Genomic DNA, 57,671 nt, shown 5'->3' with positions numbered 1-57,671 from the left:
AGGAGGAAGTGCTTCTGACGGGCATTCACATATGGACCAGGGGACTTTTGTATACGATGTGGGACGAAACCGATGGGCTATGGACCTTGGCCTGCAAAGTTATGGTACGCTGGAAAGCGAAGGTGTCGATTTGTGGAGCATGACACAAAACTCGCAGCGTTGGGACGTGTTTAGGTACAACAATTTAAATCATAATACAATTTCCATCAATGGGCAGAAACATAATATTGAAGGCCGGGCAAAAATAGTTGAAACATACGATGATGGAGACGAACTAGGTGCAAAAGTGGATTTAACGGATGTGCTGAATTTAAACAATGAAGTAAAAAACGCTACCAGAAAAGTTACTATTGTAAAAGATTCTTACCTGAAAGTTGAAGATATAATTGAAGCGAATGAAGAAGCGGTAAAAATAAGGTGGAACATGGTAACGCCATCAAAGGCTGAAAAGGTCAATAAAAATACAATCCGTCTTTCGCAAAAAGGGAAGACGATGTTTTTGAAAGTTCAATCAAAAACATCTTTCAAAATAGCAATTCGGGAGTCTGAAAATCCTTCTACCGTTAAATGCGATTTTACCAATAGAAAGTACGAAGACTATAACCACAAAAATATTGGGACAGTAATGGTGGGGTTTGATGCAGAAGTACCTGCCGGAGAAAAAGCCAAATTTACGGTCACACTCACCGAAGGGCCGTCAGACATTAAGCTAAAGAAAAATACAATTGTTTTGGATGCACCCGATCCGAGCACAGCCTCAGAGGGCGACAATTTTTTTATGGATGTTTCTCCATTTGGCATCGATGGCGACGGCTATGTTTTTGCCAAGGAAAAGCCCGATTGGACTCCGTACGGTATGGTCTCAATTCCATCAGCTGTCGACAAATCCTTCTCTTTTATTATAAGCGCAAAACGTATTGAAGACTCTGGTCTTGTGGATGCAGGAATTGACCGGGCAGCCAACGGGCAACTTGGAATCAGAGGTGGTGAAAACAATGGAATAGAGAATAATGAGGGCTACATATTCGGATTGGATCTAAGTGAAATAGATCCATCAGTTACATTTGAACTAACCAAGATTCAACTCACCTTTTTTGACAGAACAGAATCGTGTATAATTGTTAACCGTCAGGAAGCGGGCAGGATGAAGAGCTTAAGTGGCGGAGATAAAAGCAATGCTGCATTTGTTAAAGTAACAGCTAATTCAGAGAAAGAGTTTACTGATATTTCTGATTTAAACATTGTAGTTAAAGGAGGAAAGAAATACAACGAAATTGCATCGGTATTTAGCACGGGTGGGGGTTCTTACAGAATTGCTGCATTTGAATTCAGGGTAACTGAGAATTGATATCTTCAATAAACTCATTGGCATTAAAATTTTCTCCATGAAAAATCTCGCGAGAATACTGATTCGGGTAATGTTTGTGTTGTTAAGTTTGGTGACTTCGGCACAAAACAATGCTATTGCAGCAGTCTCAGCCGGCAAAGTCTCAGAAAACAATTCACTCTTTGCTGACATTTCAGCCCATCCGCGTTTGTTAATGAGTAATTCTGACTTGCTGGATCTTCAGCAAGCAATTGCTCAATCTGCACGCATGCAACAGCTTCACGATTTTATTATTACACAGAGTGATGGTATGTTGGTACTGGATGGTTTGAAGTATGAAAAAGCAGGGAAAAGGCTTTTGGCAGTATCGCGAGAGGCATTGCGTCGTATTTTTTATCTCTCGTATAGCTACCGTCTGACTGGCAATTCTCAATATCTGAATAAAGCAGAAAGCGAAATCAATACAGTTTGCGCATTTGCCGACTGGAATCCATCTCACTACCTCGATGTTGGAGAAATGTGTATGGCTGTATCTATTGGCTACGACTGGTTATACGATAATTTGCAGGAGGCTACAAAACGGAACGTGCGAAAAGCAATTGTTACAAAAGCTTTTGATACATCTTCCGGGCAGTGGTTCTTAAATGCAACCAATAACTGGAATCAGGTGTGTAATGCCGGATTGGTATACGGGGCGTTGGCGATATTTGAACATGAAGAATCAGCTTCAGTTGCAATAATCGAACAGGCTCTGCAATCGATGTCACTTCCATTAAGCGAATATGGCCCTGATGGCAATTATATTGAAGGGGCAATGTACTGGAGGTACGGAACAAGTTTTCAGGTGATGATGTTAGCTGCACTAGAAAGCGCATTGGGAACAGATTATGGATTGTCTCAATATTCCGGATTCATGGAATCGGCCAAATACATGATGTACATGAGTGGGCCAACGCAGCTTCGCAATAACTATTCAGACTGTAGTAGTTTGCAAAGTCCTAATCCGGCTATGTTTTGGTTTGCAAAGAAAAGTAACAATCCATCGCTCCTTTTCGGAGAAAAAAGATTGCTGAGAATGAATGCTTATTTAAAGCCGTTTGCCGAAGACAGGCTTCTTCCAATAGCCCTGATTTTTGGAAAAGGAATTGCTTTGGATAAGATGACTGCTCCTACCGAGAAAATCTGGATAGGCAGAGGAACAACCCCTGTTGTAATTGTACGTACCGGATGGGAAGGTGCTAACGAAAAATACCTTGGAATAAAAGGAGGCTCAGCGTCAACAAGTCACGCTCACATGGACGCAGGATCGTTTGTTTATGATTCTGACAGGTACAGGTGGGCAATGGATTTTGGGCTTCAAAGTTACGCCGCAGTAGAGAATGCCGGAGTCGACTTTTGGAATATGTCACAAAATTCGGAGCGGTGGGGGGTTTTTCGTCTTGGCAATAAAAACCATAATACCCTTTCAATTAATAACCAGAGGCACAATGTAAATGGTAATGCCTGGTTTGAAGAATACTATCAAACATCTGCAAAACTTGGTGCGAAAATAGATTTGACCAACACACTCAATCTGGACAGTGAAGTGAGACGCGCAACTCGCGAGGTGTCCATTGAAAATGAAACCTTCCTTAAAGTTGTAGATGAAATTACAACAGGCAGCGGTTCGGTTGACTTGTATTGGAACATGGTGACTCCTGCACGAGCCGAAATTGTTAATCCTTCAACAATACGCTTAGCGCAAGGAGGCAAAAGAATGTTACTGAAATTTACGTCAGCCACTCCCTTTATACTTACTGCCAGCCGTTCAACGGATCCGGGTAATTCATATGAAACTTCAAATTCCGGTACTTCCATGGTAGGTTTTGATGCTGTTTTATCAGCAAATTCAACTGCTACTTTTACTGTTACATTGAAAGAAGACACACAGACACCACCTGTTGTTACAACAAATTATATCTACCTGGATTTACCAGATCCGAACACCGGCCTGGAAGGAAACACTCTTTATTACGACGAATCTCCGTTGGGCATTAACACTTCAGGAGATGCTTACATTGGCGGTTTTGCGAGTCGCTACGGGTGGAATGTATATGGTAATAGTGATATTGACGACATAATGGGCAAACAGTTTCTGTTTAGATATGCCGCCATGGGAACAACTAACACTAGTGCCGGAGACAGCTACGGAGATATTCTGTCGCAGGCAGGTATTGACAGGGCTAATGATGGTATACTGGGTGTAAGGGGAGGAACCAATGGAATAGACCCCAATGAAGGGTTTCGGTTAGGGCTTGACCTGACTTATGTTCCGCCTTCGGTTAAAGTATTGTTGGCAGAAGTCGGCGTAAAGTATGTAGGAGGATTAGAAACAGGTGTCGTTGTCAATCGAAATAATACTTCGTTAACCAAAACCTTTGGCGCCCCGGGAACCGGAACTGAAGTTGAGTTGTCAGGAGGGTATATCAATGTGGAAGACTTAAACATATTTTTAAACGGTGGGCAGCTAGATCAAGATCTCGCTTCAGTATTCTCCAATAGTTCATCCGGTAGTTTTCGGATACATGGTTTTCGATTAAAAGTAATTGACACAAATACCCTGACTGGTACTTTGCTGGACGAGAACAAAACGGCTGGTTCACAATCAATCAGTATTTGGCCTAATCCGTTTGCAGACGTAGTTAATGTAAAGTTGAATTCAGATTCTGAAACTCGCATTAAAATATTAGATATACATGGAAGGTGTTTGTACATCAAACATATAAAAACAAACGGAGAAAAACAGGTGAGATTAAATCTAAGTGGGTTCTCCCCGGGAATCTATGTTTGTTGTATTGAAAATGGAACCAGAAGAGTAAGTAAGAAAATAATCAAAAAATAAATACAATTATGAAGAAGATTTTAGCAGCAGTTGGTATTGTTGCCATCGGGTTGATAGTGTGGAGCCAGGTCTTTACAGAAAAGGCAGTTGCGTCTTTAGGTACCGATAGTTTTGACCGAATTGAACACCAATTGAAGCCGCTTTTAACAAGTGCCCTTGAAAACAATAAGATACCCCGTTCTATTTCCGAAGATGGAAGCATACGCTGGATAGGAAAAGGGTACGACTGGACAGAAGGTTTCTGGCCCGGAACTTGTTGGATGTTATATGACTACACAAAAAACGAACAATGGAAGAAAGGAGCAGTTGCTGCACAAGAATTATTCAGGCATCATAAAAACTTGACTAACGACCACGACTTGGGATTTATCTTTAATAACTCTTTTGGAAAAGCCTATAAAGTAACCGGAGATGAAACGAACAAACAAGTTCTTATTGATGCTGCTGAATCGTTAAGTACGCGTTTTAATGAATCAGTTGGCTGTATTCAGAGCTGGGATTGTGTAGATAACTGGCAAAGTAAAAGAGGTTGGAAGTTCCCGGTAATCGTAGACAATTTGATGAATCTTGAAATGTTATTCGAAGTATCTCAATATACAGGGAATGAAAAGTATAAAGAGATAGCTATTGCTCATGCCAACATAACTATGAAAAATCATTTCAGACCAGATGGTAGTTCTTATCATGTGGTAGATTATGACCCCGAAACCGGAGAAACAAGAAGCAAGGAAACCGCTCAGGGATATGCAGATGAGAGCGCCTGGGCTCGTGGACAGGCATGGGGACTTTATGGTTATACCATGTGTTACCGATATACAAAAGACCAAAAGTATCTTGATTTTGCTAAGAAAATTGCAGATTTCATTTTGAATCATCCGAACTATCCGGAAGACGGAGTTCCTTACTGGGATTTTGATGCGCCGAGGATACCCGATGCTGAAAGAGATGCGTCAGCCGCAGCAATTATGGCGTCGGCCATGATAGAACTAAGTGCATATACAAATGGGAAGTATCTGGATAACGCCAAGCATATTTTAAAATCGTTGGCGTCCGAAGAATATAGTGCCAATCCGGGTGAAAACGGAAATTTTTTATTGAAGCATAGTGTTGGAAGCATACCACATGGTAATGAAATTGACGTGCCGTTAAACTATGCAGACTATTACTACATTGAAGCGCTTTTAAGACTATCAGCGAAAAACTAAGAATTGTTTTTTGCTGACAACAGGTTTTTTCTCTTTGTTTGGCACCAATTAGCCTTATTGTCGATGGCAATATTATGAAGAGTTTATACTGATTGCAACAGCCATTTTAGTAATGGTTGTTGCAATCAATATAACTAAAAACCTGGTTGTTTTCCGGAAAAAGTTTTTGGACTATACGGACGCATGGTTCTAGCTTACTAAGTTCATTAAGTCGACAACATTTATTTCGTATCAGGGGGCATGAAGGGTGAAAACTATTCAAAAATGATTCGCCGGGACATTCTTATTTCAGGGGAAGCTACTTTTAACTTCGGTATCATTAAATCAGTAGAAATAGTCAACATCCTTTTAATAAGGAGTGCTGAACAGACTATCTCTCTTGGTTGAATTACAGGCTCTATTGTTTGCCAGTTGTTAAAACATTGGCGTTTTAAAATTCAGGCTCCAATTTACCAACTGCATTTCTTATCTTTGCGCAACATTTTGGCCTCGTAAGATGGCGAATTAAAATTGTTTATAATGAATTTTGTAGAAGAACTCAAATGGCGGGGCATGTTGCACGATTCGATGCCCGGAACCGAAGAACAACTTAAAAAAGAACTTACTTCAGCTTATCTTGGAATCGATCCTACAGCTGATTCACTGCATATCGGGCACCTGGTTGGTGTAATGGTTTTAAAGCATTTTCAATTGGCCGGGCACAAGCCCATTGCGCTGATTGGCGGAGCCACCGGAATGATTGGAGACCCGTCGGGAAAATCACAGGAGCGTAACCTGCTCGACGAGCCCACGCTTCGGCACAATCAAAAATGCATCAAACAGCAACTGGCCAAATTCCTCGATTTTGAAACTGATGCGCCTAATGCTGCAGTGCTTGTAAACAACTACGACTGGATGAAAGAAATTTCATTTCTGGAGTTCATTCGCGATATCGGGAAACACATCACCGTAAATTATATGATGGCCAAGGATTCGGTAAAAAAACGCCTTAGCGCCGAATCCAAAGAAGGAATGTCTTTTACTGAATTCACCTATCAGTTGGTTCAGGGATACGACTTTTTGTGGCTGTACAACAACATGAACTGCAAACTGCAAATGGGCGGTTCCGACCAGTGGGGAAACATAACCACCGGAACTGAACTTATTCGCAGAAAAGTGGGGGGCGAAGCATTTGCCCTTACTGTTCCGCTAATTACCAAAGCCGACGGAACCAAGTTTGGGAAAACCGAACAGGGAAATGTATGGCTCGATCCGGAACGTACAACCCCTTACCAGTTCTACCAGTTCTGGCTGAATGCTTCAGACGACGATGCCGAAAGGTACATCAAAATATTTACGGCACTTCCCAAAGCTGAAATCGATGCTCTTGTTGCTGAACATAAAGCAGCACCGCATGCACGTGTTCTTCAGAAAAGATTGGCCGAAGAAGTTACCACAATGGTGCATTCAAAAGAAGATTACGAAATGGCAGTGGAAGCCTCTCAAATTCTTTTTGGAAAAGGAACTGCCGATCAATTACGCAAATTGAACGAAAGCACTTTTCTGTCGGTTTTTGAGGGTGTTCCTCAATTCAACCTGTCGAAATCAGAGCTGGAGCAAGGAATTAATGTGGTAGATCTGCTGGCCGAAAAAACAGAAGTGTTCCCTTCTAAAGGCGAATTGCGACGTACTATAAAAGGAAACGGGTTGAGCATAAACAAAGACAAAATAACCGATGAAAATCTGGTTATAAACGAAAATTTTTTAATTGGTGGAAAATACATTCTAGCCCAAAAAGGGAAGAAAAATTATTCCCTGATAATAGTTTCATAGTATTGAAAGATTTTTGAAAGGGATTGATACTAAATCCCTTTCTTTTTCGTTGCTTAAGTGCTATCAAATTGAAACCACATTTATGAATAATTTCTTTGACAACCAGCGAATCCTGCAGCTGATCTGGAAACGCAAATTTCATTTTATTATCGTAGGAATAATTGCTTTTTTGTTTTCTGCAATTTTTTCCGGGCCAAAATTTATCGAACCAAAATTTAAATCAACTGCCCGTATTTATCCGAGTAACATTTGGGCATTAAGTGAAGAATCGGAAACCGAGCAGATGCTGGAGATTGTTGGTTCAACTGACATTAAGCAGAAAATGTTTGATGCATTTAACCTCGCCGAAGTGTACGGGATTGACCGCAACGATCCGCATTATATGACATACATGCTGGGCGAATACAACAAAAATGTAAATGCCAGCAAAACAAAATTCGAAACGGTTGAAATAAAAGTAATGGATGCCGACCCTCAGCGCGCCAGCGATATGTGCGATTCCATCATCAATTTTTACAACAAGAAGGTGAGAAAAATGCACAAAGCCAAAGACTGGGAAATGGTCACCGTCTCAAAAAATAACCTGGAGAAAAGATCTGCGGAACGGGATACGCTGATTTCTAAAATAGATTTGATTCAGAAAGAGTATGGGATTTTGGATTTTAAAAGCCAGGCCGAGCGGGTTACCGAAGGTTATATGAATGCCCTGGCAAACGGAAGGGCTGGAAGCAGCGACCTGAAAAAGATTGAAAAACTCTACAATAATCTGGCTGACAAAGGGACAGAAGCACGTATTTTGGAAAACCGGTTAAAGTACTTAACCGGAGTCATCGACTCGTTAACTACGTTGTACGATACTCATTTAAGCGAATTTGAGAAAGATATCACCTATTCTCACATAGTAGAATACCCTTTCCCGGCAGATAAAAAATCGTATCCTGTCCGGTGGCTTATCGTTGTGTTTACTACTTTCTCTGCCATTTTTCTTGCATTGCTTGTTTTTCTTGTTCTCGATTACCGGAAATTCGAATAGCGGGTGATTCAAAACAACACAATAAAAATTTCATTTTTCTACCTGATTTCAGTAGGTTTTATTTTACTGAATATATGGTTTGTAGTCGAAAAAGAAACCATAGTGCTGAACACGCTTCCGGTGTTGCTGGGAGCTGCTCTTTTTGCTATCTTCTCTTTTGATAAGCTACTTTATTTCGTTGTGTTTTTTTCACCGCTGTCCATCGAACTAAGCAGGTTGTTTCCGGGGTTCGGGTTTAACATGTATTTGCCCACCGAGCCTATTCTCTTTGGCATACTTGTTCTGTTTTTACTTAAAGTGATTCAGGAAAGGAGTTTCGACAGGAAAATTCTACTGCACCCTGTATCCATTGCAATTTATGTTAACTTGTTTTGGATTTTTCTTACCAGCTTAACGAGCAGCATGCCGGTTGTGTCATTCAAATTTTTATTGTCGCGCATATGGTTTGTTGTAGCTTTTTATTTTTTGACAGCCAAAATTTTCTCTAGCGGGAAAAAGATGGAACAATACATCTGGCTTTACCTTGCCGGACTTCTTATTGTTGTTTTTTATACCACATTCAGGCATCTGGGGTACGGGTTGTTAAACAAGCAGGCAGCTCACTTCGTTATGGTGCCTTTTTTTAACGATCATACTTCGTATGGAGCCACCCTGGCCATGTACCTCCCGTTTACATTTTTCTTTGCGCTTTGCAAAAGCTACCCGAAAAAGGTACGAACCGCAGCCTGGCTTGTGTCCGCAATTTTGGCAGGGGCTTTTGTGCTTTCATACAGTCGCGCTGCCTGGTTGAGCATGATAATTGCGCTGACAGTGTGGGCAATTATTAAACTGAAAATCCGGTTCCGGCCTATTTTTATAGCTGCAATTGTTTTTATTGGGCTGGCTTTTTCCTTTCAGACGCAGATTGTGATGTATCTCGAAAAAAACTCCGACGAATCGTCTTCCAATTTAACGGAGCATTTTTCGTCAATGACCAACATCTCTTCAGATGCATCTAACCTTGAAAGAATCAATCGCTGGGGATGTGCAATCAGAATGTTTGAAGAGAAACCGTTTTGGGGATACGGGCCGGGTACTTACATGTTTCAATACGCCAAATACCAGCTCAAGAGAGACCGTACCATTATCAGTACCAATGCAGGCGACGCCGGCAATGCGCACAGCGAATACCTTGGCCCGCTCTCCGAGTCGGGAGTTTTGGGGCTTGTGACCTTTCTTGTTTTAATTATTGTTGTAATATACACCGGGGTTCATACCTGGAGCAGGCTCACCGACAAACGGATGAAAGGCATTGTTCTGGCTGCAACCACCGGTTTGGTAACCTACTACATTCACGGGTTTCTTAATAATTTTCTGGATACCGATAAACTGTCCGTTCCGTTCTGGGGATTTACAGCCATGATTGTTGCCATCGATTTGTACTCGCGAAAAACCCCTGATTCCACCCCCGATTTAGTGGAATAGTCGGGTTTTAGCCGGAGCAGCAACATGTGAATACATCTCTTTTTTCAACGCTTTCTACTGCTTTCATAAAATGGGGGAAAAGCGTTTTTTGAAACCGGTAAAAAATTCACGCTAAAACATTTGGGTAAAGCCATAGTTTCCAGGTTAGTTTAAGCCGAAAAAATTCCGAAAAGTAAATTTTTAGCAGGCTCCAGCATTTTACAAAAAGTATATTATTCCTGAGCTTAAAAAAACGTAGCTGAAAACACCCGTGGGAAATTGCTTATCGGTTTTTTAAGAATAGGCAAAAAAAGCAGCAATCGGTTTCACAAACAGAATTTTATACTATCTTTGCGCCCACATTTTTCAAAATAAAAAAAGAAAATATGCCAGTAAAAATGAGATTAGCGCGGCATGGCCGCAAACGTTATGCTTACTACCACATTGTGGTAGCAGATGGCAGGGCGCCACGAGATGGCAGGTACATTGAACGGATTGGCACATATAATCCGAATACGAATCCTGCTACAATAGATCTCGATTTTGACAAAGCTTACAACTGGCTTTTAAATGGCGCTCAACCTACCGACACCGTTAAGGCAATTTTGTCTTACAAAGGTGTGCTCTACAAAAAACACCTTATGGGTGGTGTAAAAAAAGGAGCTTTCAGTGAAGAAGAAGCAGAAAAAAGACTGGAAAAATGGCTGACTGAAAAAGAAGCCCAGATTCAGGCAAAACGCGATCGCCTGGCCGGGGAAGAAGATGCAGCTATTAAAAAACAGTTTGAAGCTGAAACAAAACTGAGAGAAGCAAAAGAAGCAGAAATTGCTGCCAGAAATGCAGAATTAGCTGCCGAAGCTGAAGCTGCAAAAGCTCAAGAAGCTGCCGAGGCAGCAGAAGCAGCCGGGGAAACCGAAGAAGCACAAGCCGAAGAGGCTCCTGCTGCTGAAGAAAAACCTGCAGAAACCGAAGAAGCACCTAAAGAAGAAGGCGCCGACTCTTAATCAGGAAATTTTCACAAAGAAAATAAGAACCATCTGCTCAGAAGGCAGGTGGTTTTTTTATGTTCCAAAACCTGATTTACTTATATTTGCATTTAATGGAAACGATACCAAAATCCGACTGCCAGAAAATTGGCTTCATCAGAAAAACTCACGGTGTACACGGCGAGTTGGTTTTCGAATTTGAGTCCGAATTTGAAGAGTCGGTAGCTGAATCCGAACGGTTTTTTCTGGAAATTGACGGGTTGCTTGTGCCGTTCTTCATCAACGAAGACGGATTTCGATTTAAGTCGGCCAAAACAGCGCTGGTTATCTTCAAATGGGTAGATACCGAAAAATATGCCCGCCGGTTGGTAGGCAGCCCGGTTTTTCTTTTCAATAACGAAATTATTGATGAGGAAAACGACCTTGCACTTTCCCAGTTTATTCATTTTCGTTTAACGGACGAGAACGGAGAACAAATAGGGGAAATAACAAATGTTGACGATTACGCCGGGAATATTGTTTTTACGGTTGACGCCAACGGGAACGAAATTTTGGTTCCGTATAACGAAGATTTTCTGCTGAACTTCGATGAGCAGGAAAAGACAATTCAGCTAAAACTGCCCGAAGGACTGACCGACTAGAAAGTCACAATCGATACTTCTGTTCAAAAAAAATTCCTTCGGATGCAACTTCCGCTAAAATCATACGTCATTATTAAACTATAGTGTCAAAAAAAAGGATTATAAAAAATTACCATGAAGAAAAAACAATTGTTCCTCTCCATTTTAATGATTGGATTACTGGCGGTAAACACCGTTTTTGCCGAAGGCGAAGAAAGAAGTGTACCTTCTTTCGCTGAAGTTTCATTGCGCATTTCTGGAAATCTTTACCTCACGCAAGGCGAAAAACAAAGCGTAAAAATTGTAGCCAAACAGTCTGTTCTCGATCAGCTGATAACAGAAGTCAGAGGACGAAGCCTTGTTGTGCGGTTCAAAACCAACAATATTTTCAAACAGAATTTTCAGGCAGGCAAAATTGAAATTTTTGTAACTGTTCCCGAAATAAATGCACTGTCGGTTTCTGGGTCTGGTGATATTGTAGCAGATCAAAAAATCAAGTCGCGCATACTCGACCTGGCGGTTAGCGGAAGTGGTGATATTTTGCTGAAAAAATTGGATTCAGAACGCGTTAAAGCTGCTGTTTCAGGTTCGGGAGACATTACCATTGGCAACGGCAGTACCAACGATTTGTCGGTTACAATCTCGGGCTCAGGCAACATGAGGGCAGAGAGGTTTGAAGCAGAAAACGTAGAAGCTGCAATTGCCGGCTCGGGCAACTGTGTAGTAAATGCCTCCCAAAAACTTAAAGCAAGAATTGCCGGTTCGGGCAATGTAAAATACGCTGGTAACCCGCAGATTGACACCTCGGTTTTAGGTTCGGGAACCGTAACAAAACTTTAAAAAAGCAGTTCCGTATAGTTTCGGCTGAATGCTATTTGCGAAGGATTTCAATCCGGCCACCGGGCCAGAGTTTAATAATACTGGACGGTTGAGCCGGATTGATGTCATCTTGCCGGTATTCAACAATGTAGTCTACCTGGCTTTTTATCTCTTCTGATATTTCGTCGAAAAAAGCCGGAGATTTTTGTCCACTGATGTTGGCCGAGGTTGAAACCACGGGCCTGCGAAACCGTTGCAAAAGCTTTGCGGTAAACTCTTCTTTGGTAAAACGAATACCGATACTGCCGTCGCCGGCAACCAGGTTGGGCGCCAGGTTTTTTGCCCCGGGATAAATTACCGTCAGCGGCTTGGTGCTAACTTCTACCAGATCCCAGGCAATTTCAGGCACTTCGTTTACATAACGTTCGAGTAATGCAGGGTTCTCCATTAAAACCAGCATGCTTTTGGAATCTTCTCTCTTTTTTATCTGGTAAATGCGAGCTACTGCTTCCGGGTTTGTGGCATCGCAACCAATGCCCCAGATCGTATCGGTCGGGTAAAGAATTATTCCGCCTTTTTTTAAAGCTTCCGTTGCGTTTTTCAGATCGTTATGCATTTGTTTCTGTTAAAATTTTGGTGTACAAAGAAGTCAGCTTCTTGGCGTAGTTTTCCGGGTGAAACTCTTCTGCGCGCCTGATTCCTTTTTGTTTTAATGTTGTTCTGAGCTGCTCGTTGGTTTCCAGCATTAACAGTTTTTCGGCAATTTCTTCGATGTTGGCAGGGTCGCACAAAAGAGCTGCATCTCCGGCAGTTTCTGGTAAAACCGAAACGCTGGAGGTAATTACCGGGCAGCCGCTGGCCATGGATTCAATTACAGGCAGTCCAAATCCTTCGAAAACCGAAATGTAAACCGAAAATAGGGCTGACTGGTAAAGAGCAGCCAAATCAGGCTCCGGAACGTTGTTCAGAAATTTTACCTGGTCGTCCATTTCGTTTTCTTTTATGATCTGGCTGATTCCGGTCATGTAAGAAGAAGTTTGTTTTCCCACAAAAACTACCGGAGTTTTAATTTTTGCCGAATAAACAGCCTGTAACAATGCCTGTTGGTTTTTCCTGCGCTCCAGCGTTCCAACTGCCAGAATAAACCTTTCGGGAAGATGATACTTTTTTAAAACTTCTGAAGTGTTTTTCTCTTCGAAAAAAGCCGGGGCCACCGGCTGATATATCAGCTCAATTTTCTCTGACGGAATGTGGAAAAAGGTTTCAATGTCATGTTTTGTCTGCTTGCTGATGGCAATAATTCTATCAGCTGCGTGGCAGGCATATTTAACTTTTTTGAAATATATTTTACAATCGATGGCTTTGTAGAATTCGGGGTAGCGCATAAAAATAAGGTCGTGAATGGTTACCACCGAAGGAATTCCGCTGGTGTGAATTCCTTTGGGCAGTTCGTTACTCAGCCCGTGAAACAGATCCACTTCATGCTTTTTTAAATGCGGCACCAGAAACAAACTGCGCCACAGCGACTTCATTTTTTTTGCCAGTTGACTTTGGGGAGATACTACCTTAAAGCGCTGATAATTATCGAACAGATTGCTTTTCACTTCGGGAGTGAATAAAACGTATTCGTTCTCCGCAAAAAAACTGTGAAGTGCATTCAACGTGTTCCGGCTGTAGTTACCCAGACCCGAAGAATTGAGAAATGCCCGCTTGGCGTCAAACCCTATTTTCATAGCCCGAAATTACAAAAAAGGCCGGGTTAAAGTCCCCGGCCGGTTTGAATTTATTTCGTTTGATTTTTAAACTTCAAAATCTTTTAATCCGCTAAAGTCGAGGGTTGCAAAATAATCCTCTATTGTTTCGGCTCGGCGGATTTGAACCACCTCTCCGTTTTCGCGCAACAACAGTTCTGCCGATTTTAGTTTGCCATTGTAGTTAAATCCCATGGCATGTCCGTGAGCTCCGGCGTCGTGAATGACGACAATATCTCCCGGCTCAACTTCCGGCAGCATACGATCTATCGCAAATTTATCGTTGTTTTCGCAGAGCGACCCGGTTACATCGTATTTTTGATTGTGCGGTTCGCTTTCTTTCCCTACCACAGTAATATGATGATAAGCTCCGTACATTCCCGGACGCATCAGGTTAACCATGCTGGCATCGAGGCCTGCAAACTGCTTGTAGGTTTTTTTAATGTGCAGCACTTTTGCCACCAAATATCCGTAGGGTCCGGTGATTGCCCTGCCCAGCTCAAAAAATAATTTTAGCGGGGCAAGTCCGTTTCCTGCAATTTTCTGTTTGTACAGTTTTTGTATTCCGGCGCTTACATATTCCAGATCCACGGCTTTTTCTTCAGGTTTGTAGGGAATTCCGACGCCTCCACCCAAATTGGCAAAGCTTATTTTTACTCCTGCCTTTTCGTGCACTTCCGCAATCAGGCTAAAAAGAATTTCGGCTGTTTCAATAAAATAGTCGGGATCCAGCTCGTTGGATGCAACCATGGTATGAATACCAAACTTTTTAACGCCTTTGTTTTTCAGAATGCGGTACCCTTCAATTATCTGATCGCGGGTGAAACCATACTTGGCTTCCTCGGGGCGTCCGATTATCAGGTTCCCTTTTTTCAGGTTTCCCGGATTGTAGCGCATACAAATGGTTTCGGGCAGGCCTACATTCTTTTCGAGGTATTCGATGTGCGAAATATCGTCGAGATTAATAATTGCTCCCAAATCTTTCGCTGCACTGAATTCCGATGCCGGCGTATCGTTGGAGGTGAGCATAATCTCTTCTCCACTCATTCCTACTTTTTTCGCCAGTTCCAGTTCAGCCTCGGAACTGCAATCAATACCGAAGCCTTCTTCCCGCAATATTTTCATCAAATAGGGGTTGGGAGTGGCTTTTATGGCAAAGTACTCTTTAAATCCCTCGTTCCACTCAAACGCCTTTTTAAACCTGCGGGCATTTTCGCGAATCGCCTTTTCGTCGTATATGTGAAAAGGAGTGGGGAATTTTTCAATTATTTTTTCGATCTCTTCTTTAGAGAAAGGAATACTTTTCGTTGCCATACAGTATAGATTCTTTTTATTACAGACAAATGTACCACTTTCGGTTTAACTTCTTGGATTAATTCTAAATAAGGGCCGGTATATTTAGTGGATAATTAATACATCCTTTGGGGTTAGGACAGTTCAGCCAAAAGTTCGCGACTTAATACTCCGCTGGCAATTTCACTTACCTCACCGGTCATGCGCATGTTCCAATGTTCGTCGGTTTCTATTTGCAAACTTCCTCCCGGCATTTTTACGGTTAAGCACTTCTGTACGAGTCCTTTTTTTACTGCAACAGCAGCCACTGCGCACGACGAGCTGCCCGAAGCCAAAGTCCAGCCGGCACCGCGTTCCCATATCATGGCTTCCACTTCGGTAGGCGAAATTACTTTTACAAATTGAACATTAATCCGGTTCGGGAAAAACGGGTTGGTTTCGATCTGCGGGCCAAATGTTTTTACTTCTTTTTCGTCGAGATTCTCGGTAAAAATTACGCAATGCGGGTTGCCCATCGACACACAATTCACCGGGTAATCACGGTATTCCAGATGAAGAGTTTCATCGATACATTCTTCTTTTTCGCAGTTAACCGGAATTTTTGTAGAAGAAAAAATGGCTTTCCCCATGTCAACCCTCACTGTTTTGGCTTTTCCGTTTTTCTCTTTAATAATTTCTGCCTGCACTAATCCCCCGGGTGTTTCAATGGTAAATTTCCTGGATTTTGCGAACTGATAATCATGCAAGTACTTTGCAAAAATGCGTAACCCGTTGCCGCTTTTTTCGGCTTCCGAACCATCAGGATTCAGAATACGCAGCCCAAAGTTGGCATGGAAAGTAGGCACTTTTAGCAAAATTCCGTCGGAACCAATGCCAAAATGAACGTCGCAAATTCTTCGGATTGCATCTTCAGTCAGTTCAAATCCTATTTCATCCTGATTCAAAACAATATAGTCGTTACCCAGACCATGGGATTTAACAAAAAAATTGTGCATAGCTTGAAATTTAGTTTTACAAAAGTATTAAACATCAGTCAATTTTCTCGGGCAGATATCGACGAATTCTCCGCTCATCATTTTATTTTTAACTTTGTGTACGATAAAATGAACAGCAAATAACAGAAAAATAGTATGGCAAAAATTAACGAGAACTATCTAAAACTACAGGCGGGGTACCTTTTCCCTGAAATTGGAAGAAGGGTAAACGAATTTGTGGCTGCCAACCCTGACAAAAAAGTTATTAAAATGGGTATTGGCGATGTTACCCAGCCGTTGGTTCCCACCGTGGTAAAAGCATTTCACGAAGGGGTAGATGAAATGGCAAAAGCAGAAACCTTTAAAGGATACGGTCCGGAACAGGGGTACGCTTTCCTGCGTGAAGTGATTGCGAAAAATGCATACCAGAACAGGGGCGTGAATATTTCTGCAGATGACATTTTTATTTCGGACGGTTCGAAATGCGATACCGGAAACATTCAGGAAATTTTCGGAAACGATAACAAAATTGCTATTTGCGACCCGGTTTACCCGGTTTATGCCGATACTACCGTTATGTCCGGAAAAACGGGGAGTTACGATTCCGGACATTACGACGGAATTATTTACATGCCCTGTACCAGCGATAATGGGTTTATTCCTGACCTGCCTTCGGAAACACCCGACCTCATTTTTCTGTGCTATCCGAACAATCCAACCGGTACGGTAGCTTCAAAAGAGGAATTGAAAAAATGGGTGGATTACGCCCGCAAAAACAAAAGCATTATTTTGTACGATGCGGCTTACGAAGCGTTTATTACTGAAGAAGGTATTCCGCATTCCATATACGAAATTGAAGGTGCTTTGGATGTGGCTATTGAATTCCGTAGTTTTTCAAAAACTGCCGGATTTACAGGTACCCGGTGCGCTTTTACAGTAATTCCGGAAGGACTAAAAGCTTACGATTCAGAAGGGAACGCTCATGACGTGAAACCTTTATGGAACCGTCGCCAGTCCACTAAATTTAACGGTGTTTCGTACCCGGTACAAAAAGCTGCTGCGGCCGTTTACTCCGAGGAAGGCCAAAAAGAAGTAGCCGAAGAAATTGCATACTATCTCGAAAATGCAAAAATTATGAAAGAAAGCCTGATTGAAGCAGGGTACGAAGTTTTTGGCGGCGTAAATGCTCCCTACATTTGGGTAAAAACCAAAAACGGAATGAGCTCCTGGGACTTCTTTGATAAAGTACTGAACGAAGCCAATGTTGTAGGTACTCCCGGTTCGGGATTCGGTCCTGCAGGAGAAGGATATTTCCGGTTTTCAGCATTTGCCGACCGTGCAAATACCATTGAAGCCATGGAACGGATTAAAAATCTGAAGTAGTTTTTCCCCGTTTTCAGGGGGTGATAAAAAAATCCGGCTTGAAATTATCAAGCCGGATTTTTTTATGATGTTGAAGAACCAAAAGCTAAACCGGTTCTTTCATTGAAATTTCCTTTCTTACTTTGCTTCCCGGATAAACCTTCAATGCTTCTTCCAGAATTTTCAGGCAAACAGCCAGGTCTTCTTTTTTCAGCACATAAGCAATTCGCACTTCATCCATTCCTTTGTCGGAAGCAGTGTAAAAACCCGAGGCCGGAGCCAGAAACAGGGTCTGATTATCGTAGGTGAAATCCGAAAGTAACCACGCACAGAAATCATCGGCATTATCAACCGGCAGGCGGGCAACCGTGTAAAAAGCTCCCATTGGAATAGGCGAATAAACCCCATTAATGCGGTTCAGTCCGTCAATAAGAAATTTTCGGCGATTCACATATTCATTGTAGTTGTTCAGCATATATTCCGGATCGGCATCAAGCGATGCTTCGGCAGCAATTTGACCAATCAGCGGCGGGCTCAAACGAGCCTGGCAAAACTTCATTACATTCCGTTCTACATCTTTGTTTTTTGTGATAAGTGCCCCGATTCGCAGCCCGCATTCGCTGTACCGTTTCGAAACAGAATCAATAAGAACCACATTCTGCTCAATGCCATCCAAATGAAAAGCAGAAATGTAAGGCGAACCGGTATAGCAAAACTCGCGGTACACCTCATCAGAGAAAAGGTATAAGTCGTGCTTTTTTACCAAATCCCGAATTTTGTTCATCTCCTCGCGAGTGTACAGATATCCGGTAGGGTTGTTCGGGTTGCAAATCATTATTCCCTTTGTTTTGGGTGTAATGAGTTTCTCAAACTCTTCGATTGGCGGTAGTGCAAACCCGTCTTCGATGCTGGCTGCAATTGACTTAATTACCGCACCCGCCACAATGGCGAAAGCCTCGTAATTGGCGTATGCCGGTTCGGGCACAATTATTTCGTCGCCCGGGTCAAGGCAACTCATAAACGCAAAAGTAACAGCTTCGCTGCCTCCGGTAGTAATAATAATATCATCCGCATCAACACTAATGTTGAACTTTTGGTAATATTTCGCCAGCTTTTCACGAAGCGAGCGAATTCCCTCACTGGGTGTATATTCTAAAACTGTCCTGTCGATATTTTTAATCGCTGCCAACGCTTCAGGCGGGGTGGGTAAATCGGGCTGACCGATATTTAGGTAGTAAACTTTCACTCCCCGCGCTTTGGCTTTGTTTGCCAGCGGAGCCAACTTTCGTATTGGTGAATTTGGCATGGCCAATCCTCTTTCTGAAACTTCTGGCATGTTGTACAAAATGTTTTGTGAGGGGACAAAGATACAAGTATCAATCTGAAAACAATGATTATCGAAAATTTTCAATTCACTGTATTATTGGAAAATTAACTTTCAAATTAATGACGGGCTCAGTTTCAGTTACTTTTCTGAATCCGAAGAATCCCGAATCATTAAGTTTTATCATATTTTGAACCAAAAGGTGTATCTATTTTTGATAGGAAATTAAAAAAACTTTGCACAAATGATTATCGGAGTACCAAAAGAAATAATGCGGGGGGAAAAACGCGTAGCAGCAATTCCCGAAACCGTAAAAAAAATGGTTGAAAGCGGTGCTACAGTCCTGTTTGAAAAAGGCGCCGGAGTCGGTTCACATTACTGGGACGAGGCTTACGAAGAGGCCGGAGCACAAACAATAGCCGACGTAGAAGAACTTTTTTCCAAAGCAGAAGTAATTCTGAAAGTGAAAGAACCACAATTCAATCACGAAAAAAATAAGCACGAGCTGGACATGATGCACGAAGGCCAGTATCTGATTACGTTCATTCACCCGGCATCTCCGGCCAACCATCAAATGGTAAAACACATGGCAGAACGGGGTATAATCGGATTAACTCTCGACGGGGTTCCGCGAATCAGCCGCGCCCAGTCCATGGATGCTTTATCGTCGATGAGTGCCTGTGCAGGGTACAAAGGTATGATTATGGGAATTAACGACATCAGCAAATTTGCGCCTTTTGTAACAAGTGCAGTGGGCAGACTAAAACCTGCAACTGTTTTTGTGATTGGAACCGGTGTTGCCGGGCTCCGGGCGCTGGCAACTGCCAAAGGGCTGGGAGCAATGGTTTATTCGGCAGACATCCGTCCGGAAGCCAACAGCAATGCTGAATCTCTTGGTGCAATTATCGTTGACACCGGAGTTCCTGCGGAAATTGCAGTTAGTGCCGACGGAAAACATGCCAACCAACTGCCCGAGAAATGGCTGGAGATTGAACGTGACCATTTAAAAGAAACCATTGCCAAAGCTGACATCGTATTCTGTTCGGCTTTGATTCAGGGAAAAGTTGCGCCGGTTCTGCTGACCGAAGAGTTGGTAGAGTCAATGAATCCTGGAAGCGTAATTGTGGACATTTCCATCGACCAGGGAGGAAACTGCGCCATTACAACGCCGGGAGCTGTTGAAACAAAACACGACGTAATCATCCAGGGAATCAAAAATATTCCGGGAATGCTGTCTACCAGCTCCACTATCATGTTTTCAAAAAATATTCATAACCTGCTAACTTACCTGACAAAAGATAATGAAATCGCCCTCGACTTATCCGACGAGATTGTGGCTTCGATCCTGGTTACAAAAGACAGCAAAATTGTACACGAAGGGGCACTGGAAGCGATGGGATTAAAATAAAATGCGGCAGGAAAAAATAGAAAGAAACTATGAATTTGATACAGTACATTTTATTGGGAGTTTTTGTTGTGGCCTCGGTTGTGGGGTACCTGCTTATTAATAATGTTCCGAGCCGATTGCACACGCCGCTAATGTCGGGGATGAATGCGTTGTCGGGCATTACTATTCTGGGAGCTTTGCTTGCCACGGCTACTGCACTGTCAAGTTCAAACCCTGTTGTCGGCTATGTATTCGGGAGCCTGGCAATTATTCTTGCAATGATTAATGTTGCAGGTGGGTTTGCCGTAACCAACCGGATGCTGAAAATGTTTGGCAAAAAAAAGGAGGACAACAATGAACAGTAGCATATTACTTCAGTTTTCGACAGCCAGCCTGCTTTCCGATCCGGTTTATTACATTTTGTGTGGAGTACTGGCAATGGCAGTTTTGCTGGGCATCCATTTTATGAGTAAAGTAGAAACCGCCAGGCAGGGAAACCTTATTAGTGCCGTTGCAGTGGCGTTGGGTATTGTTATTACGCTTATTAAGAAGGATATTCTGCCGGTTTGGCTTATTTATCCGGGAATGGCCATCGGATTGATTTTTGGATTGATTCTGGCCAAAAAAGTAAAAATGATTCAGATGCCTCAGTTGGTTGCACTGTTGAACGGAATTGGTGGTGCAGCCTCTGCTATTGTGGCTTCCTTCGCTCTTGTTTCACTGTATCAGAGCCCTGATGTTTTCGGAAAAGTTACCGCTTCTCTGGCCATTGTAATCGGCACAATTACTCTGTTTGGCAGTTTAATTGCCGCAGGCAAACTTCATAAAGTAATTTCACAAAAACCGGTAGTTCTCCCGCTGCACCAGGTAATTACTACAATTCTGTTAGTTGTTCTGCTGTTCTCCATCGTTAGTGGCGGCTTCCTGAATAATTTTTCTTTTCCGGTGCTGCTTTCTGTTATGCTGATTTTTGCTGCTGCCTTCGGAGTGGTTTTCTCGGTGAGAGTTGGCGGCGCCGATATGCCAATTACCATCTCTCTGCTAAACAGTTTAAGCGGTTTGGCTGCAGCAATTGCAGGTTTTGCCGTTACCGATATTTTGTTGGTTGCAGTTGGCGGAATAGTGGGGGCATCGGGTTTATTCCTTACCCAAATTATGTGCAAAGCCATGAACCGGAACCTTGCTGACATTTTACTTGGAAAGACTTCGGTTCAGGGGAAAGGGGAGAGTAAAACAGAAAAGGCACCTGAAGTTGCGGCGACGGAAGAAGTTGCAGCGACTGTTAACCCGGCAGAAGTTGTAAAAGGAGTTAAAAAAGTAATCATTGTACCGGGCTACGGAATGGCTCTTGCCCACGCGCAGCATCTGGTTAAAAGCCTTGCCCAAAAGCTGACTGCCGACGGAGCAACCGTAAAGTACGCCATTCATCCTGTTGCAGGGCGCATGCCGGGGCACATGGATGTTCTGCTGATTGAAGCAGGCGTTCCTTTTGAAGATGTTTATGAAATGGACGATATTAATGAAGAATTTAAAGATGCTGATGTTGCCATTGTTGTGGGAGCCAACGACGTGTTAAACCCTGCTGCCCGCAACGCCGAAGGAACTCCTATTTACGGAATGCCCATTTTGAACGTGGATCAGTGTTCCAAAATAATTATTTTTAATTACGACCTAAAACCCGGGTACTCGGGAGTTGACAACCCGATTTACAACAGAAAAGAGGGCGTGTGGGTAATACAAGGCGATGCAAAAGACACTGTCGCTCAATTTCTATCTGAACTGTAAAACAACCAAAATCGACACTCCTTACATTCGTTAAATTAGTAATATTGAAAACCTCTTGCCGGCCGGCGAGAGGTTTTTTCATGAAATTTCAAATTAATCCCGAATTTTTAATCCCGAATTCTCTGGATTGAAATTACCTTTACCGGGAAATTAAGAATTATGGCTACATTTCTGTTTGATAAAATTATTTTCGGCCCGGTAAAAAGTCGCCGGCTTGGTGTCTCTCTGGGGATAAATTTAATGCCGGTTGATGTGAAAGTATGTTCGTTTGACTGTATTTACTGCGAATGTGGGTTTACGCCAAAAACACGAACCAAAAAGGCAATGCTTCCTTCGCGTGAGGAAGTTCGGAAAAAGCTGGATGAAAAGTTACACGAAATGAAAGCCGACAAACAATTGCCCGACGTAATAACTTTTGCCGGGAATGGTGAGCCGACACTCCATCCTCAGTTTGCCGGAATTATTGACGATACTATTGAATTGCGCAACCAGTTGGCGCCAGATGCGTCCATTGCAGTTTTGTCCAATTCTACCATGCTGCACAAGCCCGATGTTTTCAATGCCCTGCTTAAAATAGAAGATAATATTCTGAAACTGGATTCGGCTTTTGACGAAACAGTGAATCTGATAAACTGTCCTAAAAATGATTACAGCCTGGATAGCGTAGTTGAGCAGTTTAAGAGTTTTAACGGGAAAGTGATTGTGCAAACCCTTTTTGTGAAGGGTAGTCTTAAAGGTGTAGTTGTTGACAATTCCACTGAAAAAGAAGTCTCTGCCTGGTTGGAGAAAATTCAGGAAATAAAACCCAAGCAGGTGATGATTTACACCATTGCCCGTGATACTCCGGTAAATTCGCTCGAAAAAGTTTCGGCAGAAAAGCTGGATGCCATTGCCGCAAAAGTGGAAAAGGCCGGTTTCAAAGTTCAGGTATCTTATTAAGAATGCCGTTGACGGGCTGCTGAAATATTATCAAAATAAAAACGGGACTTCAAAAACATGAAATCCCGTTCTACTATCAACAATCTAGTTTTTAGTTACTCAGATCCTTTAGACGGATGTTTCTGAACTTCAGTTCAGATCCATGCCCAAGAAATCCGATGTATCCTTTTTCGCGTTTTAAGCCCGGGTGATTTTTCCCGTCACGTGTTCCGTTTTTGCTCGCTTCTGCAACATCGCCATCTAAAATTACAGTGCCATTCAGAGTGACTTTAATCTTCGACCCTTTTACTACCACTTCCTGCACGTTCCACTCGCCCACAGGATTCAGATAGCCACGTTTTGCTGCAATAATTCCGTATGCAGAACCGTGGTACTGGTACTCCTTTAAGTTGGCATAAATAGGCGCTGTATTGTCAAGAATTTGCAGTTCAATTCCGGCATAAGCAGCATCGCCTTCCAGCGGCGCCCGAATTCCCAATCCGTTGTTGGCACCCGGTGTAAGCTGAAATTCGAACCTGAAAATAAAATCGCCGTATTCTTTGTCGGTAAACAAATTGCCGTGGCCGCCGCGTGCAGGCTGAACAACCAACTCGCCGTTTTCAGCGTAGTAGTCAGTTTTGTTTCCCTGCCAGCCATCGAGGTTCATTCCGTTGAACAACGAAACAAATCCTTCGTTTTTCTCTTCCTCAGTTAATCCTATTTCGTCGGTATTTATTTCTCTGACATAAACATCTCTGAATGCCAGTTCATTTCCGTGAGCCTGCAATTCAATAGTTCCTTTTTCAAAAATCGGAATGCTGCGATTCCAGAAGTTGTCCATCGTCACATTGTCAACCACCAGTTCTCCGTTAAGGTAAACCGTAACATTTTCGCCAATCATGGTAATTCTGAATGTATTCCAATCGTCGAGAGGATTGTCGGCAACTTTTAGCGGGTTGCGAATATTGTCGGGATTATTGTTGTAAAGCCCGCCGGAACCAACCTGGGCGCCTACTTCTACACGCGAAGTATCCCAAATTTGAACCTGCGGCGTTCCTCTGAGGTAGATTCCGCTATCGCCTTCTTTGGTGATTTTCCAGTCAACAATCATCTCAAAATCTTTGTATTCTTTTACAGAAACAAGGTTAGCTCCGTGTCCGTTAAAAATAATCTGGCCGTCTTTAACGCTCCAGTTGTCGAACATTTTTTTGTTGGCTTCTTCCTGAGCTTTGGCGCGTTCTGCTGCGCTAAGTTCAGCAATTTTTATCGGGTTGCCGTCCAGCAGCATTCCCTGCCAACCTTCCAGGTTTTTCCCGTTAAACATTGAAACAAAGCCTTCGTCTTTGGGCATTTTATCGAGGTAATTATTGATGTTGATAATGTCATAATCACTCTCTTCTCCCTTTAATATAGAAACAACCCGTTTTAACAGTTTCGTTACAATTTTTCCTGAAAAAGCATTTTTGCCGTCAGCATCGGGCAATGCTACTTTCATGATTGCGCGGGCTGCGGTTTGTTGCAGTTCGTTGTTGTCCAGAAATTGTTCTAGATAAACCAACGACAGGAAGGTTTTCAATCCGCCAATTGCATTAATAACCAGTTTCTGGTCTGCAGCACCCGATGCGAAAGGCATAATTTTCCGGTACTGTAGTAATTTCTGGTCGTCGGGAAGATTGGCCGAACGTACCTGCCGAACAAAATTTGAGAATGCTTTTGCGCGGTATTCGCCGGTTGAATTTTCTGCTACTTCATAAAGCGATGCCGCAGCCGAATAATCTTTCCAACTGGTAAGCGCTTCAAAAGCTGTGGCTTTGAGGCTGCCGGTTGAATTATTAAAATAGTCGGTAACAGTTTGCAAAGCGACGTCGCCACCAATTTCAGGCAGAATTGCCACTATTCTTTCTTTTTTCCCGGTTGATTTTAGCGCACGCAGCAGTTTGCCGTTTTCAGTTTGTTCTGTTTTTGTACCTTTTGCAGCAGCAACTACGGCCATTTGTACCTGTGGAACGTCTTTCTCGTTGGCGTCAAGCAGCAGCTTAATCAGTGCATCCAGGTTTTTTTCGCAGGAGATATTTTTTAAAGCGGCAAAAGCAGCAGTGCTTTCTTTTTCATCTTTTGACCCGGTTAACGCAAGTACTTCAGAAAAATATCCATTCCCTGATTTTGCGGCAATCAAATCGATAAATGCTGCCTTGGTTGCTCCCGAAGTTGTTTTTAGCCGGGCTGCAACCGGAGCCAAGTGCTCGCGGTCAATGAGCTGCGACAGCGCAAGTTTTGTGGCTTCAGCATCTGTACCTTTTTCCAGGTGATCGATTAAGACAGGAACTGCTTTCTTTCCCTGCAGCCTGGTCAGTGCTTCAATGGCATCTTCACGAACTGCAGCCGAAGCGTCGTTCAGGCTTTCGGTAACAAAACCCACTGCCAGTTTATCGCCACGCCGACCAAGCATATCAATAATTTCGGCTTTTGTTTCGGCAGGAACAGCGGTTGCTTTTTCAATCCACATCCGGGTTCCGGCAGCGCCACCGATATTTTCAGCGGTATTTAATGCTAAATAGCGAAATGCTTTATCGCTGTTTTCCACTGCTTTTAATAATAACGGCAGTGCTTCGTAGTCGAAATGCTGTGCGTAAACCGACAGTGCAACGGAGTAATTGTGCAGATTTCCGCTTTCCCGATTGGCTTTGAAAATAGTTTTCAACGCTTTTTGGCAAAGTTTCAGTTCGCCTTTTTCTCCCAGGCGGTTGGCGTATTCCAGAAATGCTTCAGCGGCATTTGTAGGGTCATATTTAAAATCCACATCTTTTGCAGCTTTCAGCAGCAAATTATAAGATTCGGGACTGCCAATATTTGCCAACGCAGCCAATACAACTTTGCGCAACCCAACGTTGTCTGTCGAGGCGAAAGTAGTAACAGGGCGCACGGCAGGTTCGTACCGAAGTACGCCGAGTGCTCTTGCTAACGTGGCTTTTGCTGCATCGTCAGTTCCCGGCAAAGCTTCGTAAAGTGCAATTGCAGCCTTTTCGGATCCGATGGCAACCAGAGTTTGTGTTACCGGCTCAACAAGATCTGCTTCTGCCAGGTATTTTTTTATGGCATCAACTGATTTATCGCTTCCCACCAAATTCTGCTGATTCAGCAAAAAGGTTTTTACCTCGGTATCGGAATGTTCATTTAAAGCGGCCAGCAAACCCGATTCTGTCAGGGTGCGGGCGTTTTCTTTTCCAAACTCGCTTGCATATCTGGCCAGGCTGTTAATGGCAAAACGTACTGCCGTATCGTCGCCAACCCCCGGAGGAGTTAACAGTTGTGCCAGTTTCTGAAAACCTTCAGGCCCCAGTTCTACTAAATCGACCAGCACCCTATCGCGATGCACCAAATCTTTGGTTGGCATTTGCGCCAGTGCATCTGCCACCTTCGTATCAAGAGTTCTCCTGTCCTGGGCAAAAGTTACGGAGGTAATCAGCGCCAGAAACAATATAGCTGTAAATTGAAATATTCTTTTGTTCATTTTTCTTTATTCTAAATTATAATCATCCTTAGCGAATCAGATCGTCCACGGAGCACGCATTGGTTGGTTAATCATTCTGTTGGCACCTTCGTCGTCAATAAACTCCAGTTTATCGGGGTCGAAGTTCAACGTGCGTCCCAATCGTACTGCAATGATACCAAGGTTTACCAGTGTAGCAGACCAGAATCCGTTGGTTTCATTCAGTGCAAACTTCTTCCTGGTTTTTACTGATTCAGAGAACACAGAAATTTGCGGTTCAGGATCAGGCAATGTTTTCAGGAATGATTGTAAATTTGGAATATCAGAGCGGAATCCGCGGTAAATTTTACCGTTAGGCCCTTCGATGTAAGCAGCATCTTTGTCCTTGTTTTCTCCGTCGAGAATAATCTGGCAACCGTCGGCATATGTATAAGTAATCCGGCGCCAGGAACCTACTGCATCGTAATGTTGCTGAGGAGCATCCACTTCAATTTTTACCGGGCTGGTGTCGTCTTTTCCAAGCATATATTGAACCGGATCTAAGTAGTGCTGTCCCATGTCGCCCAGTCCACCGCCATCGTAGTCCCAGTAGCCGCGGAATTTTGCGTGAACACGTTCGGGATTATACGGTCTGTACGGAGCAGGTCCGAGCCACATGTCGTAATCCAGGTTTTCGGGTACCGGCATGGGTTTAAGATTATGTTCGCCACTCCAGAAGAATTTCCAGTTGTAACCGGTAATACCGCTTACCGTAAATTTCAAAGGCCATCCCAAAATACCGCTGTCAATTACTTTCTTCAGCGGTTTCACATCTGTGCCCAGTCCGTAAAATGTATCTTTAAAACGGAACCAAGTGTTCAGACGGAACATGCGCCCGTGGGCATTTACTGCCTCCATTACTTTTTTGCCTTCGCCAATTGTACGGGTCATGGGTTTTTCGCACCAGATATCTTTCCCGGCTTTGGCGGCTTCAACAGCCATAAGTCCGTGCCAGTGAGGAGGCGTTGCAATATGAACGATATCTACTTCGGGCAATTGAACAACTTCCCTGAAATCGTGAAAAGTTTTCACGTTGTAATCAATCATACTTTTTGCTTTCTCCAGATGCAGACGATCCACATCGCAAATGGCTACCACCCGGGTTCCTTCGTATGGAATGTGGCCGCGTCCCATTCCTCCTACACCAATAATGGCCTTAGTAAGCTGATCGGATGGCGGGACGAAACCGTTTCCGCCCAACACATGACGCGGAATAATGGTTAAACCTGCCCCGGCAACCAATGCGCTTTTCAAAAATCTTCTTCTTGAAGTCGGATTTTTACTATTCATTGTTACTGTTTTAGAATTTTCGGAAATTCGCTGTTAATATTATTAATCTGTTAGAGAAAACCACACACAGCAAGGTTTTCGCAATAAATTTCAAAGATAATATTTGCTTCTGAAAAAAATAAGAAACCCTGACGTGAAATCCCCATAAAATTCCTATCCTGACCGGGGAATTATGGTTTGCCCACAGAAGGCGCTCCTCCGAAATTGCAATATTTACAACATCATTTTGCGCTTTTCGCCATTTTCAACAACCACTCAAAATAACTTTTCACGGCTTTCGAGCGACTTGATTTCTGCTCTTTGCCAAGCGCTTTCGCCAATGCGTTTCGTTCTCTTTTTGTTCCATCTGAAGCTACTTTAGCTACTATATCAAAAAGGACCTGTTTTGCTCCGGCTTGTGCCATTACATTTTCTCCCGACATCATTTCTGAAAGCCGACCAATCATGGGAACTCCAATAACCTCGGCAGCATCATGAGCCTGGCTTCGAAACCCGGCATTTTCATGATAAAATCCCTTGCTTACATAGTCAGGATCCGAATCCATATTCTTTACAAATACGTTCCTGAATTTCACAAATTCCCCTTCTTTGCTGTGGTTCGACTGAAAACCGATGGAACCGGCAACATGTTTGCCCTGCATGCTTTTTACCGTATCAGTATTTGCAACGGTAGTTACCTTACCATCCACTGAAATAGTTACATTTTCGCGGTCGCACTTGATTTCCATGGTATGCCAAATTCCGGTAGTTTCGTCCGGACGGTTAGTTACGGCAACATGTCCGTATATGGAACCGGTGCAATGGAGATCGTCGCGATAAGGCGTCCAGGGAGCGAGTAATTGTATTTCAACACCAGAGTTCCAGGGATTTTCGGGTTCGCAACGAATAAGCACACCACTGTTCCCCACTTCCGACAACAGGTATTCAAACTTAAAAACAAAGTTGCCATATTTCTCTTTCGTAAAAAGCTCGCTTCCGTTGTGAGGTGAAGCAAACAAAACACTGTCGGCCACTTCAAACCCGGGAACTTTTCCCGGCATAATCCATCCGGAAAGATCTTTCCCGTTAAACAACGAAGTAAACCCATCGTTTTTCTGCGCAAACCCCAAAAGAGTGAATCCCCAAAAGGCAACCAATATCAATAATCTTTTCACTTTCATCTGTAAAAACTTTAATTTTCTAATGTTCTAAAAATTCCAATTTGACAGAAGGAATTGCTCCATCCGTCGCTCTCACAAAAAAAAATTTCATGTTCTTTTCGTAATCCTAATTAATAAACCGGCAACGACCAAGGTGACCGATATTCTCTTGACAACAAAAAATTTGCTACCGGATCATTTACAAATTCCTCCTTCACGCTATCCCATTGCAACTTACGTTTCAACCGAAAAGAAATTAGAGCCAAATGCATGGGGAGTGTCATTTCCCGGGCGTATTCCAGATTACTCTCGGGCTGCTGTCTCGATTTTACAGAATCGAGGAAATTACGCTGATGCCCGGGCGATCGGGAGATTGTTTTCGGCACCTCCGGGACATCGTTGGTGGTTTCGTTGCCTATTGAAACAACCCTGTTCTCATAGTCGCAGGTCAACGTGCCTTTTTCCCCTTCGAAATGGGCGCCAATACCCATCTTTTCGGCTCCGGGAACTTTGGGAGGCGTGGTAGTCCAGAAAACATCCAGGTCTTTGAATTTAAAATCTACGTCAATCCATTTGGGTGTATCGGCAATCCCGTCGTTGGGTACTTCGCCGCGAGCATCAATACTGGAGAGACCTTTGGGATGAACCGACATGTACATAATATCTGCAATGTGGCACCAAAAGTCAGCAAATACACCACCTGAATAATCAAAAAAGCTGCGATAGGTTCCATGGCATTTTACAGGAGTATATTCTGCGTAAGGAGCGGGCCCCAGCCACATATTCCAGTCGAGCGTTTTTGGCGGTGTTTCGTTTGCCGGGAATCCTAATCCGGACGTGCCGCCTGTTTTCCACAAGCGAACAGTGTGAATTTTTCCCAAAACCCCCGATTGAATAATTTCGGCTACACGGTGATAGTTATCGCCGGCATGAATTTGAGTTCCCAACTGGAAGATACGATCATTTTTTTTGAGGGATTCCAGCATTACCTTCCCTTCCTTTACCGAAAAAGAGAGTGGTTTTTCTCCGTACACATCTTTCCCGGATTCGAATGCCATAATTGCAACCAACGCATGCCAGTGGTCGGGTGTGGCACAGGTTATTACATCAATGTCTTTTCTGTCTATAATTCGACGAAAATCGGAATAAAGATCCGGGTTTGCCGAGGATTTACGTGAGACAAGCAACTCCCGTGCTTTTCCTAATCTCACCTCGTCTACATCGCACAGAGCCACTGTTTCCACGTCAGGAAAGCCGGCAAACCAGCGAATATGGGCTCCTCCCATGTTTCCGGTTCCAATATGGGCAACCCTTATTTTGTCGCTGGGTGCCACTCGTGTAAAAGCATTGGCTATCAGCGGAAATCCGGCCAATCCAATGCCTGCTGTTTTTACAAAATGCCTTCGATTGATTTTTAGTTTTTCATTCATATCAAGTATGCTAAATTATTGACGATTCGTATTCGTTAAAACGATTATATCTTTTTATGACTTCTAAAGTTACCACAAAATATTACCAAGATTCAACTGTCACTGAATATACTACGACTAAAGCAGCACATTAATCAGGACACAAGAATGCAAACAGATTGATAAGCCGAGACTGAACTATTTTAAAAAGATGCTATGTAAACTTCCAAAGGGAGCAGCTCTTTCTTATCCACGCCGTGAATGCCGATTGATAAGGTTTCTGTTTTGCTGGTGTTGGAGACCATTATGTATTTCTCCCCTTTCTTTCCGCTTTTGATAACCATGTGCAAATCATCATCAATTGTTTTTTGTTCTGTATCGAGTTTCACAACAGATAAATTGTCATTTAACTCTTCCAATACGGGAAGAAGAGTCTCGAAAACCTCAGGCGTTTTACTCCAGTCGTTCCAGAAAAGAATGCCGGTTGCGCCATGAATAATGGCTGTATAAATCTGGCACTTCACCATATCAACATACTCCTGCGATGATAAAGAAGAAGGTTTTGCATATCCGTTCCCGTCGAAATACAACCATACCGGGACCTCATCTCCCAACGCGTCTTTAAGTGCATCAACTGTTACTCCGGTCAGAACCGGGTAGTTTGAAAAATCCAGAAATGCATTTATTCCGAACACATCGCCGCTCTCTTTATAATCGCCGGCCAGTAGCTTAGCATTCTCGTACCAAATGGATTTCAAAGTTTCAAAATCATAATTGGTGTAGGAATATTTTCCGTCATCAAACTGATAGACCGGACTGCCGTTGTGTGCTTCGTAAAAACCCAACAGTGGAATTTTGCAATTGCGTGCTTCCGGATCAACCAACTCGTAAGGCGGATTTTCAGGAAGAGAGTCGTGATTTTTCAAGTACCGCTGTTCAAAAAAGTAGGTACTGCCCTTGCAATGCCCAACCAAATCGACAAAAACCAGTGCTTCTCGATCCTGCTTTTTCAACCTGCTATTTATTTTCGCGCCCACTGACGGCGGAACCGCCCACCTGGCAACTCCACCCAGTGCCAGCTCATCAATGTGAGAGTAGATGTATTTATCGTTAGGAAGCTTTTCCAACACGCCTTCAATTTTTTTATCGAGATATTTTTCAAACTCCGGACTATCCACATTTTGTTTAATGTACTGAGCCCGGTAATAATCTTTATCATTTCCATCGGGCAATTCGGAGACCTCATCCAGATAACCGTGCAAAATTGGCGAGAAGGGGTTCAGAATATGTATTTTGTCAGACATATAATCTTTTTCGTAACCGGGCGTCACAAAAAACATATTAAAGGGCTTGGTCCTTTCTTTAAACAAAGCAGCATTAGACTGGCGTTTTTGCTCATCCGGCTCCTGCGAATTTGTAAATTCGTAACCAGGGACATGCCACGTTCCAATGGCGAAAAATTTCTCATATCTATTACTATCCGGATTCTTACTCAACACCCAGCCGTCGTTATTGACTTTCCATGTAAACGGTTGTGCCTGTGTGTTCAATACCAATAGGCAGCTCATTAGTATGCTGACCAGATAACCATACGGTATTTTCAAATTAATCATTGGTGTTATGTATAAAAAAAATCCCTGGCAGAGATATTAAATCTACCAGGGATACTTTAATGAGATTCTAATATCCCGGGTTCTGTTTTAACCCAGGTTCAACCCGCAAGCTATTTTCATGAAATGGCCATAAATAGTTATATGTTCTGAATGTTCGATCTTCAATTTTTAGAGATACTAAATCTCCATCTATCATCTGGGTATGCCCCAACGCCGGTTTATTCAGTACATCTTCAGCTATCCGCCACCTTATAATATCATCATATCTCAGCCCTTCAGCTGCCAGCTCTATCCTTCTTTCATTCCTTATCAGCTCAATCCATTGCTGTTGTGTAAAAGAAGAATATTTTGGCAAAGTAACGTCTGCTTCAGTCATATCCAAACCTGCCCTACTGCGAATCTGATTAATACAACTTTTTGCAAGGTCATCTACATCATTAAGCATTATTTTGGCTTCTGCATAACTCAACAAAACTTCTGCATAACGCAATAACCCATATTCCATATTTCCGCTTCCTTTAAAAGCATCCGATTCATCAACAAACTTACGAAACCAATATCCAGACCTACTTGCCCTTATATTCTCATAATACATGGGGTCATTTACGTTATAGATATCAATCGTATCACCATAAAATTCATCCCCTTGCCCCATAATGCTTGCGGCGTAACGCGGGTCGCGATTCAAATTTGGATTTAATTCATACTCTTCTTTTGAATGCAGCGGGCAACTACCAATGGAGTTTCCCTGCAATGTCCAATAGGAATCAACCAACGATTTTAAAGGGACAAGATATGATTGACCTGCTCCTGTTCGATAATGGGGACCAAGATCCCTAAACGAATAAGTCGCAGAATTACCATTACTTTCCCTGTTCATATGCATGATAAATTCCTTGTTACTTGACGAGGCTTTGTACTGAAATAGGTCACCATATACAGGATAAAGTTCATACTTTTTACTATCTATTATTTCTTTTGCTAGTCTTGCTGCCATTTCATAGCGCTCGTTGTATAACGCATACCTCATGGTTAAAGCCTTTAAGGAATACCGGTTGAACATGTATTTGTCAGTTGTATATTCGTCCTCTGGTAATCTGCTGGCAATTTCTTCTGCCAAAGGAAACAACTGTTCCAGAATTTCATCTTTCGGAGTAGCGTCCTGCCTTGCTTCAGATAAATCTGCTGGTTTGAGAACAAAAGGTACGTTTCCCCACCTAAATGTCAACTTGAAATAATGCCAGACCCTTAATGACTCGAGAATACTTTTATACTTCTGTCTTACTAATTCGTCCTCGACATAAGGAACGTCAGTATATGAGATAAAGGTGTTCAAGCGACCAAGATGCTTCATTTGCAATTCATAATAATATAAAAATGCATCAGTATTGCTATTAAAGTTACCATTTGCGATTCGTTGTTGATGGTCATTCTCCAAACGACTATAGGCATTATCCGATTTCCCGTCATCCATATAAAACAGGGTTTTTCTGTTGCTGGGATGAGTAAAAACATCAAGATAACTGCTATAAACGACACGACGCAAATCTTCTTCGTCATTGAAAAACTCTACGAAAGAAGTTGCTGTGGGATCTTTTTTGTCTAGAAATTCTTCGCACCCTAAAAAAGTAAATGCCAAGAAGAAGATATATAATAGTTTTTTCATTGTAAAATAACCTTTTGCGTTTATTAAAATATCGTTGCTTTTACTCCCAGGCTATAAGATGCCATTCTGGGATAATTTCCATTTCCACCATCCCGTTCTGGCTCGAGTCCTTCCCACTTAGTAAAAGTAATTGCATCCTGGGCATTTATATAAAACCTTACATTTCTTATGTTCTTCCCTATTTTGGGTATAGAATATCCCAACTGAATTGTTTTTAATCTGAAGAAAGAAGCATCACTCAACCATACATCACTTAATACCGCGTTTGAGCTGGAACCAGTCCATACACGTGGGAAACGACTGTTTTGATTATCGGGAGTCCAACGGTTCTCTGCGTAATACTTACGAGGTGCCCCTAAACTGTTGCTGGAGCCGTCCATAAGGACAGGATAACCCTCTTGTCCATTCAGCCTTCCTGTACGTTTACCTACCCCTTGTCCCAAAATAGTAAAGTCCCATTGTTTGTAGCTTAAATCGATACTAATAGAATAATTGTAATGAGGGAAGGGATCACCAAGGTTTATTTTGTCGAGGTCGTTAATAATACCATCATTGTTTTGATCTATATACTTAATGTCTCCGGGCAATGTATTAGGTAATTTGGCTGCTGTTGCATCCACTTCAGTCTGGTCCTTAAAGTATCCATCGCTTTCGTAACCATAATAATTGTCAACAGCGATACCTCTATACCAAATTTTGTCGGAGTTATTTTTAAAGATTAAGGTATCCGAATTTGAATATCCTGCCTTCAACACCTTGTTTTTATTGTCAAAAAGCATTGCGCCTACACTGTAGGAAAAGTCACCAATATTATCTGACCATTTTGCCGATATTTCCCATCCTTTATTTTCAACTTCACCTATATTTACCGATGATGTTAAATAGTATGAACCGGTAAGAGGAGGAACCGGAAAATTGGAGTAGATAAGGTCGTGAGAAAATTTATTATATGTATCAAAAGTAATATTTAACCTATTTTTTAGTACGGAAAGATCCACCCCGAAATTTTTCTGTTGTTGTTTTTCCCAAGTGAAATCCGGGTTAGGAACGCGCATCGTCCACCCCCAGGTATTCACAATTTCTTCCCACAGGTACGGATCAACGTTTTCGTTTCCAATTAATCCGTATGAAACCCGTATTTTGAAATTATTAATGACATCCGAACTAACCAGCGGATCCATAAAAGCCTCGTTGTGGACATTCCAACCCAATGATGCTGAAGGGAAAAAACCCCATTGATTTCCTGGAGCAAACTTACTACTACCGTCAGTTCTCACAGTAGTTTCAAGCAGGTACCGATCATCAAAAGAGTAATTAAGTTTTGTAAAAAATGACGTTTTCGATATTTCTCTATAATCAGTATAAATATAATTCATAATCTCTGAACCAAGCACAAGATATATTTTGTCTTTCCCTTTTCGAAGATCCTGATCGTAATTAACAAGTCCACGCGCTGTTATCTGACTCGTACTTACTCCCTGCTCTGCACCTACTGAGTTTTTCCAAACATCAACCGGTTTCCCATCACCGTCAAAAAATTTAAAGGTTTCCCGCTTGTATTTGTTTGCCGATTTATTAATCAGATATGAAACATTTCCCGAAACGTAAAGGTTATCATTAATGTAATACCTGGGCCTCAAATTAATGGTGCTTCTATCGTGCATATAATTTTTTATTCCACCACGCTCTATTGAAGCCAAGGGGTTGTAGTTGTTATGCAGGATATAGTGGTCTTCCAGTTCCGACTCATAAGTAATTGCTTGAGTAGGATTCATCCGCCATGCAATTTGATACAACCCATGTCCGTCATCATTTGCCATCAACCGGTCAACCTGCAATCTATGTGCGTAAAAATCTGCTAATAACACAAACCGGTCGGCAATATTTATGTTGGTGTTAAAACGTGCGCTAAATTTGTTTGTCCCTTCAATGTTATTCAACCCGTTTTCCTCGACATATCCCAACATTAAGTTAAACGTACCAACACCTCCCCCTCCTGAAATATTTGCTGAAGTATTATGAGAATATGCGGTGCGCTGCATTATTGCATCGAGCCAGTCGGTATTAGTATAATTTCCGCTTTCTGCCTGCGCAATATCTTGCTCCGAAAATAGCAGAGATTGTCCTTGCATCTCCCTTGCCTCGTTGTTTAAACGCATATACTCAGTAGAACCTACAAAATCAGGTAAATCAATAGGTGATTGCATGGCAAACCAACTATGCAAATCGACTTTAAATTCACCTGTACTTCCTCGTTCTGTTTCGATAATAATTACACCGTTTGCTCCCCGCGATCCGTACATCGAAGCAGAAGCTGCATCTTTTAATACGCTGATGCTTTTTATCTGATTTGGATCAATGTCGGTTAATGACTGCTCCATACCATCAACAATAACCAAAGGGGAAGCATTTTGCAGAGTGCTTAATCCTCTTATGGAGATAGTTCCCGGAACACTTCCCGGTAAGTTATCCCCTTGCAAAAGCGTAGCGCCTGCAACAGTTCCACTGAACCCCTCCTCTAATTTAGCTATAGGACGATTTTTAACCCGATCCATTTCAACAGTTTCAACAGAAGAAGCCAGATGCTTTCGTTCCACCTCGTTGTAACCCATTACAACTACTTCTCCCACACTAATGTTATCCTCAACGAGCTTAACGTCAATTTTTTGTTTCCCCGCAGTGTGTACCTCATAGTCTCTAAAACCGATACTACTGAATATCAGGGTCACGTCATCTCTAACTGATATTTCATACTCCCCAAATTCATTCGTTGCCGTACCAATTGTTGAGCCTTTAATAAGAATGTTTACAAAAGGGATACCTTCTCCTTTCGCATCAGTCACTGTTCCACGTATAATTTTCTGACTCCTGGGTTGATAAGTTAAAGCTTTGGATTCTCCGGAGACCTTTGATATTACCACCAGGTTATCAACCAACTGATACTGCAACCCTCTGGGGAGCACAATACGATTCAACACCTCTTCCAATGTCCCATCTTCTATTGAGATATCCACCCTGGAATTTGTGTTAAAATCATTGTTACTGTAAAAAAACTCAAAGTCACTTTGCTGCTCAATTTGTTCTAACACTTGCTTAATTGTTGCGTTTTTGTAATTGAGGCTGAGTCTGACATTCTGTGAATAAGAATTTTTCGCATAGACTCCAAAAACATTCAGTAAAACGAAAAATAATGTCAATCGCATACAAAGAATAATTTTTGACACACCATCCCTGCTCCTACGCAGGAAAAAAATTTTTTTCATACATTTGATTTTTGTTAGTTAAACAATTCCGTGCTTTTCATTAAACCAAAAGCACGGTTGAGATTTATGTGCCGGGAATTGTTGGAGCAGTTCCCGGTTTTTTTAAGCCCTTTTCTTTACAATTATCCTGTTTTCATCTTGTTTAAATTTTATTTTATTAGTTAGTGAAATAATATTCAAATTGTACTCCAATGTCTTATTCTTATTTATCACACCGGAAAAACAATAATCCTTGATATCTTCAGAACCGAATTCAAATGGAATTCCATACCACTGCTCCATAAGAAATACCAAATACTCCAAGAGGTCGTTATCCAAATATACCTTACCCGCTGTCCATTCAACATAACGAGACACATCCACCTGATTACTAACCACATTTCCTAAAATCAAGTCATCTGTAATCCGTTCACCAGCCGACATTGAAATATTATGGTTATTCCTTTTGTATTGCACATTTCCTTCCAGTAATACCACTTCATTTCTGTTTACTTTCGCAAAGCTGGTTACCAAAAATTTTGTTCCGAGCACCTGAATCCGTGCATCACCCATTTTTACGAAAAAAGGGGAAGTCTCATCTTTTTTTACATTAAACATGGCCTCCCCGCTAAAAACTACCTCTCTGCTATTACGTCCAAAACTACTGCTGTATTTTATTACGGTGTTGGATCCCAGCCCAACAACGGTTCCGTCCGGCAATACAACTTCCTTCATTTCTCCCATTCCGGATATTATCTCAGTAACAATCTCTTTTCCTTTATTGAACGGGGATTGGAAAAACAATACAGCTAAAACTCCGGTCAGCGTTACAATTGCCAAGATTGCTGCCGCATAACGAAAATAGTTTAGATTTTTTTTTACACGAAAAGTGCGGTGGCTTTTCATCCGTTGTTCAACATTTGTCCACGCTTCCTGTCCGGTTTTTAGCAACAAAGTCTGTTTTACTTTCTTGCGCAGGCTAAAAATTTTTCTTACATCGTTTAGCTCGTTACTATCCGAGTGTTCTCCGCCAAACGATGCGTCATCTTCCCCATGAAGGTAGCCAACAAATTCTTCTATCTTATTTTCGTTATTATTTCCCATGTTCTGTTATTAATGACACACTTTTTTAAAAAAGGGTGAAAGCGCATTAAAAAAAAGTAAAATTATTTTGCGTATTCTTTCAATTAAAAACAAACTCCAGCAACACAACAACATACTTTTTCAGCTTTTCACGCAATTGTCGGTAGGCAACCCCCATTTGGGTTTTTATGGTGTTTTTAGACAAATTCAGCTTATCTGCAATCTGCTGATAAGTCATGTTCTCCAGGTAAGCCAAGGTAAAAACAGCCCGGCAGCCCTTGGGAAGTTCATTTATCGCTTTGGAAATTTCCGCAGCAAGTTCCTCGTCTTTAAAATGATTCGGATTCTCTTCTTCTGAAACATCAACAAAAAGCGCTGAAAGCGATATCGTTTTCTCCTTGCTTCGCTGAACGGTGTTTATAGCGTGATTCCTAACCGCCGTAAAAAGATAATTTTTGTGATTTGTTTTAACCTGAATGGTTTTCCGCTTCTCCCACAAAGCAGCAAAAATATCCTGTACCATATCTTCTGCCTCATCAACATCTGACATGTAACGCAATGCAACCAGGCAGGCGGTATGGTAATTCTCCCTGAAAAAATCGGCAAATTGTTTATGCGACCAGGCGAACTCTTCCTTAACTCTTTTGTGAGCATCAATCATGTGGGGTAAAAATACAAGTTTATTTCAAATTGCCGAAGAGACTATATACTACAATTATTAAACACAAAGAAATCTGTGAGCCACAAACTACTGTGTTGTGCATTAAGATACTTGAAATAAGAAACAAGGCTGTAGATTATATGTACACTGAAACAGAAACCAGCAATTTTTAAATGACAGCAACATAATCAATGCAGCCTGACGAACATTCCAACACACCGCGCAAACAAAAATCTCAGCAAGTAAAATACGCCATTTGCGTCTGGCTTTCATCCGAAAAAAGGGTTGTGCGGAAATGTCGGGTACTTATCTAGTAAACCTCGTTGAATTTTTCTTTAAGTAGTGCTTTTACTTCCGCCATTGGCACTTCTCTTCCCAATTCCTGCTGAATGGAAGTTACCCCAAAGGTAAGTCCACAGGGGTTGATGTAATTAAAGTAGCGCATGTCTGTGTTTACATTTAATGCAAATCCGTGCATGGTTACAAAACGGCTGACACGCACTCCGATGGCACAAACCTTCCGGGCTCGCGACGGATGTTCCGCATCAATCCACACGCCGGTTGCTCCCTCTTTTCGACCTGTTTTAACACCGTATTCGGCAACTGTGGCAATAATGGCATCTTCCATCTTTTCGATGTATTCGCGCACTCCGATATTGTAATATTCCAGGTCAATAATCGGGTAGCCTACGAGTTGTCCGGGTCCGTGGTAGGTAATGTCTCCGCCGCGGTTAATTCGGTAAAAAGTAGCTTCGATTTTTTTCAGAAAATCGTCTTGTGCCAAAAGATTTTTTTCGTCGCCGCTTTTTCCCAACGTGTAAACATGCGGATGCTCCACCAGGATGAATTGATTTTTGGAAGACGGTTTTTTTGTTGCCCGCTTTTCCGCTACTATTTCCTCCAGAATCTGTTCCTGAAAGTCCCAAACTTCCTGGTAGTCTTTCAGACCAATGTCGTTATAATTAAAATTTGCCACTTTTATTGCAGTTTTTTATTTCACCAAGATTGTTTGCTGATTTGCAATAACTAACATAATATTGTTTAACCAACAATAAAAATTATATTCCTGCGTAGCACCTGCCAATAACCAATTGAATACAAAAAGACTTTCTCAGTTTTTAAATACTGAACAGTTTTCTCTCTGTATTTTTAAGCTTTGACATGTTCTTCCGCTCTGTATGAACTTCGCACCAACGGAGAGCTTTCCACAAACGAGAATCCTTTTTCAAGTCCTATTTTGCGGTACTCGGCAAATTGTGCGGGTTCAATGTATTCTACCACCGGCATGTGTGTTGACGTGGGAGCCAAATATTGCCCGATGGTCATCACCTTGCATCCGGCTTCACGCAAATTGTCCATTGTTTGCAGCACTTCGTCGTAAGTTTCGCCCAGCCCAAGCATAATTCCTGATTTTGCAACAGTGTAGTGCTGTGCTACATATTTTATCACATCAAGGCTGCGACGGTATTTTGATGCGAATCGTACAAACGGAGTTAACCTTTCCACGGTTTCAAGATTGTGGGAAATTACATCCGGGCCGGCATCAATTACCTGCTGAATGAGTTCTTCCTTACCTCTGAAATCGGGGATGAGCACTTCGATGCGTGTGTCCGGGTTTACCCGTTTTACTTCGGTTATGGTACGCGCCCAGATGCCGGCACCCTGATCGTCCAAATCGTCACGATCAACCGAGGTAATTACACAATGTTTCACTCCCATTATCCGGACTGATTCAGCCACTTTTTCCGGCTCTTTCAAGTCGGGAGCCAGAGGTTTTCCGCTTTTCACCGCACAAAATTTGCAACGGCGGGTGCAAATATCCCCCAAAATCATAAATGTGGCAGTGCCACGGTTCCAGCATTCTCCAATATTCGGACAGTTCCCGCTGGTGCATATTGTATGAAGGCCATGCTTTTCAACCAGATTTTTCACCTTTGAATAGCTTTCGCCTTTTGGCATTTTCATCTTCATCCATCGCGGCAGCCTTTGCCTTTCTGTCAACTCGTGCGCCATAATAAAAAATGTTTTGTACAAAAGTAACCCTAAATGTTTAAAAGCAAAAAGCAGGTCACAAAAACCGTAATGTTATTTTACCTGTTATTTTTGCATAATGATGAAACAGTACACAAAACATATTGTTGTAGCTTTTTTTCTGCTGTTTGGCGCGAATGTTCTGTGGGCGCAAGCTCAACCCAATGAAATTCAGTCTGCCACAAAGCTGGCATTGTCGTACTACAATGCAAAGGATTACGAAAAAGCCGCACCTCTGTTGCTGGAAGTTTACAATCTTTCAAAAAACAATTACTATTTCAGGCTTTACCTCAATTCCATGATAGAGATGCAGGATTTTGAGGGAGCAGAAACCTTCATTCAGAAAGAGCTGAAAAAACAGCGCACGCTCCGTCCAGATCTGCTTATTCATTGGGGATATCTTTTAAAAGCACAAAAGAAGTTGAAAGAAGCCGATGAAAAATACACGGAAGCGTTGAAACAAGTTCCGGCAAACAAGGGAAGTATTTTGGTTGCGGCAAACTCGTTTATGCAGTGGCAGGAGTTTGAATGGTCGAAAAAGGTTTACCTGAAAGGGCGCAAGGAGATACCTCAGGAACAGTTTAACTACGAATTGGCGCGTAACTACCTCTATTTACGCGATTACGACAAAATGATGGAAGAGTACCTGAACCTTATCAGGCAGGATGACAAGCAGATTCAGCGTGTTCAAAGTGCCCTTTCATCGGCAATGCGCATTGACGTGGATGGCGGGTTGCGCCAGAATTTCAGGGAACAAATTTTAAAACGAATTCAGGCAGAACCCAGTGTAATTGTTTACAACCGGCTGCTGATTTGGTTCTTCCTTCAGGAAAAACAATTTGCAGGTGCTTTGCGACAGGCACTTGCATTAGACCGGAGAACCGGAGAAGAAGACACTCACATTCTGCAAATGGGACAAATGGCGCTTAATAATAAAATGTACGACGAGGCAGAGCGTGCCTTTAATTACCTGGTTGAAAAAGGCGAAAATTCTCCGCTTTACATTCCTGCGTTTGTCCAAAACATTCGCGCATCGTACATGCGCTACACAACCAGCGGGCCCGAGTCGCAAGCGGATGGAAACGAGCTGGCCGGAAAATTCGAAAGTAGTCTGGAAATGCTTGGCTATTCTGTTAACACTCTTGGGCTAATTCATGATTATGCTCATCTGCTGGCGTTTTATCTGAATGATTCTGAAAAAGCAATTTCCATACTGGAAAAAGGATTGAAGCTCCCTCTTCTCAAACCTGAAGATCTGGGAATTTTGAAAACCGAATTGGCAGATATTTATGTTTATGCCGGTGATCCGTGGGAAGCAACACTGCTTTACTCGCAGGTAATTGATGCCAACAAAAACAACACGCTGGGCGATGAAGTAAAATTAAAAAAAGCCAGACTGGGATATTATATGGGAAATTTTAGTTGGGCCAAGGCTCAACTGGATGTTCTGAAGGCCAGCACGTCAAAATTAACTGCTAACGATGCCATGGAACTTTCCATGCTTATTGGCAACAATCTGAACCTGGATACCACGGCCGTGCCTTTGCAAATGTTTGCCCGCGCCGACCTGTTGTTTTTCAGGAATAAGGAATCTGAAGCGATGACGACCCTCGATTCTATTGCTGAGATTTATCCTTTTCATTCGTTAACCGACAATATTCTTTTCCGGAAAGCAAAAATTGAAATTGACCGCAACAATTACACAGAGGCTGCTGGCTTTCTGCAGGAGATTACCGATAATTTCAGCTCAGGTTTGCTGGCCGACGATGCACTGTTTATGTTGGCCGAATTGTGCAACTTCCAGTTGAATGAAAAAGAACGTGCAAAAGAACTTTACCGCGATATGTTAAGCCGCTTCCCGGGAAGTGTTTTTACCGAAGAGTCGCGCCAGAAGTTCAGAGAGTTGCGGGAGATTTATCCGGATGCGCCGGTTAACCCGCAGGAAGAATTATTTATACAGGACACTATCCCCAATGAAATCAATTGAAAAATCGTACCTCTACGCAGGGTTGTCGGTATTGCTGTGGTCAACGGTAGCTACCTCGTTTAAGCTGGGGTTGAGCGAGCTCGACTTCATTCAGCTTATTTTTTACGCATCTGCAACTTCGGTAATTATTTTATTTTTTATACTGGTTATTCAAAAAAAGACAAAGCTTTTGATGCAGCAAACCGTAGGCCAGCTGATCAATTCGATGGTGTTGGGGGCGCTCAATCCGCTTTTGTATTACCTGGTTCTGTTTAAAGCTTATTCGCTTTTGCCAGCGCAACTGGCACAGCCGCTCAACATGGTGTGGCCCATTGTGCTAACTCTGCTCTCTGTCCCGCTTTTAGGGCAAAAAATTGGGAAATGGAGCATCGCCGGACTTGTTATCAGTTTTGCCGGTGTGGTTTTAATTTCGTCGCAGGGAGGGCTTAGCGGTTTTCAAAATACCAGTTTGAACGGCGTTTTGCTCGCGCTTGGTAGTTCAGTGCTCTGGGCGCTGTACTGGGTTTTGAATGTTCGCGACAAAAGAGACGGCATTGTAAAACTTTTTTTAAATTTCTTTTTCGGCCTGATTTTTCTGGCGGTAACCGTCTTCTTTTTTACTGAATTCAGAATTGAACCCGGAACCGGGTTGTATGCTGCAATTTACATTGGCATTTTTGAAGTTGGCGTAACCTATGTTTTCTGGATGAAAGCAATGCAATTGAGTACCAACAACGCAAAAATCGGGAACCTGATATTTCTGACGCCTTTCCTGTCGCTCATTTTTATCCGGTTTATTTTGAAGGAGACCCTGTTCATCACTACTTTTGCCGGACTGGCATGTATTATTGCCGGAATTTTAGTTCAAAGGTTTGACAAGAAGAATCAAATAAATACATGAACGGGAAGCCACTCAAAATATTAGGTATTGACCCCGGGACAACCGTAACCGGCTACGGACTGGTAGAAGTGAGGAACAACAAACCGGTTATAATAAACATGGGAACCCTGGTGCCTGGTAAATATTCCGACCACTACCAGCGGTTGCAGTATCTGCACGAGCGGGCGTTGCATTTGGTAGACGAATACCGTCCGGATGTAATGGCTATTGAAGCGCCGTTTTACGGGAAAAATGTGCAGTCGATGTTAAAGCTGGGGCGCGGCCAAGGCGTGCTTATGGCAGCAGCACTCCACTTTTCGGTGCCCATCCACGAATATGCACCGCTGTTGGTAAAACAAGCCATTACCGGCATGGGAAGAGCCTCAAAAGAACAGGTAAAATATTTTTTGCAGAAAGTTTATAATCTGACCGACCTCGACCAGGCTCTGGATGCCACAGATGCTGTAGCCGTAGCTATTTGCCACTTTATACAACAGGGAAAACCGCAAAAAAACAAGGAGTATAAAAACTGGGGAGATTTTATTAAGAAGAATCCCGGAAGAGTAAAATAATATTGATTTTGTTTAATAATTATGAAGCAGTTTATTCAGTTTATTGAAGTAATTATAATTGCAATTGGCCTGTTTTTGTTGCTTCCCGAAATATCCAACTGGATTGCCACCGGAAGTTTTAGCATTACCATGCGAGAATTAAGGGAAGCCGTTTTTCTGGGAATATTCACCCCAACAATTATCTATTTTCTGCGAAAAATCCAGAACGATGCAGTATTTGTGTTATTTGTTGTGCTTGTAATTGTTCTTATTGTTTCTGCAATGCCGCATTTCAGGTAAGAGCAGGCGCAGCGCAAAAAGTAATCAAGTTTTCTCTGGCGTTTTCAGAAGGGCACTTTTCTGGTTGAAGTGTGTCTTTTCCGAAATGGAAATATTTTAGCTAGTCATTTCCTTGGTAGAAAGCAATCCGCACGCAGCATAAATATCCTGGCCGCGGGAAGCTCTCACTGTGGTCAGAATTCCCTTTTGATTGAGTTCGTCTTTAAAACGCTGAATGGTTTCTTCTGCGGGACTTTTCAGCGGCGTTCCGGGCACCGGATGAAAACGAATAAGGTTGATGCGGCATTTCAGTCCTTTCAGTAAACGCGCCAGCTCTTTCACATGCTGTGGCGAATCGTTCAGCCCCTCAAACAAAATGTACTCGAAAGATACCCGCCGCTGACGGCCAAAATCCCAGCTTTTTATTTCGTTCACTACCTCGTTGATAGGGTATGCAACCTGCACCGGCATTAGTTTTTGGCGTTCTTCGTTAAACGGATTGTGCAGGCTCACCGCCAGATGAGCTTCGCTTTTTTCCAGGAAGGTGAGCATCCCCGGGATTATTCCGATGGTTGAAACGGTGATGCGGCGCGGACTCATGGCAAACCCCCATTCAGAAGTGAGTATCTCAAGGCTTTTTAGCACTTCATTCAAATTATCAAAAGGTTCGCCCATTCCCATATAAACAATATTGGTAACCTTTCCGGCTTCTGCAATACTTTTTACCTGGTTCACAATTTCTCCTGCGGTTAACTGCCCCTGAAAACCCTGTTTGGCGGTAAAACAAAACAGACAGCCCATTTTACAACCAACCTGAGAGCTTACACAAACGGTTATTCGCTCGTGTTCAGGAATCATTGCCGTTTCAACATATTTTTGGCCGGATGTGGGGAAAAGATACTTTTTGGTGCCATCGGTGCTTTTTTGTACGCGGGTAGGCGCTACCATACCAACTTCGAATTTATCGGACAGTATATCGCGGCTTTTTTTAGAAAGATTTGTCATCTCTTCCACCGAAAAAATTTCTTTTTTGTAGAGCCAGTCAGCCATTTGTTTGGCTGTAAATTTCGGCATCCCCAGATCTTCGGTAATTTGTTGCAGCTCCGTCAGCGTCTTTCCAAAAAGCTTCTCCTTCATGGTAAATAATTTGGCACAAAGATAGAGGAAAATAGGTGAAATGAATTACCAGCCAAAAGAAACAGCGCGCAAAATAGAAATTGAATGCTGCCAAAAAATAAACGGAATGCCGGCTTAAAAGAAATTTTACTTTTGGATGTTGACATTGCTCTTTCTTATTACAATATTATTCTCGTAATACGAGTTTATTGAGGATAGTTTAGATTTTCGTATTTTCACAACGACAAAATAAAAAAAACCATGTGGCATAAAGTAAATTTGCTATCTGTCTTGACATTTGCCCTGCTCTTTTCGTGGGGATGTCAGCCAAAAAATAAAGATGCTAACCTAATGATTCAAAAAGAAATAAACGAAGGCTGGACTTTCCGGCAGCTGAATGAAGGAGAGTGGTTGCCGGCTACTGTTCCGGGAACTGTGCATACCGATTTGATGAAAAACGGAATTATCGAAGATCCGTATTATCGGCTGAACGAACTCGATGTGCAGTGGGTCGACAAAGTGGACTGGGAATACCAAACCACTTTTTTAGTCGATGAAAATATTTTGGAGCGCGACCGTGTGCAGCTCGATTTTAAAGGGCTCGACACTTATGCCGATATTTTTGTAAACGGGGAGTTGATTTTTAATGCTGATAATATGTTTCGCCGGTGGCAGGCTGACGTGAAAGATCTGCTGAATGAAGGCGAAAATGAATTGCGGATTTTGTTTCATTCTCCCATTGTTGAGGGCCTGAAACAATATGATGCCAACGGATTTGTTTACCCCGGGGCTGAAAACGATCAGGCTGAAAGAGGGCAGGTGGAAGGGAACAAGCGCGTGAGTATTTACACACGAAAAGCCGGCTATCATTATGGCTGGGACTGGGGCCCGCGTTTGGTCACCAGCGGAATCTGGCGTCCGGTCACCATTCAGGCATGGGACAATGCCCGCATCGAAAACCTGCAAATTATTCAACACGAGGTTTCTGACGAGAGAGCCACACTTACAGCAGTTTTTGAGGTTGAAGCCGAGAAAAAAGGCAAAGCAACACTTTCAGTGAAAAACGACGGGGCGGTTCTGGCTACCGCCAATATTCATTTGCAACACGGTGTTAAAACGTATAAGGTTGATTTCGAAATTCAGAACCCGAAACTTTGGTGGACCAACGGATTGGGCGAAGCGCATCTGTACGATATAACCGGCGAACTGGCTTTGGGTAAACGCACAATTACCGAAAACACCCGCATTGGGATTCGCACGCTGGAACTGGTGCGCGAAAAAGATGACCACGGAACTTCATTCTATTTTAAACTGAACGGGCACCCAGTTTTTATGAAAGGTGCCAACACCATTCCAAACGACATTTTCTTGCCGCGTGTTACGGATGAGAATTACCGTAAAATGATTGAAACCGCCCGAAAATCGAACATGAACATGTTGCGCGTTTGGGGCGGCGGAGTTTACGAAGATGATTTGTTTTACGATTTATGCGATGAAAACGGCATTTTGGTCTGGCAGGATTTTATGTTCGCATGCGCCATGTTTCCTAACGATAAGTCGTTCCTTGAAAACATCAGAAAAGAAGCTGTCGACAATGTGAAAAGGCTGCGCAACCACCCGAGCATTGCATTGTGGTGCGGGAATAATGAAATCCTTACCGCATGGAACACCTGGGGATGGAAAGGGCAGGCCGAAAAACAGGGAGCGGATGTTCCTGAAAAAGTGTGGCAGGCATATGTCGACATTTTTCATAAAACATTACCCGAAGTTGTGAGTGAGTATGACCCGCAACGCAGTTATTGGGGTTCGAGCCCGTCGTCGGGAATGGGAGTACAGGCTGACCTGGTAAATGGCGATGAACACTACTGGGGTGTTTGGTGGGGGAAAGAACCGTTTAATACCTATGCAACTCACCTCGCCAGATTTATGAGCGAGTACGGTTTTCAGTCGTTCCCCGAGATTTCTACCGTAAAAAAATACGCAGCCCCCGAAGATTATGATATTTATTCTGACGTGATGAAATCGCACCAGCGATCTTCCATTGGCAACGGTACCATTGAATATTACATGTTAAAGGAATATCGTCGTCCCAAAGATTTTGAGTCGTTTTTATATGTGAACCACGTGCTGCAGGCCGAAGGAATCAAGTTCGGGCTGGAAGGTCACCGCCGGGCTATGCCATATACCATGGGAAGTCTGTACTGGCAGTTAAACGATGTTTGGCCCGTTGCTTCCTGGAGTTCTACCGATTATTACCAGAAGTGGAAAGCCCTTCAGTATTATGTAAAAAAAGGTTTCAGTCCGGTGTTGGTAAGTCCTTACGAAGACGAATTGAAACTTAAAGTAGGCATTGTAAACGACCGGCTGGAGCAGGTAAACGCCCAGCTTATTTTAAAAATGATGGACTTCGACGGGCAGGTGATCTGGGAAACGGCATCACTGGCCGAGATTCCGGCTAACTCGAGCCGAGATTATTTTAATGAGAACAAACACGAATTTCTTTATCGAAAAGATACACGGAACCTGCTCCTGTCAGCAGAACTTATTGAAAACGGGAAAACCATTTCCCGGAACATATACTTTTTCAGGCCATTTAAAGAGTTGGATATTCCCCATCCGCAGGTGGATTACAGCATAACAAAAACAGATTCGGGATTTGATATTGAGTTGAAAACTGACAAGCTGGCCAAAAACGTATACCTTCAAATTGCAGACGAGAAAGGTTTTTTCTCCGATAATTACTTCGATATGTTGCCCGGCGAAAAGCTTACCGTAAGCCTGGAAACCGAAATGTCAGAAGAAAAATTGAGCGAAGCATTAACTGTTCGTACGCTCGATGATGCATTTTAAGTCAGCATAAAATCTTAATTTTGTGGAAAACCTGATACTATGCCCAAAAGATTTTCGCTCGACAAGAAATACATAAAAGTTTTGCTGCTGGAGGGTATTCATCCTTCTTCGGTGGAAAGTTTTAAAGCCGCGGGTTACACCAATGTAGAACGGCTGAAAACTGCGCTCGACGGAGAGGAACTTGAGCAAAAGCTGCAAGAAACCCATATTCTTGGAATACGTTCGCGAACGCAGCTCACCGGGCAGGTATTAGAAAAAGCCCAAAAACTTTTTGCCGTTGGATGCTTCAGTATTGGTACGAACCAGGTAGAGCTGGAGGCAGCCAGGCAGCACGGCATTCCGGTTTTTAATGCGCCGTTTTCCAATACGCGCTCGGTTGCTGAGCTGGTTATTGCTGAAATAATTATGCTGATGCGCGAAATTCCGGCAAAAAATGCAGCTGCCCACCGCGGCGATTGGCTGAAGTCTGTGGGAAACGCATATGAAGTGAGGGGGAAGAATTTGGGAATTGTTGGGTACGGACACATTGGCTCGCAGGTTTCTGTGCTGGCCGAAGCAATGGGCATGAATGTGTTTTATTACGACATCGAAACAAAGCTCAGCCTGGGAAAAGCCTTTGTGTGCGATTCGCTTAACGAACTGCTGCAAAAATCTGACGCTGTAACATTGCACGTGCCCGAAACTTCGGATACGCGCAATATGATTTCCCGCAACCAATTGGCGCAGATGAAGAGAGGAGCTTTGCTGATTAATGCTTCCCGCGGGTCGGTGGTGGATTACGAAGCGTTGGCCGAAGCGCTGAAAAAAGGTCATGTGGCAGGTGCTGCAGTCGATGTTTTTCCAACAGAACCGGCTTCCAATACTCAAAAGTTCCGCTCCCCGTTGCAGGACTTCGACAATGTTTTGTTGACGCCGCATATTGGCGGAAGTACTCAGGAGGCGCAGGAGAACATTGGGCTGGAAGTTGCTGATAAACTTATTCGCTACAGCGATAATGGTTCCACCGTTGGAGCCGTTAATTTTCCGCAAGTGTCCATTCAGCCGAATTACCACAAACAGCGCTTTTTGCATATTCATAAAAATACGCCCGGGTTACTGAAAGATATTAACTTCGTTTTTACCAATAAGGGAATTAACATTGCGGCGCAATACCTGCAAACCGATGCTGAAATTGGTTACGTAATTATTGATGCTGAATGCAATAATTGCAACAAAATTTTAAATGAGCTGAAAGCGATTCCGCACACAATCAGGGCGAGGATGCTGTACTGAAAGTTGCCGTGCCGTAAAAAACAGATTAGTGATTTTCCCCGGGGAAATTTGTGTTCTGAAGGTTGGCAAATAAGGTATTAAAAATTGTTTGAACAGGCGATGAGGACTTGTGGATGCAGGCTGAAGCCGAACCTTGGCAGATACATTGTGGATATTTAAATTTGCTGATAAGGATGCAAAGCAGACTGAATGCTTATTTTTGTGGTTGTACAAAATGTTGAATCGATGAAACGAACATTGTAATTCTTTCGCACAAAGGAGCATGGCTGTTGCGTGGGGTACATGAGTCGCCATTAAAATAAACAATTATAGAAGAATGAGACAATATTTGAATTTGCTGGAAACCATTTTGGAGAATGGAGTAAGAAAGGAAGATCGTACCGGAACGGGAACCATTAGTGTTTTCGGGCATCAAATGCGGTTTCCGCTGAGCGAAGGATTTCCAATGGTGACCACCAAAAAGCTACATCTGAAATCGATTGTTCATGAACTGCTTTGGTTTTTGGCAGGAGATACCAACATAAAATATTTGCAGGACAACGGAGTGCGCATTTGGAATGAGTGGGCCGACGAGAACGGGGATTTAGGGCATATTTATGGCTACCAGTGGCGCAGTTGGCCAACTCCCAACGGAAAACATATCGACCAGATTATCAATGTAGTTGAGTCGATTAAAAACAATCCCGATTCACGTCGTCACCTGGTGAGTGCCTGGAACGTTGGCGAACTGGATCAGATGAACCTGCCTCCTTGCCACATTCTTTTTCAGTTTTATGTAGCCGACGGAAAACTGTCGTGCCAGCTTTATCAGCGTAGCGCCGATGTTTTTTTGGGTGTACCTTTTAATATTGCATCATACGCATTGCTTACCCTGATGATGGCGCAGGTAACCGGACTGGAACCCGGCGATTTTGTGCATACGCTCGGCGATGTGCATATTTATTTAAATCATATTGAACAGGTGAAACTGCAACTCACGCGCGAGCCTTATTCGCTTCCGACTATGAAAATTAACCCGGAAGTGAAAAATATTTTCGATTTTAAATATGATGATTTTGAGTTGGTTGGCTACCAGTCGCACCCGAGTATTAAGGGGAAAGTAGCAGTCTAACATTCATTTTTTTAATTTAGAGGAGTTAAATGACTTACAAGAATATTTCCATAATAGTAGCGATTGCCGAGAATTTTGCCATCGGAAAAAATAACGATTTGCTTTTTCATTTGCCCAACGATCTGAAAAGGTTTAAAGAAATTACAACCGGGCATTCCCTTATTATGGGGCGGAATACGTTGTTGTCGTTGCCTAAATGGCCTTTGCCTAACCGCAGACACATTGTAATTACCGACAAGCCCGACGACAGCTTTCCCGGGTGCGAGGTGGTTTTTTCCATTGATGAGGCTGTTGAAAAAGTAAAAAATGAGGCGGAAGCATTTGTAATTGGAGGCGGAATGGTTTATCGGCAGTTCTATCCGCTTGCCGGCAGGCTTTATTTAACTATAGTGCACAAACCTTTTGAAGCGGATGTTTTTTTTCCTGAAATAGATTACTCCCTGTGGGATGAAGTTTCCCGGGAAGATTTTTTCGATGAGAAAAACGAGTTTCACTATTCTTATTTAGATTTAAAGCGAAAAACTAAAAAATGAATATCCTTTTCGGAATAGGCCTTTTACTTTTAGTCGGTTACTCATTGGGGTTTCTGGCTGAGAAGGCCGGATTGCCGAAAATTGTTGGATACATTGCCACCGGGATTTTTTTTAGTCCGCATACCTTTGGTTTTCTTAAAGAAAGCATGCTTTCGCAAACCGAGCCGTTAATTGATGTCAGCCTTGCATTCATTGCCTTCGAAGTGGGGGGCTCTCTAAAATGGGAGAAACTGAAAAATTACGGCACTGTTCTGCTGCGAATCCTTTTGTTGGAAAGCCTTTTGCCGTTTTTCTTTGTTCTTGTGGCATTAATTATTTTGGGATTTTTCTTTCCCGGGCTTTTTTCAATATCCAGCCACTGGATACTCATCCTTGCTTTGCTGCTTGCTCCGCTGGCCAGTCCTACCGATCCTTCTGCTACCATAGCGGTAATGCATCAATATAAAGCACGGGGGCAAGTTTCAGATACAATAATGGGAACTGCCGCGCTCGACGATGCTGTGGGGGTTTTGCTTTACAGCGTTTCGGTAACTGTTGCGGCAATTTTGGCCGGGAGCCACGGGGCAAACGTAGGGCAATCGCTTTTAAATTCAGCGTACACAATATTTGGGGCCGTTGCCGTTGGCTGTTTCCTAGGGTGGATGACCGGGGTTATTTCCCGGTTTTTTAAGATTGAAAAGGAGGGGCAGTGCATTGTAATATTGGTTGCCTTTATTGCTCTTTCTTTTGGTATTTCAACACTGTTGAACTTTGATGAATTGCTGGCAGCCATGGCATTGGGCGTGTTTATTACCAACTTTAACAAGCAGAGCAATCAGTTTTTTAAAATTGTTGAGCGCTACACCGAAGATCTGATTTTCCTTTTCTTTTTCATCCTGTCCGGTCTTCATCTTGATGTTACTGCAATACCCGGAGCTGCGTTCCTGATTGCTGTTTTTGTGGTGTTTCGCGTTTCCGGGAAATATTTGGGTTCGCGGGTGGGGGCGGCCTGGGGCGGAGCAACCAAAAAGGTGCGGAAATACACTGCCGGAGGCCTTATTCCGCAGGGAGGCATTGTAATCGGACTGGCATTGCTGATTTCTAAAAATCCATATTTCTCAGATATTTCTGATACGCTGCTTGCCGTTGTAATGGGGAGCGCCGTTTTTCACGAAGTGATTGGGCCAATTGCCGCCGTGCGGGCTCTTAAAAAAGCAGGGGAAACCAATTCCGAAACTCCTGAGGAAATTGCCGCCGGATGATTATTCAAAGAATGTGCTTCTTCTTATTTTTCAGGGTTACGACAACAACTTGCCCAAATTATCGAATTTAAGGTTGTAGTCTTCCATCGCCCGGGTAATTACCTCGTACGCTTCTTTTACATCGTAGATTCCTGCAATTTCAGTGTCTTTCTCTTCGCCCGGCATATCTTTGTAGGTCAGGAAATAGTGTTCCAGTCGTTGGATGACAATCTCCGGAACTTCTGAAATATCTCTGAAATGCCCGTACACAGTGTCGTTGCGCAGAACTGCAATAATTTTGTCGTCGGCTTCGTTGCCGTCAATCATTCGGAATCCGCCAATGGGAATGGCATTTACCAGCAGGTCGCCGTGTGAAATTACTTTTTCGGTTAGTACACAAATATCGATGGGGTCTCCATCACCGATGATTCCTTTTTTTCCGGTTTTTTCACTGCAAAACTGCCCGGTTTTTTCACCGCAAAACGTCTGCGGAATAAATCCATACAGCGCAGGAACTACGTTGGAGAATTTTTGTGGCCGGTCGATACGAAGGTATCCGCTGTCTTTGTCTATTTCGTACTTTACAGTGTCTGTGGAAACCACTTCAATAAAAGCGGTTAGTTCTTTGGGGGCCTCTTTCCCGATGAAAACTCCGTGCCATGGATGTGATTTATAACGAAGTCCCATTAAGCGGCCGATTGGATCAGATAGTCTGTCTGCCATTTTTAATTTTTTTGTATTGGTAGATCAACCTTTAAAAGAGCATTTGGTTCAAACAATACAGGTTTTTCTTGCAGTTAATTTATGTTATGTCAGTTTTGTTTCCATGTGGTTGCCGGCCTTGTCAATAGCCGCAACAAGTATCTCGGAGCCGGTTTTGTCCGTTTCGAAAACAAATGGCTTGCTTTTTAATGTTTGAGGTTTGTGTTCTACCTTTCCGGCTACTTTCCCGTCAATTGTTACTTCGTAATAGGCGAGTGGCGCGTCTCCGGCATATGCTGTTTGCCACGTAAGAATTGTTCCGCCTTCTTTCTTTTCTTCTTTCAGCATGCGCGGTCCGGCAATAAATTCCTCTTTTCCCATTTGAAAATAGTTGGTCTTTCCGTTTTTTACAGCTGAAGCCATTTTTTCAATTCTTGAACGTTCGGTAGCATTCAATCCGTCAGGTTCGATCTGCGCCGCATAAAAATTTTGTACCAGCTGGCATTTTAGCGGGTTTTCGTCGATGTGTCCGATGCCGACAATTAGTGTGTGAACACCCGGCGTAGTTAGTGAGTATTCAATTAACGGGCGGCTTGGCAACCCGGGTTCTCCCACATTGCGAAAAACGTGTTCGGGTTTGTTCGACCATGTGGGCTCTTTGTGATACATGGCTGCATCGGCAAAGGTTTTCATGCCAATAATTCCCAGCCCTTTGGCTTCGGCAACCGGTATTACATTGTTTTGCATGTTGAACATCAGCCTGTCGTTGGCATTGATGGCAACAAGCATTCCTTCCAAAATTCCCCATTCGTCCCGCTGAATCATGTCAATCATTGCCGGCGGGTTATTGTGCCCTGAAAAACCAATGTGCTTAATTAATGTTTCGTTTTTCGGATTCATCCCTGTCAGGTTGGTGCCATCGCGCAGGTCACGCAGGGCAACCAGTGCTCCAAAATTTCCGTTAGGGTCGAGTGGAGTTTCCAATCCTTCGTATAAAACATCTATTTCGCTGGTGTTGTGGAGCGTGTGTATGAGCACCATGTCGAGATAAGCTCCTGCGGGATAGTTCCCCTGGCCGTCTCCGAAAAGCTGGGTGAGTGAGCGTTTTACATCGTCCACTGCACATTTTACATTCTCGCCGTTCGACCAGTTAATTACGCCGTCTTTTTCCGGCCATCCCGGTTTCCCCCAGCGCATGGCAGTTTTGCTTGTCAGCCAGATCGATTTTCGCAGCTTTTCGTCATAATTATCTTCTCCGGGAATCAGGTTCAGCTTTTTAAATGCTTTGTTGAAGTTTAGCTGACTTCCTGCGTAAAGATTGGATGTATCGAAATAATTTATACCAAGTTTAAATGCTTTCAGGATAATCGGAACCGGGTCTACATCTTCCGGAGTCCACTGCAACGAAGCCTGCCCTCCCAACCCCAACGTGGTAACCATAAAATTGTGCTTTCCAAACCTGCGTTTCATTGGAGCAGGAACTTTTTCGGTGTTGCAGCCGCCAAGCGGGAGTGCAGATACGGCTGCAGTAGTTGCTGCGGTTACTTTAATGAAATCCCGTCGGGAAACGTTGTGCTTGTTGTTTGTTGCCATAGTTTTAAGTTTTCCATAAAGTTACAAAATATTAAACTTAATCGGAATGCTCTTTCCAAAGTGCTTTTCTTTTAGGAAAGGAAGGAAAAATATGGTTGAAAGCAGCTTACAACGTTCTTCTGTTGGGTGTCGCAACCTTCATGTTAATATTAAAATCTACGGTTGAAGCCCGTGATGCAATTCCCTTCATTTTCCGAATATTTCTGTTATTTTCGCAATTTCTTTATATCAAATAGATTATATGTGGCTGAAGGTTTCAAGCATTATCCTCAGAAATAAAATACTCCTGCTTAGTATTTTGGTGGCAATTACATTATTTCTGGGTTACCATGCACGAAAAGTTGAAATGTCTTATGAATACGCATCTTTAATTCCGAAGAAAGATCAGGCGTATAAAGATTACCAGAACTTTGTAAAGGTATTCGGAGAAGAGGGAAATCTTATCATTATAGGGATTCAGGATTCTAACTTTTTTCAGATTGAGCGCTTCGATGCCTGGAAGCAGTTTTGTGACGACCTTTCGAAGGTGGAAGGAGTTGAAGATTTGTTGTCGGTTTCCAATACGTACGACCTGGTGAAAAACGTTGAAAAACGTAAATTCGAGGTTGTTCCTATTTTCCCGGACTCCATATCTACGCAGGCAGAAATTGATGAGCAGGCAGACATATTCAGAAGTTTACCGTTTTACCGGGAGTTGGTTTACAATCCGGAAACCCATACATACTTGCTTGCCATAACGGTAAACAAAGACAAAATGCACACCAAGGCCCGGGAGAAAATGATAAAATCCATTCAGAAGATTTCTCACAATTTTGAGGAGAAAGAACAGGTGGTTTTGCATTACTCCGGACTCCCGTACATCAGGGTGGTTAATTCCATAAAAATAAAAAGAGAGTTATACATGTTCAGTGTTTTGGCACTGGTTATTTGTATTGTGGTGCTGTTTTTATTTTTCAGGTCGTTTAAAGCGGTAATTTTCCCGGTTATCATTGTTCTTACCGGTGTGGTTTGGGCAATGGGAATGTTGTCGTTGTTCGGGTATAAAATTACCATTTTGTCGGGAATGATTCCTCCGCTTTTAATTGTGATTGGAATTCCCAACAGTATTTATATGCTGAATAAATTTCATCACGAATATGTAAGGCACGGCAATAAAATAAAAGCGCTGCAGCGTGTAATCATAAAAATAGGAAACGCAACTTTCCTCACCAATCTTACAACAGCATCGGGGTTTGCCACTTTTATTATTGTAAAAAGTGACATCCTCAGGCAGTTTGGGATTGTGGCTTCGCTGAATATTATGGGCTTGTTTGTTTTGTCGTTATTACTTATCCCTATTATATTTAGTTTTATTGAACCGCCGTCAACACGTCATTTAAAGCATCTTAACAATAAATTTGTTTCGGATATTATTGACAAATTGATTTTTATTTCCGAAAAGCGGCGTAAACTGGTTTATGCTGTTGCTCTGGCAATTCTGGGAGTTGGGTTTTACGGCATTACCCTCATGAAAAGCTCCGGATACATGGTAGACGATATTCCGGAACACGACCCGGTTTACAAAGATCTGAAGTTTTTTGAGTCGAATTTTGACGGGCTCATGCCTCTGGAAATTATGGTAGATACCAAACGTCCCGGAGGCGTAATGAATCTGGCTACTTTTAAAAAGATTGATCAGTTGGAGAAAAAACTGGCCGAGTATCCCGAGCTTTCGCCTCCGATTTCTTTACTGAATCTTTTAAAATTTTCGAAACAGGCATTTTACAATGGACGGGAAGATTATTACAGCCTTCCGAATAACCGCGAACAAAATTTTATATTACAATATGCCCGGCTTGGTGGCAACGATGCCGGAATGCTGCATTCCTTTATTGACAGCGCAAAGCAGGTTACACGGATTAGCATCAGAATGAAAGACGTGGGAACAAAGCGGATGGAAGAACTGTATGCTGATTTTATTGCCGATGTTGATTCTATTTTTCCCGCTGATAATTACGATGTTACCGTTACTGGTTCGAGCGTGACTTCTTTTAAAGGAACCCAATATTTGCTCAAAAATTTATTTACCAGTCTCGGGCTGGCTATTCTTCTAATTTCGATTTTTATGGCCATCATGTTCTCTTCGTGGCGGATGGTCATCATGTCGCTTACCCCCAATGTTATTCCGTTAATATTTACTGCTGCTATTATGGGATTCTCTGGTATTCCCATAAAAGCGTCTACCATTTTGGTTTTTAGTATCGCTTTTGGTATTTCGGTCGATAACACCATTCACTTTTTGGCCAAATACAGGCAGGAGCTAATTGCTACCGGATGGGACATCAGGCGCTCAGTGGTTTTAGCTCTGAAAGAAACCGGGGTGAGCATGCTTTACACTTCGGTAGTGCTGTTTTTCGGGTTCGGGATTTTTTCCCTTTCCGGATTTGGCGGAACGGTTGCAATGGGAGTTCTTGTTTCTCTGACATTGCTTGTGGCAGTAACTTCCAACCTTATTTTGCTGCCATCGTTGCTCACAAGCCTCGACCGCTTGTTAACTACCCGTTCGTTTAGAGAGCCGCTTCTGAATATCTACGATGAAGAAGAGGACATTGAACTGGAAGAGCTGAAAATTAAAGATAATCACAACCACAATGGATAAAATGTATTCGAAAGAAGAGTTGCAAAACAGAATTAACGACGAAATTGTTCGCAGGTCGGCCGGGTTACGAGCCCGGAAACCGGGAGAACTTTACGCTCCGATTGATTACTCCCTCGACGTTGGCGGAAAACGCTTGCGTCCGGTTTTGCTGTTGATGGCCTATAATCTGTTTTCTGAAGAAATTGAAAAAGCACTGCCCGCTGCATTGGCGATTGAGGTGTTTCATAATTTTACGTTGTTGCACGACGATATTATGGACAAAGCCGAAGTGCGGAGGAATATGCCTACTGTTCATTTGCAGTTCAGCGAAAACAGCGCAATACTTTCCGGAGATGCCATGGCATTTCTGTCCTACCAGTATTTATTGGAATGCCGTT

Annotated in this window: 44 protein-coding genes (2 of these 44 running past the window's edge); 25 read left to right on the top strand and 19 right to left on the bottom strand. The window is 42.7% G+C overall.

The genetic code is table 11. The annotated features are described in order from the left end of the window. The 9 genes from BUB08_RS13790 to BUB08_RS13750 all read left to right on the top strand — a co-directional run. A protein-coding gene (locus BUB08_RS13790; RefSeq protein ID WP_073002470.1) for a heparinase II/III domain-containing protein crosses the window boundary here: on the top strand, positions 1–1,348 show its 3' portion. Its footprint begins 1,199 nt before the window's first position; only the last 1,348 of its 2,547 coding nucleotides appear in the window; its start codon lies beyond the left edge, outside the window; its stop codon occupies positions 1,346–1,348. A 37-nt stretch (positions 1,349–1,385) separates the two neighbouring features. After that, positions 1,386–4,208, top strand: a complete 2,823-nt coding sequence (locus tag BUB08_RS13785) for a T9SS type A sorting domain-containing protein (protein ID WP_073002469.1) — start codon at positions 1,386–1,388, stop codon at positions 4,206–4,208. 8 nt (positions 4,209–4,216) lie between these two features. Further along, the gene (locus BUB08_RS13780) at positions 4,217–5,413 is read left to right on the top strand and encodes a glycoside hydrolase family 88 protein (RefSeq protein WP_073002468.1); all 1,197 of its coding nucleotides are present in this window, start codon (positions 4,217–4,219) and stop codon (positions 5,411–5,413) included. Positions 5,414–5,932: 519 nt separating this feature from the next. Then, positions 5,933–7,225, top strand: coding sequence for a tyrosine--tRNA ligase (gene tyrS / locus BUB08_RS13775; RefSeq protein ID WP_073002467.1), 1,293 nt, complete (start codon positions 5,933–5,935; stop codon positions 7,223–7,225). Between the two features lie 82 nt (positions 7,226–7,307). Beyond that, positions 7,308–8,258 carry a Wzz/FepE/Etk N-terminal domain-containing protein gene (locus BUB08_RS13770; protein ID WP_073002466.1) on the top strand — a complete coding sequence of 317 codons (951 nt, stop codon included), beginning with the start codon at positions 7,308–7,310 and terminating at the stop codon, positions 8,256–8,258. 3 nt (positions 8,259–8,261) lie between these two features. Continuing rightward, on the top strand, positions 8,262–9,722 hold the full coding sequence (locus BUB08_RS13765; RefSeq protein ID WP_073002465.1) for an O-antigen ligase family protein: 1,461 nt from the start codon (positions 8,262–8,264) through the stop codon (positions 9,720–9,722). 365 nt (positions 9,723–10,087) lie between these two features. Then, positions 10,088–10,705 (top strand): 30S ribosomal protein S16, encoded by a 618-nt coding sequence (locus BUB08_RS13760; RefSeq protein ID WP_073002464.1) that lies wholly within the window; start codon positions 10,088–10,090, stop codon positions 10,703–10,705. 95 nt (positions 10,706–10,800) lie between these two features. Continuing rightward, positions 10,801–11,328: a ribosome maturation factor RimM gene (gene rimM, locus BUB08_RS13755; RefSeq protein WP_073002617.1), complete on the top strand. Its 528-nt coding sequence runs from the start codon at positions 10,801–10,803 to the stop codon at positions 11,326–11,328. Positions 11,329–11,442: 114 nt separating this feature from the next. Then, on the top strand, positions 11,443–12,147 hold the full coding sequence (locus BUB08_RS13750) for a head GIN domain-containing protein (protein WP_083570770.1): 705 nt from the start codon (positions 11,443–11,445) through the stop codon (positions 12,145–12,147). 31 nt (positions 12,148–12,178) lie between these two features. Here the strand turns inward: BUB08_RS13750 and BUB08_RS13745 are convergent, their stop codons facing one another. From BUB08_RS13745 to dapF, 4 genes are all read right to left on the bottom strand, one after another. Beyond that, positions 12,179–12,742, bottom strand: a complete 564-nt coding sequence (locus BUB08_RS13745) for an L-threonylcarbamoyladenylate synthase (protein ID WP_073002462.1) — start codon at positions 12,740–12,742, stop codon at positions 12,179–12,181. Then, complete coding sequence (locus BUB08_RS13740; RefSeq protein ID WP_073002461.1) at positions 12,735–13,859, bottom strand: glycosyltransferase family 4 protein; 1,125 nt, start codon at positions 13,857–13,859, stop codon at positions 12,735–12,737. Before BUB08_RS13740 ends, BUB08_RS13745 begins: the two co-directional genes overlap by 8 nt. Before the next feature lie 66 nt (positions 13,860–13,925). Then, entirely contained in the window at positions 13,926–15,191 is a 1,266-nt protein-coding gene (lysA, locus tag BUB08_RS13735) for a diaminopimelate decarboxylase (protein WP_073002460.1), read from the bottom strand. A gap of 113 nt (positions 15,192–15,304) precedes the next feature. Next, positions 15,305–16,165, bottom strand: coding sequence for a diaminopimelate epimerase (gene dapF, locus BUB08_RS13730; protein ID WP_073002459.1), 861 nt, complete (start codon positions 16,163–16,165; stop codon positions 15,305–15,307). A gap of 135 nt (positions 16,166–16,300) precedes the next feature. Between dapF and BUB08_RS13725 the strand changes: the two genes are divergently transcribed. Further along, positions 16,301–17,527: an LL-diaminopimelate aminotransferase gene (locus BUB08_RS13725; RefSeq protein ID WP_073002458.1), complete on the top strand. Its 1,227-nt coding sequence runs from the start codon at positions 16,301–16,303 to the stop codon at positions 17,525–17,527. 85 nt (positions 17,528–17,612) lie between these two features. Here BUB08_RS13725 and BUB08_RS13720 read toward each other — a convergent pair whose 3' ends face one another. Then, positions 17,613–18,842 carry a pyridoxal phosphate-dependent aminotransferase gene (locus BUB08_RS13720; protein WP_073002457.1) on the bottom strand — a complete coding sequence of 410 codons (1,230 nt, stop codon included), beginning with the start codon at positions 18,840–18,842 and terminating at the stop codon, positions 17,613–17,615. A gap of 232 nt (positions 18,843–19,074) precedes the next feature. Between BUB08_RS13720 and BUB08_RS13715 the strand changes: the two genes are divergently transcribed. From BUB08_RS13715 to BUB08_RS13700, 4 genes are all read left to right on the top strand, one after another. Continuing rightward, complete coding sequence (locus tag BUB08_RS13715) at positions 19,075–20,238, top strand: NAD(P) transhydrogenase subunit alpha (RefSeq protein ID WP_073002456.1); 1,164 nt, start codon at positions 19,075–19,077, stop codon at positions 20,236–20,238. A 29-nt stretch (positions 20,239–20,267) separates the two neighbouring features. Then, positions 20,268–20,582, top strand: coding sequence for an NAD(P) transhydrogenase subunit alpha part 2 (locus tag BUB08_RS13710; protein ID WP_073002455.1), 315 nt, complete (start codon positions 20,268–20,270; stop codon positions 20,580–20,582). Further along, complete coding sequence (locus tag BUB08_RS13705; protein ID WP_073002454.1) at positions 20,572–22,002, top strand: NAD(P)(+) transhydrogenase (Re/Si-specific) subunit beta; 1,431 nt, start codon at positions 20,572–20,574, stop codon at positions 22,000–22,002. Before BUB08_RS13710 ends, BUB08_RS13705 begins: the two co-directional genes overlap by 11 nt. Before the next feature lie 159 nt (positions 22,003–22,161). Then, the gene (locus BUB08_RS13700; protein WP_073002453.1) at positions 22,162–22,941 is read left to right on the top strand and encodes a radical SAM protein; all 780 of its coding nucleotides are present in this window, start codon (positions 22,162–22,164) and stop codon (positions 22,939–22,941) included. Between the two features lie 91 nt (positions 22,942–23,032). Here BUB08_RS13700 and BUB08_RS13695 read toward each other — a convergent pair whose 3' ends face one another. The 11 genes from BUB08_RS13695 to lipA form a co-directional block, all read right to left on the bottom strand. Next, positions 23,033–26,431, bottom strand: a complete 3,399-nt coding sequence (locus tag BUB08_RS13695; RefSeq protein ID WP_073002452.1) for a DUF1080 domain-containing protein — start codon at positions 26,429–26,431, stop codon at positions 23,033–23,035. 36 nt (positions 26,432–26,467) lie between these two features. Further along, complete coding sequence (locus tag BUB08_RS13690; RefSeq protein ID WP_073002451.1) at positions 26,468–27,739, bottom strand: Gfo/Idh/MocA family oxidoreductase; 1,272 nt, start codon at positions 27,737–27,739, stop codon at positions 26,468–26,470. A gap of 221 nt (positions 27,740–27,960) precedes the next feature. Further along, a complete protein-coding gene (locus tag BUB08_RS13685; protein ID WP_073002450.1) occupies positions 27,961–28,899 on the bottom strand; it encodes a 3-keto-disaccharide hydrolase in 939 nt (312 codons plus the stop codon). Between the two features lie 110 nt (positions 28,900–29,009). Beyond that, entirely contained in the window at positions 29,010–30,308 is a 1,299-nt protein-coding gene (locus tag BUB08_RS13680; protein WP_073002449.1) for a Gfo/Idh/MocA family protein, read from the bottom strand. A gap of 182 nt (positions 30,309–30,490) precedes the next feature. Continuing rightward, complete coding sequence (locus BUB08_RS13675) at positions 30,491–31,900, bottom strand: hypothetical protein (protein WP_073002448.1); 1,410 nt, start codon at positions 31,898–31,900, stop codon at positions 30,491–30,493. A 67-nt stretch (positions 31,901–31,967) separates the two neighbouring features. Further along, the gene (locus BUB08_RS13670) at positions 31,968–33,566 is read right to left on the bottom strand and encodes a RagB/SusD family nutrient uptake outer membrane protein (RefSeq protein WP_073002447.1); all 1,599 of its coding nucleotides are present in this window, start codon (positions 33,564–33,566) and stop codon (positions 31,968–31,970) included. Between the two features lie 23 nt (positions 33,567–33,589). Continuing rightward, complete coding sequence (locus BUB08_RS13665) at positions 33,590–36,829, bottom strand: SusC/RagA family TonB-linked outer membrane protein (RefSeq protein WP_217651622.1); 3,240 nt, start codon at positions 36,827–36,829, stop codon at positions 33,590–33,592. Between the two features lie 102 nt (positions 36,830–36,931). Further along, positions 36,932–37,912, bottom strand: coding sequence for a FecR family protein (locus tag BUB08_RS13660; RefSeq protein ID WP_073002446.1), 981 nt, complete (start codon positions 37,910–37,912; stop codon positions 36,932–36,934). A 79-nt stretch (positions 37,913–37,991) separates the two neighbouring features. Further along, positions 37,992–38,552 carry an RNA polymerase sigma-70 factor gene (locus BUB08_RS13655; protein WP_073002445.1) on the bottom strand — a complete coding sequence of 187 codons (561 nt, stop codon included), beginning with the start codon at positions 38,550–38,552 and terminating at the stop codon, positions 37,992–37,994. Between the two features lie 310 nt (positions 38,553–38,862). Next, the gene (lipB, locus tag BUB08_RS13650; protein ID WP_245820204.1) at positions 38,863–39,528 is read right to left on the bottom strand and encodes a lipoyl(octanoyl) transferase LipB; all 666 of its coding nucleotides are present in this window, start codon (positions 39,526–39,528) and stop codon (positions 38,863–38,865) included. A gap of 173 nt (positions 39,529–39,701) precedes the next feature. Then, positions 39,702–40,565: a lipoyl synthase gene (gene lipA / locus BUB08_RS13645; protein WP_073002615.1), complete on the bottom strand. Its 864-nt coding sequence runs from the start codon at positions 40,563–40,565 to the stop codon at positions 39,702–39,704. Between the two features lie 97 nt (positions 40,566–40,662). Here lipA and BUB08_RS13640 point away from each other — a divergent pair, with 97 nt between their 5' ends. The 4 genes from BUB08_RS13640 to BUB08_RS13625 are packed head-to-tail and all read left to right on the top strand — an operon-like array spanning position 40,663 to position 44,280. After that, complete coding sequence (locus BUB08_RS13640) at positions 40,663–42,570, top strand: tetratricopeptide repeat protein (protein ID WP_073002443.1); 1,908 nt, start codon at positions 40,663–40,665, stop codon at positions 42,568–42,570. After that, complete coding sequence (locus BUB08_RS13635) at positions 42,557–43,450, top strand: DMT family transporter (protein WP_073002442.1); 894 nt, start codon at positions 42,557–42,559, stop codon at positions 43,448–43,450. The genes BUB08_RS13640 and BUB08_RS13635 overlap by 14 nt, the downstream gene beginning before the upstream one ends. Next, positions 43,447–44,001, top strand: coding sequence for a crossover junction endodeoxyribonuclease RuvC (ruvC, locus tag BUB08_RS13630; protein ID WP_073002441.1), 555 nt, complete (start codon positions 43,447–43,449; stop codon positions 43,999–44,001). Before BUB08_RS13635 ends, ruvC begins: the two co-directional genes overlap by 4 nt. A gap of 21 nt (positions 44,002–44,022) precedes the next feature. Further along, positions 44,023–44,280 (top strand): hypothetical protein, encoded by a 258-nt coding sequence (locus BUB08_RS13625; protein ID WP_073002440.1) that lies wholly within the window; start codon positions 44,023–44,025, stop codon positions 44,278–44,280. Between the two features lie 96 nt (positions 44,281–44,376). Here BUB08_RS13625 and rlmN read toward each other — a convergent pair whose 3' ends face one another. Continuing rightward, positions 44,377–45,396, bottom strand: a complete 1,020-nt coding sequence (gene rlmN / locus BUB08_RS13620; protein ID WP_073002439.1) for a dual-specificity RNA methyltransferase RlmN — start codon at positions 45,394–45,396, stop codon at positions 44,377–44,379. A gap of 330 nt (positions 45,397–45,726) precedes the next feature. Here rlmN and BUB08_RS13615 point away from each other — a divergent pair, with 330 nt between their 5' ends. The 5 genes from BUB08_RS13615 (at position 45,727) to BUB08_RS13595 (ending at position 52,382) form a co-directional block, all read left to right on the top strand. Beyond that, positions 45,727–48,225, top strand: a complete 2,499-nt coding sequence (locus tag BUB08_RS13615; protein WP_217651621.1) for a beta-mannosidase — start codon at positions 45,727–45,729, stop codon at positions 48,223–48,225. A gap of 39 nt (positions 48,226–48,264) precedes the next feature. Then, positions 48,265–49,497 (top strand): phosphoglycerate dehydrogenase, encoded by a 1,233-nt coding sequence (serA, locus tag BUB08_RS13610; RefSeq protein WP_073002437.1) that lies wholly within the window; start codon positions 48,265–48,267, stop codon positions 49,495–49,497. Between the two features lie 316 nt (positions 49,498–49,813). Next, positions 49,814–50,608 carry a thymidylate synthase gene (locus tag BUB08_RS13605; protein WP_073002436.1) on the top strand — a complete coding sequence of 265 codons (795 nt, stop codon included), beginning with the start codon at positions 49,814–49,816 and terminating at the stop codon, positions 50,606–50,608. A gap of 29 nt (positions 50,609–50,637) precedes the next feature. Next, positions 50,638–51,141 (top strand): dihydrofolate reductase, encoded by a 504-nt coding sequence (locus BUB08_RS13600; protein WP_073002435.1) that lies wholly within the window; start codon positions 50,638–50,640, stop codon positions 51,139–51,141. Next, a complete protein-coding gene (locus BUB08_RS13595) occupies positions 51,138–52,382 on the top strand; it encodes a cation:proton antiporter (protein ID WP_073002434.1) in 1,245 nt (414 codons plus the stop codon). Before BUB08_RS13600 ends, BUB08_RS13595 begins: the two co-directional genes overlap by 4 nt. A gap of 36 nt (positions 52,383–52,418) precedes the next feature. Here BUB08_RS13595 and BUB08_RS13590 read toward each other — a convergent pair whose 3' ends face one another. Together BUB08_RS13590 and BUB08_RS13585 are read right to left on the bottom strand one after the other, a co-directional pair. After that, positions 52,419–53,084 (bottom strand): inorganic pyrophosphatase, encoded by a 666-nt coding sequence (locus BUB08_RS13590; protein ID WP_073002433.1) that lies wholly within the window; start codon positions 53,082–53,084, stop codon positions 52,419–52,421. Positions 53,085–53,168: 84 nt separating this feature from the next. Then, positions 53,169–54,656 carry an aldo/keto reductase gene (locus BUB08_RS13585; RefSeq protein ID WP_073002432.1) on the bottom strand — a complete coding sequence of 496 codons (1,488 nt, stop codon included), beginning with the start codon at positions 54,654–54,656 and terminating at the stop codon, positions 53,169–53,171. A 241-nt stretch (positions 54,657–54,897) separates the two neighbouring features. Here BUB08_RS13585 and BUB08_RS13580 point away from each other — a divergent pair, with 241 nt between their 5' ends. Both BUB08_RS13580 and BUB08_RS13575 read left to right on the top strand, forming a co-directional pair. After that, positions 54,898–57,294, top strand: coding sequence for an efflux RND transporter permease subunit (locus BUB08_RS13580; RefSeq protein WP_073002431.1), 2,397 nt, complete (start codon positions 54,898–54,900; stop codon positions 57,292–57,294). Next, positions 57,287–57,671, top strand: the 5' portion of a protein-coding gene (locus BUB08_RS13575; protein WP_217651620.1) for a polyprenyl synthetase family protein. Its footprint extends 608 nt past the window's final position; 385 of the gene's 993 nt are visible here — the first part of the coding sequence; it begins with the start codon at positions 57,287–57,289; the stop codon falls past the right edge of the window. Before BUB08_RS13580 ends, BUB08_RS13575 begins: the two co-directional genes overlap by 8 nt.

Origin of the sequence: Mariniphaga anaerophila, assembly GCF_900129025.1 — a bacterium.
Lineage (GTDB): Bacteria > Bacteroidota > Bacteroidia > Bacteroidales > Prolixibacteraceae > Mariniphaga > Mariniphaga anaerophila.
Note: the sequence above shows the minus strand (reverse complement) of the source record. Positions and strands in the feature narration are given on the sequence as shown.

What these genes read in the sequence shown, in the direction of transcription:
- BUB08_RS13640 (WP_073002443.1), top strand. Translation starts at nt 40,663, where the DNA reads ATGATGAAACAGTACACAAAACATATTGTTGTAGCTTTTTTTCTGCTG.
- BUB08_RS13780 (WP_073002468.1), top strand. Translation starts at nt 4,217, where the DNA reads ATGAAGAAGATTTTAGCAGCAGTTGGTATTGTTGCCATCGGGTTGATA.
- ruvC (WP_073002441.1), top strand. Translation starts at nt 43,447, where the DNA reads ATGAACGGGAAGCCACTCAAAATATTAGGTATTGACCCCGGGACAACC.
- serA (WP_073002437.1), top strand. Translation starts at nt 48,265, where the DNA reads ATGCCCAAAAGATTTTCGCTCGACAAGAAATACATAAAAGTTTTGCTG.
- BUB08_RS13675 (WP_073002448.1), bottom strand. Translation starts at nt 31,900, where the DNA reads ATGATTAATTTGAAAATACCGTATGGTTATCTGGTCAGCATACTAATG.
- lipA (WP_073002615.1), bottom strand. Translation starts at nt 40,565, where the DNA reads ATGGCGCACGAGTTGACAGAAAGGCAAAGGCTGCCGCGATGGATGAAG.
- BUB08_RS13585 (WP_073002432.1), bottom strand. Translation starts at nt 54,656, where the DNA reads ATGGCAACAAACAACAAGCACAACGTTTCCCGACGGGATTTCATTAAA.
- BUB08_RS13760 (WP_073002464.1), top strand. Translation starts at nt 10,088, where the DNA reads ATGCCAGTAAAAATGAGATTAGCGCGGCATGGCCGCAAACGTTATGCT.
- BUB08_RS13600 (WP_073002435.1), top strand. Translation starts at nt 50,638, where the DNA reads ATGACTTACAAGAATATTTCCATAATAGTAGCGATTGCCGAGAATTTT.
- rlmN (WP_073002439.1), bottom strand. Translation starts at nt 45,396, where the DNA reads ATGAAGGAGAAGCTTTTTGGAAAGACGCTGACGGAGCTGCAACAAATT.
- rimM (WP_073002617.1), top strand. Translation starts at nt 10,801, where the DNA reads ATGGAAACGATACCAAAATCCGACTGCCAGAAAATTGGCTTCATCAGA.
- dapF (WP_073002459.1), bottom strand. Translation starts at nt 16,165, where the DNA reads ATGCACAATTTTTTTGTTAAATCCCATGGTCTGGGTAACGACTATATT.
- BUB08_RS13665 (WP_217651622.1), bottom strand. Translation starts at nt 36,829, where the DNA reads ATGAAAAAAATTTTTTTCCTGCGTAGGAGCAGGGATGGTGTGTCAAAA.
- BUB08_RS13750 (WP_083570770.1), top strand. Translation starts at nt 11,443, where the DNA reads ATGAAGAAAAAACAATTGTTCCTCTCCATTTTAATGATTGGATTACTG.
- BUB08_RS13580 (WP_073002431.1), top strand. Translation starts at nt 54,898, where the DNA reads ATGTGGCTGAAGGTTTCAAGCATTATCCTCAGAAATAAAATACTCCTG.
- BUB08_RS13710 (WP_073002455.1), top strand. Translation starts at nt 20,268, where the DNA reads ATGAATTTGATACAGTACATTTTATTGGGAGTTTTTGTTGTGGCCTCG.
- BUB08_RS13770 (WP_073002466.1), top strand. Translation starts at nt 7,308, where the DNA reads ATGAATAATTTCTTTGACAACCAGCGAATCCTGCAGCTGATCTGGAAA.
- BUB08_RS13625 (WP_073002440.1), top strand. Translation starts at nt 44,023, where the DNA reads ATGAAGCAGTTTATTCAGTTTATTGAAGTAATTATAATTGCAATTGGC.
- BUB08_RS13720 (WP_073002457.1), bottom strand. Translation starts at nt 18,842, where the DNA reads ATGCCAGAAGTTTCAGAAAGAGGATTGGCCATGCCAAATTCACCAATA.
- BUB08_RS13725 (WP_073002458.1), top strand. Translation starts at nt 16,301, where the DNA reads ATGGCAAAAATTAACGAGAACTATCTAAAACTACAGGCGGGGTACCTT.
- BUB08_RS13690 (WP_073002451.1), bottom strand. Translation starts at nt 27,739, where the DNA reads ATGAATAGTAAAAATCCGACTTCAAGAAGAAGATTTTTGAAAAGCGCA.
- BUB08_RS13695 (WP_073002452.1), bottom strand. Translation starts at nt 26,431, where the DNA reads ATGAACAAAAGAATATTTCAATTTACAGCTATATTGTTTCTGGCGCTG.
- BUB08_RS13670 (WP_073002447.1), bottom strand. Translation starts at nt 33,566, where the DNA reads ATGAAAAAACTATTATATATCTTCTTCTTGGCATTTACTTTTTTAGGG.
- BUB08_RS13595 (WP_073002434.1), top strand. Translation starts at nt 51,138, where the DNA reads ATGAATATCCTTTTCGGAATAGGCCTTTTACTTTTAGTCGGTTACTCA.
- tyrS (WP_073002467.1), top strand. Translation starts at nt 5,933, where the DNA reads ATGAATTTTGTAGAAGAACTCAAATGGCGGGGCATGTTGCACGATTCG.
- BUB08_RS13685 (WP_073002450.1), bottom strand. Translation starts at nt 28,899, where the DNA reads ATGAAAGTGAAAAGATTATTGATATTGGTTGCCTTTTGGGGATTCACT.
- BUB08_RS13680 (WP_073002449.1), bottom strand. Translation starts at nt 30,308, where the DNA reads ATGAATGAAAAACTAAAAATCAATCGAAGGCATTTTGTAAAAACAGCA.
- BUB08_RS13705 (WP_073002454.1), top strand. Translation starts at nt 20,572, where the DNA reads ATGAACAGTAGCATATTACTTCAGTTTTCGACAGCCAGCCTGCTTTCC.
- BUB08_RS13605 (WP_073002436.1), top strand. Translation starts at nt 49,814, where the DNA reads ATGAGACAATATTTGAATTTGCTGGAAACCATTTTGGAGAATGGAGTA.
- BUB08_RS13615 (WP_217651621.1), top strand. Translation starts at nt 45,727, where the DNA reads ATGATTCAAAAAGAAATAAACGAAGGCTGGACTTTCCGGCAGCTGAAT.
- BUB08_RS13740 (WP_073002461.1), bottom strand. Translation starts at nt 13,859, where the DNA reads ATGAAAATAGGGTTTGACGCCAAGCGGGCATTTCTCAATTCTTCGGGT.
- BUB08_RS13635 (WP_073002442.1), top strand. Translation starts at nt 42,557, where the DNA reads ATGAAATCAATTGAAAAATCGTACCTCTACGCAGGGTTGTCGGTATTG.
- BUB08_RS13590 (WP_073002433.1), bottom strand. Translation starts at nt 53,084, where the DNA reads ATGGCAGACAGACTATCTGATCCAATCGGCCGCTTAATGGGACTTCGT.
- BUB08_RS13715 (WP_073002456.1), top strand. Translation starts at nt 19,075, where the DNA reads ATGATTATCGGAGTACCAAAAGAAATAATGCGGGGGGAAAAACGCGTA.
- BUB08_RS13655 (WP_073002445.1), bottom strand. Translation starts at nt 38,552, where the DNA reads ATGATTGATGCTCACAAAAGAGTTAAGGAAGAGTTCGCCTGGTCGCAT.
- BUB08_RS13785 (WP_073002469.1), top strand. Translation starts at nt 1,386, where the DNA reads ATGAAAAATCTCGCGAGAATACTGATTCGGGTAATGTTTGTGTTGTTA.
- lysA (WP_073002460.1), bottom strand. Translation starts at nt 15,191, where the DNA reads ATGGCAACGAAAAGTATTCCTTTCTCTAAAGAAGAGATCGAAAAAATA.
- BUB08_RS13660 (WP_073002446.1), bottom strand. Translation starts at nt 37,912, where the DNA reads ATGGGAAATAATAACGAAAATAAGATAGAAGAATTTGTTGGCTACCTT.
- BUB08_RS13700 (WP_073002453.1), top strand. Translation starts at nt 22,162, where the DNA reads ATGGCTACATTTCTGTTTGATAAAATTATTTTCGGCCCGGTAAAAAGT.
- BUB08_RS13745 (WP_073002462.1), bottom strand. Translation starts at nt 12,742, where the DNA reads ATGCATAACGATCTGAAAAACGCAACGGAAGCTTTAAAAAAAGGCGGA.